Annotated in this window: 49 protein-coding genes and 6 pseudogenes (2 of these 55 running past the window's edge); 28 read left to right on the forward strand and 27 right to left on the reverse strand. The window is 60.7% G+C overall.

Annotated elements, in window-relative coordinates:
• Positions 1–420, reverse strand: a pseudogene (locus OKW28_RS20255) (aldehyde dehydrogenase family protein) (it extends 302 nt beyond the left edge of the window).
• A 26-nt stretch (positions 421–446) separates the two neighbouring features.
• Between OKW28_RS20255 and OKW28_RS20260 the strand changes: the two are divergent.
• Positions 447–813: pseudogene (locus OKW28_RS20260) on the forward strand (hypothetical protein); the annotation flags it as partial.
• Between the two features lie 248 nt (positions 814–1061).
• Here OKW28_RS20260 and OKW28_RS20265 read toward each other — a convergent pair.
• Entirely contained in the window at positions 1062–1847 is a 786-nt protein-coding gene (locus OKW28_RS20265) for an IclR family transcriptional regulator (RefSeq protein WP_018422624.1), read from the reverse strand.
• A gap of 127 nt (positions 1848–1974) precedes the next feature.
• On the opposite strand from OKW28_RS20265, the gene OKW28_RS20270 reads away from it, so the two are divergent.
• Complete coding sequence (locus tag OKW28_RS20270; RefSeq protein ID WP_429448314.1) at positions 1975–3318, forward strand: MFS transporter; 1344 nt, start codon at positions 1975–1977, stop codon at positions 3316–3318.
• Between the two features lie 4 nt (positions 3319–3322).
• Positions 3323–3769 (forward strand): type II 3-dehydroquinate dehydratase, encoded by a 447-nt coding sequence (locus tag OKW28_RS20275; RefSeq protein WP_429448315.1) that lies wholly within the window; start codon positions 3323–3325, stop codon positions 3767–3769.
• Between the two features lie 67 nt (positions 3770–3836).
• Here OKW28_RS20275 and OKW28_RS20280 read toward each other — a convergent pair whose 3' ends face one another.
• From OKW28_RS20280 to OKW28_RS20290, 3 genes are read right to left on the reverse strand one after another with little or no spacing between them, the layout of a single operon-like run.
• On the reverse strand, positions 3837–4184 hold the full coding sequence (locus tag OKW28_RS20280) for an NIPSNAP family protein (RefSeq protein WP_184023786.1): 348 nt from the start codon (positions 4182–4184) through the stop codon (positions 3837–3839).
• Entirely contained in the window at positions 4181–5902 is a 1722-nt protein-coding gene (locus OKW28_RS20285; protein WP_429448317.1) for an FAD-dependent oxidoreductase, read from the reverse strand. The genes OKW28_RS20280 and OKW28_RS20285 overlap by 4 nt, the downstream gene beginning before the upstream one ends.
• A gap of 34 nt (positions 5903–5936) precedes the next feature.
• Positions 5937–6782 (reverse strand): SDR family NAD(P)-dependent oxidoreductase, encoded by an 846-nt coding sequence (locus tag OKW28_RS20290; RefSeq protein ID WP_429448816.1) that lies wholly within the window; start codon positions 6780–6782, stop codon positions 5937–5939.
• A 123-nt stretch (positions 6783–6905) separates the two neighbouring features.
• Here OKW28_RS20290 and OKW28_RS20295 point away from each other — a divergent pair, with 123 nt between their 5' ends.
• On the forward strand, positions 6906–7838 hold the full coding sequence (locus OKW28_RS20295; protein ID WP_187637452.1) for a helix-turn-helix domain-containing protein: 933 nt from the start codon (positions 6906–6908) through the stop codon (positions 7836–7838).
• Positions 7839–7862: 24 nt separating this feature from the next.
• On the opposite strand, the gene benC is transcribed toward OKW28_RS20295, so the two are convergent.
• On the reverse strand, positions 7863–10652 hold the full coding sequence (benC, locus tag OKW28_RS20300; protein WP_429448318.1) for a benzoate 1,2-dioxygenase electron transfer component BenC: 2790 nt from the start codon (positions 10650–10652) through the stop codon (positions 7863–7865).
• A gap of 407 nt (positions 10653–11059) precedes the next feature.
• Here benC and OKW28_RS20305 point away from each other — a divergent pair, with 407 nt between their 5' ends.
• From OKW28_RS20305 to OKW28_RS20320, 4 genes are all read left to right on the forward strand, one after another.
• Positions 11060–13825 (forward strand): MGH1-like glycoside hydrolase domain-containing protein, encoded by a 2766-nt coding sequence (locus OKW28_RS20305; RefSeq protein WP_429448319.1) that lies wholly within the window; start codon positions 11060–11062, stop codon positions 13823–13825.
• 265 nt (positions 13826–14090) lie between these two features.
• On the forward strand, positions 14091–15413 hold the full coding sequence (locus OKW28_RS20310) for a DUF2254 domain-containing protein (RefSeq protein WP_429448321.1): 1323 nt from the start codon (positions 14091–14093) through the stop codon (positions 15411–15413).
• Between the two features lie 10 nt (positions 15414–15423).
• Positions 15424–16101: a carbonic anhydrase gene (locus OKW28_RS20315; protein WP_429290740.1), complete on the forward strand. Its 678-nt coding sequence runs from the start codon at positions 15424–15426 to the stop codon at positions 16099–16101.
• 253 nt (positions 16102–16354) lie between these two features.
• On the forward strand, positions 16355–17431 hold the full coding sequence (locus tag OKW28_RS20320) for a hypothetical protein (protein ID WP_429448323.1): 1077 nt from the start codon (positions 16355–16357) through the stop codon (positions 17429–17431).
• A gap of 107 nt (positions 17432–17538) precedes the next feature.
• On the opposite strand, the gene OKW28_RS20325 is transcribed toward OKW28_RS20320, so the two are convergent.
• Positions 17539–18165 carry a glycine zipper 2TM domain-containing protein gene (locus OKW28_RS20325; protein WP_429448325.1) on the reverse strand — a complete coding sequence of 209 codons (627 nt, stop codon included), beginning with the start codon at positions 18163–18165 and terminating at the stop codon, positions 17539–17541.
• Between the two features lie 308 nt (positions 18166–18473).
• Here OKW28_RS20325 and OKW28_RS20330 point away from each other — a divergent pair, with 308 nt between their 5' ends.
• From OKW28_RS20330 to cysS, 4 genes are all read left to right on the forward strand, one after another.
• A complete protein-coding gene (locus OKW28_RS20330; protein WP_429448327.1) occupies positions 18474–18935 on the forward strand; it encodes an NUDIX domain-containing protein in 462 nt (153 codons plus the stop codon).
• Positions 18936–19049: 114 nt separating this feature from the next.
• On the forward strand, positions 19050–19619 hold the full coding sequence (locus OKW28_RS20335) for a GNAT family N-acetyltransferase (protein WP_429448329.1): 570 nt from the start codon (positions 19050–19052) through the stop codon (positions 19617–19619).
• 127 nt (positions 19620–19746) lie between these two features.
• Complete coding sequence (locus OKW28_RS20340; protein ID WP_429448331.1) at positions 19747–20136, forward strand: VOC family protein; 390 nt, start codon at positions 19747–19749, stop codon at positions 20134–20136.
• A 340-nt stretch (positions 20137–20476) separates the two neighbouring features.
• Positions 20477–21886 (forward strand): cysteine--tRNA ligase, encoded by a 1410-nt coding sequence (gene cysS / locus OKW28_RS20345; protein WP_429448333.1) that lies wholly within the window; start codon positions 20477–20479, stop codon positions 21884–21886.
• Between the two features lie 201 nt (positions 21887–22087).
• On the opposite strand, the gene OKW28_RS20350 is transcribed toward cysS, so the two are convergent.
• Positions 22088–23011: a glutaminase gene (locus OKW28_RS20350; RefSeq protein ID WP_429448335.1), complete on the reverse strand. Its 924-nt coding sequence runs from the start codon at positions 23009–23011 to the stop codon at positions 22088–22090.
• Between the two features lie 275 nt (positions 23012–23286).
• Here OKW28_RS20350 and tnpA point away from each other — a divergent pair, with 275 nt between their 5' ends.
• The 4 genes and pseudogenes from tnpA to OKW28_RS20370 all read left to right on the forward strand — a co-directional run.
• Entirely contained in the window at positions 23287–23694 is a 408-nt protein-coding gene (gene tnpA / locus OKW28_RS20355) for an IS66-like element accessory protein TnpA (RefSeq protein WP_429448337.1), read from the forward strand.
• Positions 23691–24035 (forward strand): IS66 family insertion sequence element accessory protein TnpB, encoded by a 345-nt coding sequence (tnpB, locus tag OKW28_RS20360; protein ID WP_429444458.1) that lies wholly within the window; start codon positions 23691–23693, stop codon positions 24033–24035. Before tnpA ends, tnpB begins: the two co-directional genes overlap by 4 nt.
• 30 nt (positions 24036–24065) lie before the next feature.
• The gene (gene tnpC, locus OKW28_RS20365) at positions 24066–25619 is read left to right on the forward strand and encodes an IS66 family transposase (RefSeq protein ID WP_429444456.1); all 1554 of its coding nucleotides are present in this window, start codon (positions 24066–24068) and stop codon (positions 25617–25619) included.
• Between the two features lie 109 nt (positions 25620–25728).
• Positions 25729–26307, forward strand: a pseudogene (locus OKW28_RS20370) (IS66 family transposase); the annotation flags it as partial.
• 301 nt (positions 26308–26608) lie between these two features.
• On the opposite strand, the gene OKW28_RS20375 reads toward OKW28_RS20370, so the two are convergent.
• The 7 genes and pseudogenes from OKW28_RS20375 to OKW28_RS20405 form a co-directional block, all read right to left on the reverse strand.
• Positions 26609–27961 carry a serine hydrolase gene (locus OKW28_RS20375; protein ID WP_429448338.1) on the reverse strand — a complete coding sequence of 451 codons (1353 nt, stop codon included), beginning with the start codon at positions 27959–27961 and terminating at the stop codon, positions 26609–26611.
• 296 nt (positions 27962–28257) lie between these two features.
• Positions 28258–28560 (reverse strand): annotated as a pseudogene (locus OKW28_RS20380) (GNAT family N-acetyltransferase); the annotation flags it as partial.
• A gap of 32 nt (positions 28561–28592) precedes the next feature.
• The gene (locus OKW28_RS20385) at positions 28593–29615 is read right to left on the reverse strand and encodes an IS30 family transposase (RefSeq protein ID WP_429448340.1); all 1023 of its coding nucleotides are present in this window, start codon (positions 29613–29615) and stop codon (positions 28593–28595) included.
• A complete protein-coding gene (locus tag OKW28_RS20390) occupies positions 29578–29937 on the reverse strand; it encodes a GNAT family N-acetyltransferase (protein WP_429448342.1) in 360 nt (119 codons plus the stop codon). Before OKW28_RS20390 ends, OKW28_RS20385 begins: the two co-directional genes overlap by 38 nt.
• 105 nt (positions 29938–30042) lie before the next feature.
• The gene (locus tag OKW28_RS20395; protein WP_429448343.1) at positions 30043–31782 is read right to left on the reverse strand and encodes a serine hydrolase; all 1740 of its coding nucleotides are present in this window, start codon (positions 31780–31782) and stop codon (positions 30043–30045) included.
• Positions 31783–32012: 230 nt separating this feature from the next.
• Positions 32013–33035 carry an IS30 family transposase gene (locus OKW28_RS20400; RefSeq protein ID WP_429448345.1) on the reverse strand — a complete coding sequence of 341 codons (1023 nt, stop codon included), beginning with the start codon at positions 33033–33035 and terminating at the stop codon, positions 32013–32015.
• A gap of 284 nt (positions 33036–33319) precedes the next feature.
• Complete coding sequence (locus OKW28_RS20405; protein WP_429448347.1) at positions 33320–33724, reverse strand: hypothetical protein; 405 nt, start codon at positions 33722–33724, stop codon at positions 33320–33322.
• A gap of 349 nt (positions 33725–34073) precedes the next feature.
• Here OKW28_RS20405 and OKW28_RS20410 point away from each other — a divergent pair, with 349 nt between their 5' ends.
• Together OKW28_RS20410 and OKW28_RS20415 are read left to right on the forward strand one after the other, a co-directional pair.
• On the forward strand, positions 34074–34322 hold the full coding sequence (locus OKW28_RS20410) for a CGNR zinc finger domain-containing protein (RefSeq protein WP_429448818.1): 249 nt from the start codon (positions 34074–34076) through the stop codon (positions 34320–34322).
• Positions 34323–34992: 670 nt separating this feature from the next.
• A complete protein-coding gene (locus OKW28_RS20415) occupies positions 34993–37740 on the forward strand; it encodes an autotransporter outer membrane beta-barrel domain-containing protein (protein WP_429448349.1) in 2748 nt (915 codons plus the stop codon).
• A 336-nt stretch (positions 37741–38076) separates the two neighbouring features.
• On the opposite strand, the gene OKW28_RS20420 is transcribed toward OKW28_RS20415, so the two are convergent.
• Positions 38077–38745 (reverse strand): response regulator transcription factor, encoded by a 669-nt coding sequence (locus OKW28_RS20420; protein ID WP_429448350.1) that lies wholly within the window; start codon positions 38743–38745, stop codon positions 38077–38079.
• Between the two features lie 18 nt (positions 38746–38763).
• A complete protein-coding gene (locus OKW28_RS20425) occupies positions 38764–39669 on the reverse strand; it encodes a S1C family serine protease (protein ID WP_184039521.1) in 906 nt (301 codons plus the stop codon).
• Positions 39670–39982: 313 nt separating this feature from the next.
• Here OKW28_RS20425 and OKW28_RS20430 point away from each other — a divergent pair, with 313 nt between their 5' ends.
• The 3 genes from OKW28_RS20430 to OKW28_RS20440 all read left to right on the forward strand — a co-directional run bounded on the left by OKW28_RS20430 (position 39983) and on the right by OKW28_RS20440 (position 41351).
• Entirely contained in the window at positions 39983–40174 is a 192-nt protein-coding gene (locus tag OKW28_RS20430; protein WP_429448352.1) for a hypothetical protein, read from the forward strand.
• A 109-nt stretch (positions 40175–40283) separates the two neighbouring features.
• Positions 40284–40706 carry an ACT domain-containing protein gene (locus OKW28_RS20435; RefSeq protein ID WP_429448354.1) on the forward strand — a complete coding sequence of 141 codons (423 nt, stop codon included), beginning with the start codon at positions 40284–40286 and terminating at the stop codon, positions 40704–40706.
• A gap of 183 nt (positions 40707–40889) precedes the next feature.
• A complete protein-coding gene (locus tag OKW28_RS20440; protein ID WP_429448356.1) occupies positions 40890–41351 on the forward strand; it encodes a hypothetical protein in 462 nt (153 codons plus the stop codon).
• A gap of 12 nt (positions 41352–41363) precedes the next feature.
• Here OKW28_RS20440 and OKW28_RS20445 read toward each other — a convergent pair whose 3' ends face one another.
• Positions 41364–44117, reverse strand: coding sequence for a UPF0182 family protein (locus tag OKW28_RS20445; protein WP_429448358.1), 2754 nt, complete (start codon positions 44115–44117; stop codon positions 41364–41366).
• Between the two features lie 295 nt (positions 44118–44412).
• Here OKW28_RS20445 and OKW28_RS20450 point away from each other — a divergent pair, with 295 nt between their 5' ends.
• On the forward strand, positions 44413–45000 hold the full coding sequence (locus OKW28_RS20450; RefSeq protein ID WP_429448360.1) for a glutathione binding-like protein: 588 nt from the start codon (positions 44413–44415) through the stop codon (positions 44998–45000).
• 59 nt (positions 45001–45059) lie between these two features.
• Here the strand turns inward: OKW28_RS20450 and OKW28_RS20455 are convergent, their stop codons facing one another.
• Positions 45060–45992, reverse strand: a complete 933-nt coding sequence (locus OKW28_RS20455; RefSeq protein WP_429448362.1) for a hypothetical protein — start codon at positions 45990–45992, stop codon at positions 45060–45062.
• 228 nt (positions 45993–46220) lie between these two features.
• Positions 46221–47264 (reverse strand): AraC family transcriptional regulator, encoded by a 1044-nt coding sequence (locus tag OKW28_RS20460; protein WP_429448363.1) that lies wholly within the window; start codon positions 47262–47264, stop codon positions 46221–46223.
• Between the two features lie 488 nt (positions 47265–47752).
• Between OKW28_RS20460 and OKW28_RS20465 the strand changes: the two genes are divergently transcribed.
• The 3 genes from OKW28_RS20465 (at position 47753) to OKW28_RS20475 (ending at position 49823) form a co-directional block, all read left to right on the forward strand.
• A complete protein-coding gene (locus OKW28_RS20465; protein ID WP_429448365.1) occupies positions 47753–47917 on the forward strand; it encodes a hypothetical protein in 165 nt (54 codons plus the stop codon).
• A gap of 237 nt (positions 47918–48154) precedes the next feature.
• Positions 48155–48871, forward strand: a complete 717-nt coding sequence (locus OKW28_RS20470) for a transposase (protein WP_429448367.1) — start codon at positions 48155–48157, stop codon at positions 48869–48871.
• Between the two features lie 364 nt (positions 48872–49235).
• Positions 49236–49823, forward strand: a complete 588-nt coding sequence (locus tag OKW28_RS20475) for a BPSL1445 family SYLF domain-containing lipoprotein (RefSeq protein WP_429448369.1) — start codon at positions 49236–49238, stop codon at positions 49821–49823.
• An 86-nt stretch (positions 49824–49909) separates the two neighbouring features.
• On the opposite strand, the gene OKW28_RS20480 is transcribed toward OKW28_RS20475, so the two are convergent.
• The 4 genes from OKW28_RS20480 to OKW28_RS20495 all read right to left on the reverse strand — a co-directional run bounded on the left by OKW28_RS20480 (position 49910) and on the right by OKW28_RS20495 (position 53380).
• Entirely contained in the window at positions 49910–51133 is a 1224-nt protein-coding gene (locus OKW28_RS20480) for a polysaccharide pyruvyl transferase family protein (RefSeq protein ID WP_429448371.1), read from the reverse strand.
• Positions 51108–52133 carry a lysylphosphatidylglycerol synthase domain-containing protein gene (locus OKW28_RS20485; protein WP_429448373.1) on the reverse strand — a complete coding sequence of 342 codons (1026 nt, stop codon included), beginning with the start codon at positions 52131–52133 and terminating at the stop codon, positions 51108–51110. Before OKW28_RS20485 ends, OKW28_RS20480 begins: the two co-directional genes overlap by 26 nt.
• Positions 52134–52532: 399 nt before the next feature.
• On the reverse strand, positions 52533–52730 hold the full coding sequence (locus OKW28_RS20490; protein ID WP_184005715.1) for a hypothetical protein: 198 nt from the start codon (positions 52728–52730) through the stop codon (positions 52533–52535).
• A 107-nt stretch (positions 52731–52837) separates the two neighbouring features.
• Complete coding sequence (locus tag OKW28_RS20495) at positions 52838–53380, reverse strand: phasin family protein (RefSeq protein ID WP_429448374.1); 543 nt, start codon at positions 53378–53380, stop codon at positions 52838–52840.
• A gap of 480 nt (positions 53381–53860) precedes the next feature.
• Between OKW28_RS20495 and OKW28_RS20500 the strand changes: the two genes are divergently transcribed.
• Positions 53861–54631, forward strand: a complete 771-nt coding sequence (locus tag OKW28_RS20500) for a DUF3047 domain-containing protein (RefSeq protein ID WP_429448820.1) — start codon at positions 53861–53863, stop codon at positions 54629–54631.
• A 147-nt stretch (positions 54632–54778) separates the two neighbouring features.
• Here OKW28_RS20500 and OKW28_RS20505 read toward each other — a convergent pair.
• Both OKW28_RS20505 and OKW28_RS20510 read right to left on the reverse strand, forming a co-directional pair.
• Positions 54779–55120, reverse strand: a pseudogene (locus OKW28_RS20505) (NAD(P)/FAD-dependent oxidoreductase); the annotation flags it as partial.
• Positions 55121–55132: 12 nt separating this feature from the next.
• The gene (locus tag OKW28_RS20510) at positions 55133–55468 is read right to left on the reverse strand and encodes a hypothetical protein (protein ID WP_429448376.1); all 336 of its coding nucleotides are present in this window, start codon (positions 55466–55468) and stop codon (positions 55133–55135) included.
• A 158-nt stretch (positions 55469–55626) separates the two neighbouring features.
• On the opposite strand from OKW28_RS20510, the gene OKW28_RS20515 reads away from it, so the two are divergent.
• Positions 55627–55935: a hypothetical protein gene (locus tag OKW28_RS20515; RefSeq protein WP_429448378.1), complete on the forward strand. Its 309-nt coding sequence runs from the start codon at positions 55627–55629 to the stop codon at positions 55933–55935.
• Positions 55936–56077: 142 nt separating this feature from the next.
• On the opposite strand, the pseudogene OKW28_RS20520 reads toward OKW28_RS20515, so the two are convergent.
• Positions 56078–56902, reverse strand: a pseudogene (locus tag OKW28_RS20520) (DUF2252 family protein); the annotation flags it as partial.
• A gap of 445 nt (positions 56903–57347) precedes the next feature.
• Between OKW28_RS20520 and OKW28_RS20525 the strand changes: the two are divergent.
• Positions 57348–57671 carry the 5' end (the start) of an alpha/beta-hydrolase family protein gene (locus tag OKW28_RS20525; protein ID WP_429448379.1) on the forward strand. It continues 1395 nt past the right edge of the window, so the window shows 324 of its 1719 coding nt (coding positions 1–324); its start codon is at positions 57348–57350; its stop codon lies beyond the right edge, outside the window.

Genomic DNA, 57671 nt, shown 5'->3' on the forward strand with positions numbered 1-57671 from the left:
CAAACGGTTCCTCGCACATGATCCTCGCGTCGTCGGGAACGTCAACCAGCACGGTCGGTTCGATGAAATGCCCTCGTTCGAGATGGGGCGGCCGTCGGCCGCCAGCCAATACTCGCGCACCACGGACGCGGGCATCCTCGATCAGTGACAGTGCTCTCTCCACCGCGCGGGCGCGAATCATCGGACCGAGGGTGTTTCAGGGTCACGCCTTCCCCCTATCCGGAGTTCCCTCGCAACGGCCGCAAACGTCTCCGCGAACGGCGTCAGGAGCGAGCGGTGCACATAGAAACGCGACGGCGAGATACAGACCTGACCACAATTGCGGAACTTGGTCGTTGCCAGCTTTTTCGCGCTTTCCACGGGGTCCGCGTCGGCATGGACGATCACGGGTGCATGTCCGCCCAGCTCGCCCAGCTCCATCGTAACCTTCTTCACATGATCGGCGACTCGAGTGGTCGTATGGCTGGTCAGCCCCGGCCGCGCAACGGCTGCGCTTCCTGCTCGACTTCGGCTACGCGACGGGGCTGCGTGCGAGCGAACTCGTCGGTGCGACGCTCGGACACGACGAGACCAATGCGCGCGCGGGGACCACTGGTTGCGCGTGACAGGCAAGGGTAAGAAGCTCGCGCGCGTCGCGCTGCCGCCGCTTGCGTGGGACGCCCTCGCCCGCATGCGCTGGGGCGCGGTGCGGAACTGACCACCGTGCGGGACAATCTGCGGCACGCGTCTGTATCGACGACGTCGATCTATCTGCACAGTGACGAAGTAAAGCGGGCACGGCAGATGAGCGACGTGTTTGCTGTACGAAAGTGAAGTCGCTTCGATGGAAGCGTGCTATCCCGGTGCCAACCAGACATAACGCAGCGACGGCAAGTCGTCGTGGCCGCCTTTGTAAGCGGGTTTTGGGGCGAAGCCCGAGTGTGATGGCAGCATGGCGCCCGACCGTTAGTTGCGCATCCGACAGGAAGACGTTCGGTCATCTGCGCCAACGTATCGGAGACCGCAGTTCGGCGCGAAGCGGACCAAGTTCGCCGGTCGGATGGCTTTACACTTGGGTCTCGTCATCCCTTGCCGAGCGGCGGCCGACTCGGGAATCCCGCCATATTGCTCAGCTGGGCCAGTTCATTCGCCGCCTCGCGCAGCAGCATCGAGTACTCGTGAATCTTCTCGGTCGTCAGCCGCACCCGCGGACCGGCCAAACTGATGACGCCGACGCAACGCGAGCCGCTCACCACGGGCACCGCCACCGCTGACATGCGCGGGGCAAACACCTCGTCGATCATCGCGTAGCCACGCACGCGCGCAGCGTGCAGGAAGCCCAGCAGCGCCTTGAGCGTCGTCGGCGCATTGGGTCCAAACTCATTGGGCTGTCCAAAACCCTGCTTCAAAACCAGTGCCGCCGCCTGTTCGTCAGTCATTGTCATCAGCCATGCGTGTCCGGTCGACGTGCATGAAAGTCGTGCTGCCTGGCCCATGTCAGGATCGTAGCGAAAGCCGATGCGCTGTCCGTCCGCCTTCCCCACCCAGATGATTGCTTCGCCGTCCACCAACGACAGCCGCGCCAGTTCACCTGTCTGCGCAGCGACGCGTTCGATGATCGGCTGGGCGATATCCGCGATGCCCGTCAGGCTCAGGAATTCCAGCCCGTTCGACGTCATACGCATTGTCAGAATGTAGCGGCTGTGATCGACCAGTTGCCTGACATAGCCGCCTTCGATGAGCTCGGCGAGCACGCGGTGGCACGTGCTGCGAGGCAGGGACAAAGCGTCGGCAATCGCCAGAAGACCCGCGCCTTCGGCTTGCGTCGCCAGGAAATCAAGAATTCTCAGGCCGTTTTTGAGCGACATTTCGCGTGATTTTCATTATGTGCAATGCAGTTCCGGTGCGGAACGCCTCGCTTTCTGAGCGCAAACAATAGCACTTGTTCGTCGCCAGAAACGAACGGTTCGACATATGAGGAATTCAGGAGACAACATGTCATTTTTTGCTGATTCAAACCTTGCCGCGGAACAACAGTCCGTGCAGGCTCACTTGATGGCGCGTCGGGCGGTGGCAGGCGCAACCGTCGGAACGGCGCTCGAATGGTTCGACTTCGCGCTGTATGGTGTGGTCGCGGCCACGATCTTTCCAAAGCTGTTTTTCCCATCGCTGGACCCGACCGCCTCGCTGCTCGCGTCGCTGGCTAGTTTCTGGGCAGGGCTTGCCGCGCGCCCGCTTGGCGCGGTGATCTGCGGGATGCTCGGGGACCGTTGGGGACGCCGCAAACTGATGCTTATCACCGTGTCGGTAATGGGAGGTTCATCGTTCCTGATGGGGCTGTTGCCCACTTACCACCAGGTTGGCATCCTCGCGCCGACGTTGCTGGTGACACTGCGCATCATCCAGGGATTCGCGCTTGGCGGCGAGTCGACGGGCGCGCAACTGATGGCGGTCGAGCATGCTTCTGCTAACCGACGCGGTTTGTATTCGGGCCTGCTTGGCATCTGCTCGCCACTCAGCCAGATTCTCGCCAACTTCTCGCTCTTTACACTGGCCGCGTTGCTTTCATCGGACGACTTCGACTCCTGGGGATGGCGAGTCCCGTTCCTCGCAAGCTTTGTGCTGGTGCTGCTGGGCATCTACATCCGCAGGAAGGTTAGCGAGACACCCGCCTTCGAGGCGCTCAAGAGGACTGCCGCTCCCACACGCGCTGCCAATCCGCTAGGCACCGTTTTCAAATATCACTGGCGCACCGCGCTTCGCCTGACGCTGTTCTTCTGTGGTCCGGCCGCACTGTTTTATCTGATCGTGGTTTTCTCGCTCAGCTATCTGACGAAACACCTCGGCGTACCAAAGCAGACCGGTTTCATGCTGCTGATGGTTGCGAATGTCTGTGCCATCGCGGGAGCGCTGGCGGGCGGTTATCTGAGCGATCGGATCGGACGCAAACGTGCGCTGATGATCGGCTCGTTCTGCACGCTGATCTGCTGCCTGATCTACTTTCCGATTCTCAACCAGAACTCGATCGCCATGACGATGGCCGTGATGGGCGCCTTTCTCGGCTTCACACAGTTCCAGAGCGGCATCCAGCCGGTGTGGTTCGCCGAGTCATTTCCGACCGAGGCGCGCTACACGGGGTCCGCACTGTCGTACTCGGGAGCCAACCTGCTCACCGGCGGCCCGATGCCAATCGTCGCCGTGGCGCTGCTCAATGCCTTTAACGGTTCCCCTTGGGCCATCGTAGCGGTCTGCGGCTCGCTGAACCTGATCTCCTTCCTGATGATCGCAATATCCCGGGAAACCAAAGACACGGCCCTGGAACGCTCTTCTACACACTGACACCATGACTCGCAAACTCTACATCCTCAATGGCTCCAACCTGAACATGCTGGGCGCGCGGGAGCCTCATCTTTATGGCAGCACTACGCTGAAGGACATCGAACAGAACTGCCTCGCGCTGGCCGACGCCCTCGAGTTCGACTGCGTATTCCGACAAACGAACAGCGAAAGCGGGTTGATCGACTGGATCCAGGAAGCGTTCTTGCAGGACGCCGCGCTGATCATCAATCCAGCCGGCTTTTCATTTGGTCGGATTCCGGTGCTCGACGCAGTCAAGCTCATCCGCCGACCAGTAGTGGAATTGCATATCACCAACATCCACCGACGCTCGGAGGAATATCGTCACTCGACGATTTCGGTGGCGGCTACCGCGGTAATTTGCGGGGCTGGCGCAAACGGATACTTGCTGGCAATCCGCGCGATTGACGATCTGTGGGGCAACCAGACCTGAGCCAGTTCCTCCATTCATGAAGCACGCAGGGCTCCTCGATGGAGCCCGCTTCGGCCGCAGCACCGGCTTACTCTGCGACGCTATCCAACGCGGCGGCACGAATGAGCCGTGTCTCTTGTGCCGTGATCAGATGGCCCGATGCCTTGAGATAGGCGGGGAAATCCGGATGCGTATCGCGTGCAAGGCACCGTCGTTCGTAGTCTGCCAGATCGTCATACCCCCACAGGTGGGTGAACTGGTTCTGCGGCCCGACCAGACTGGTCCAAAAACCGAGCGGATGTCCAAGCGTCTCGAGCAGGATTGGCATGGCGAGCCTGTCAAACACGTCGAGAAACTCGGGCATCTTGCGCAGCGCGATCGTGTAGACCCGGAAATCCAACAGGGGCTTTGCCAGATACATGGGGCGGGTGCTCATGCGTACACCTTCTCTTTGGAGGTCATGGCTTTGGTGGCGATCGCGTTACCGGTGACATAGCCGAACGTCATGTTCGGCCCATGGGTGATACCGGCGCCCGGATAGTTGCCGCCCATCACGCTGCGCCGGTCATTGCCGACCGCGTAAAGGCCCTCGATCTCGCTGCCGTCGGCCCGCAGCACCTCGCCGGTGACGCTAGTCCCGAGGCCGTCGAACGTGCCCAGATCGCCCATCACGACCTTCACCGCATAGAAGGGGCCGGTCGCAATAGGCGCAACGCAAGGATTGGGCTTGTTGTCCGGATCGGCGAGATAACGGTTGAACGATGTGCGACCGCGATGGAACGACGGGTCTTCTCCGCGCTCCGCATCGAGATTGTAGGCATGGACCGTCATCTCAAGCGCATCGGGAACGATCCCGCAATTGCGCGCCAACTCGCCGATCGTCTCGCCCTTGATCAGGTAGCCTTTGCGCAGCAACGGCCCCACTGGCATCGGCGCGGGCTTGGCATATCCCAGTCCATACTTGCCCAGCGCCACCTTGTCGCAGATCAGCCACATCGCCGTCTCCCGCTCACCCTCGCAGGCGCGCATCAACGCCGCGCCGACATCGTGATAGGAGTTCGATTCATTGGTGAAGCGCCGACCGCTCCGCAACACGCCAATCACGCCGGGCTTATAGCGGTCGAGCAGATGCGGGAATACGCCAGTGCGGCCCTTGCCGAAGGGCACCTTTGAGACAGGCATCCAGGCCGACGCATCGGCGAAGCCGAGCTTCACGGCACCACCCACCTTCTCCGCCATGGTCAGCCCGTCGCCGGTATTGCTGACGGGCGTGGGCGACAGATGCTCACCCCCACGCTTCACATGCGGATAGACCTGGGCGATACGCTTGAGATCGTGCGGGAAGCCACCACAAGCCAGCACGACGCCGTGCCGTGCGGTGATCCGAAGGTCGCCGTCCGCTACGGTCGCGCGCACACCGATCACCTTGCCGTCCTCGCTCAGCAGTTCCTTCACACGCGTCGACGTGAGGATCGGAATGTCGATCGCCAGTGCCGACTTCGCGAGCCTCGCGGCGAGCGCGTTGCCGCTCGTGACGTTGATCCCCCGCCGGTAGAGCGCCAACTCCTTGACGTGCGTTGCCAGACGGCGGGCCACATAGAGGAACGAAACAAGGGACCTGGTCGCGCGAAAGAAGTGCTTGAGGTCCGCATTCGAGGAATTGAACATCATTCCCATGAACGTGATCGTCTCGAGCGGCGGCTTGAGGCGGCGCATGTCCTTGCCCAGCCCGCGAATGTCATAGGGCGCGGCAAGGATCGAGCGGCCGATGTCGACGCCGCCGGGCGCATCCGGGTGATAGTCCGGATAGAGCGTGGGCACGAACTTCATCTCGGTCTCGCGTTCGAAGAACTCGACCATAGCCGGCCCGTTCTCGATAAAGCACTGGACCGCGGCGGCATCGAAGTTGTTGCCCGTCTCGCTCATCATGTATTCGCGCACGCGCTCGACGGTGTCAGCCGGGTTCTGCTGTCGGCCGTATTTGCTCAGCGGAATCCATAAGACCCCGCCCGACAGCGCGGTCGTACCACCGAACACGGGCTCCTTTTCGAGCACGATCACATCGAGGCCGCGCTTGCGTGCAGTGATCGCAGTGGCGAGGCCCGCGGCACCCGATCCGACCACGACCAGATCGCAAGTGATCTCCTTGGTCATATCCAATCTCCTTATCGTTATGGTGTGATCCAGCTCACGCGGCCGGGGTCGCGTTGAAACCGGGGCGCGGGACCATGTCCATCAGCATGCAATCGAGCCCGCCGTCGACGAGCAACTCCGCGCCATTGACGTAGGCAGCCAGGTCAGAGGCGAGGAACATGGCCGGGCCGGCGAGATCCTCTGGCTCGCCGATGCGGCGGCTCGCGGTGGCGGCGGCGCGGCGAGCCTCGAAGCCGGGCTCCTCATAGAACTTCGCGGACAGCGCGGTGCGGATCATGCCGGGCAGCACGCAGTTGCTGCGCACCCCGCGTGGGCCCCACTCCGCCGCCAACTGCCGCGAAAGCAGCAACACGCCCGCCTTGCTCGGGCTATAGGAACCGCTATTGGTCTGCGGATTGAGCCCCGCAATCGAGGCAACATGGACGATACTGCCCTTGCCCGCCGCCAGCATGTCGCGCCCGAAAGCTCGAGCACACGGGAGATAGCCGGTCAGGTTAACGGCGATGGCCTGGTTCCAGTCCTCGATCGAGACCGTCTCGAGAGTTCCGGCGCGCAGAAGCCCTGCATTGTTGACGAGCGCGCCGGCTGGCCCTAGCTCTGCGCGAACCTTGTCAGCAGCTGCGGCAACCGAGGCTTCGTCCGACACGTCGCAGCCGATCGCCTGTGCCACCGCACCGGCCTTCCGAAGTTCGGCGGCGAGCGCTTCAGCGCCGCCAAGATTCCGATCCACAAGCGCCACATGTGCTCCGACTTCGGCGAAGGCGCGTGCGATGCCGGCACCAATGCCGCTGCCCGCACCCGTGACCACGCAGACCTTTCCGTGCAGGTTCAGCGCGTACGGGGTCAACGCAGCTGCGCGATTTTCAAGTTCCTGTCTCATGTAATTACCTTCCTGAAATTTGTATGCGATTACGCTTCTCTGAAATTCGTATCGCCATTGAACGCCTCGAGCGCATATGGAACAATGGACAGAGATTACATAGAGCAGGACATAACGTGCATCATGGCCTCTGACCAGCAGCGCCGCCGGACCGTGCTGCATTTCGCGCTCTATGGCGCGGAAGCGGACCAACCCTGGGTCGACATGGTCCATTACGAACGCATTCCCCTGCGTGCCGGCCGTTTCGACTTCGACATCGAGCCGCACGTCCACGATGCGCTGATCCAGGTGCTCTACGTCACCGCCGGGGGCGGCGAGACCTTCATCGACGGCAAGACCTGGGCGGTCGTTGCGCCATGCCTGATCGTCGTGCCAGCGCGCTCGGTCCACGGCTTTCACTTCCGCAGCGACATCGACGGTCACGTCATCACGGCAGCGCAGTCCGCGCTGGAATCGCTGGCGATGACGGCCGCGCCCGAGCTGCTGGAATTCATCCGCACGCCGACCGTGCTGTCGATTGATCCCGACGTCGAGCGCGGCACACCTCTGGACACCCTGTTCCAGTCGATCGGGCACGAGGCGGAGAGCCACGAGCGCTGGCAGTTCACCGCAGGCGCTGCACTGACGATCGCCCTGTTCGTCAAGATCGGGCGCCTCAGCGAGAGCGCGCGGCTTTCAGCCAGTTCCGAGCAGCGGACAATGGCCGCCCGGATCGAGCGGTTCCGCGCCCTGCTCGACCGACATTGCCGTGAGCGGCGGCCGGTCGCCAGCTATGCCGACGCGATGGGCGTGACCACCGGCCAGCTCTCCCGCATCTGCCGCGCTACGTTCGGGGTCTCGGCAATCGAGGCGATCGATGCACGCTCGATCCATGAGGCCAAGCGGCTGCTCGGCTATTCGACGCTCAGCGTGAAGCAGATCGCCAGTGAACTGGGCTTTCAGGACGAGGCCTATTTCGGTCGTTTCTTTCGCAAACAGACGGGACTCCGGCCAACCGAATATCGCTCCGCGGCCCACGATCGATCCTTGCCGCCAGAAAAGGCGAGAGCGGGCTGACTCGCCCTCGCCCCCTGATCCGCTTCAGGCCGACAACCCACCTAGCCTCACGAACAGGTGCTCCGGCCCGGAGTTGGTCAGATTGTTGCCCCGCACATACTGGATCGGCCTTGCCGGATCGAGCGCAATAGCGCCAATCTTGCGGGCCAGAGCCTTCGTCGCGATCAGCGTCTCCAGTTTGGCGAGCGGCGCGCCAAGGCATTTGTGCATGCCGTTGCCGAAACCCAGATGGCCGCTGGAATCGCGGTCGATGTCGAACGTCTCGCCTTCGGCGAACTTGCGGCTGTCGCGGTTCGCAGCCGACAGCAGCAATCGCACCACCGCGCCCTTGGGCAGATCGACGCCCGCGATAGTGGTCGCCTCGGTGGTGATTCGGCTCACGCGCTGGACGGTACCGCGATAGCGCGCCACCTCCTCGACGAACCGGTCAGCGTCGGCGGGGTTTTCGCGGATACGTCCCAGCAGATCCGGCTGCTCGGCAAACATGCGAAAAGCGTTGGCGACAAGGATAGTCGTCGTGTCGTGCCCGGCGATGAAGACGAACGCGCACAGCTCCTTCGCTTCCTTTTCCGAAAGCAGCCCGTCCTTCCACATGCGCGCGATATGTCCGCCGATCGACTGGCTGTCGGTGAGAGCGAGCCGCTCCAGCGCTTGCTTCAGGTAGGCGAAGAAAGCTTGCGCGCTCTGCTCGTCGGTGCCGGTCCCGGGCGCATTGCGGGCGAGGCGCCCGAAATAGCTAAAGGTCTCGTCGGACCAGAACTTCATCTTTTCCTCATCCTCGTTCGGCACGTCGATCATCGTGGAGATGGTCGAGATGCTGAGCGGGATCGCGAAATCGTTGACGACATCACCGCCGCCTTTGGCAATCATCGCGTCGAGCAGGTCCTCCGCCCTTTGCGCGATCTGATCGATAAAGGGATCGAGCGCCAGCGGCAGGAAGGACGGCTGGACGACCTTGCGTAACCGCGAATGGTCGGGTGCATCGAACAGCGTCAGGAACGTCAGCGGCGGCGGGCTGACGACCTCGGAAGAAAACAGCTTCGGGTTACGGATCGCCTGATAGACATCGTCATAGCGCGACAGGAACCACACGTCCGAAGTCGACGACTGGCAACGCAGCACTGGCGCATGCTCCCGCATCCAGCGGTAGTGCTCGTAAGGATCGCCTTGCGAGCCGTCATCGACCACCTTGAATGGCTCCAACCCCTCGGGCCAGTCCAGTTCGTGTGAATAAGACGGAAGCGTGCTGCCCGTGAAAGGGCAACCTTGCGGCGCGCTCTGCGGCACGGCAGACGGGAGAGCGGGGGCCGCCGCGGCCACGGGTGCCTTCTTGCCCATCGCCATGCGCTCCAGCGCCCGGCTCATCGTGGCCCTGGAATGGAGCGCATGCAGCGCAATCACGTCCCGCGCCGCGTTCAGGTCGCCCAGTTCGAAGGCGGCGACAATGTCCCGGTGCTGCTGGACGATATCGCCGACGATCTCGATCTGGTCGGTCAGCGCGCGAGCGATGTAGTCCTGCACGGCCAGTTGCCGGTAGAGCGCGATCAACTGTGCGTTCCCGGAAGCTTCGATCGTGAACATGTGGAAGGCGTGGTTCGCCTCGATGTAGCGTGGAACGTCCGTAAAGTGCCGCCCGCGCACGAACGGCGCCGTCGCCTCGGCGAGCTGGCGGAAGGTGATCAATTGCTCGCTCGACAGCCGGCCCATGGTCAGCTGAGCCGCCCCCAGTTCGAGAGCCATGCGCAGGTCGAAGGCTTCATCGACATCGACAGGAGCGATGCGCTCCTCGCCGGTCTGGACCACCAGGCCTGTACCGGCGAACTTCTCATAATAGAAATTGTGCGGCGTCAGCCCTTCGGACGACAGAAAATCGCGTACCGCATCGACCATCGGCGGCGGGCCACAGAGGTAGACATCCGCATCGCCACCGTTGAGCTGGGAAGCGCTGATGTGGTGGGTCACATAGCCCTTGTTGGGATGGGCACTGTCGGGGCTGGAGACGGTGCAGGCATAGGTGAAGTTCGGCAGGCGCTGCGCATAGGTTTCGAGCCGGTCGATGCCAACCAGATCCTCATCGGTGTTCACACCAAGGATCATGTGGATCGGATACGGGCTGCCGTCGTCCTCGACGATCTTGTCCAGCATCGAGAGGAACGGCGCGAGGCCCGTGCCACCCGCCAGAAACAGCACCGGCCGTTCAATGGCGCGCAGGTAGAAGCTTCCCATCGGGCCGCGAAACTCGATTGCGTCGCCTACTTTGGCGGTTTCGCAGAGCCAGGTCGACATCACCCCTTGACGCACATTGCGCACAAGAAAGGACACGTGCGGCTCGGACGGCCCCGAGCTGACGGAGTAGGACCGTGTCTGGTCGGTGCCGGGCACCTGGACGTTGACATACTGCCCAGGAAGAAAGCCGAGATCCGCGCGGTTCTCGAGCTCGACCGAAAAGGCGATCGTGGTGTCCGACGCTCGTTGGCAGGCGACGATCCGTCCCCTGTGGGAGGAGGGGCCGGTACCCGAGACATCGGAGTTCGTGGCGATTTGGATCACGCAGTCGGAACATGGGCTCATCTGGCAGGTGAGAACCTTGCGGGCGCTCGCCTCCTCCGGGCTAAGCGCATCTTCCACGCAGTCGCCCAGAACGTACTCGCCGGACTCGCAGTCCGCCTTGCAGGTGCCACACACGCCATCACGGCAATCGAGTGGAATATTGATCTTCGCGCGAATGGCGGCGTCGGTGACGCGCTCGCCCTCCTCGCACTCGATGAAGCGGGTCACTCCGTCCTCAAAACGGAGGGTTATCTGATGGGCCATGGCGGTGTCTCCTCTAGAGCCGCCCGAACACGCCGCTCCGCTGGCGGTATGTTCGGGCGGGGTGGCGCGCGAGGTAGTTTTGTTTCTCGCAAGCGCCAAGGTGGGCTTAATGGCGCCAATTTAGAGCCTGAGCCGCGTTCCCCTCAATGGACAGAGACGACGTTCACCCGGACAAAACGTGCATTGTGATGGATGCCGGATGCCCATAGTAACCCGGACCTCACCTGCTTTCCGCGGCCAGAAAATACGCGTCGACCACATTAAATCCGTTGCGCTGCGGAGCCGGACTCAATCAGGCTAAACGACGCCTATCATCCAGATACCGCCCAGCGGCGCACGCGCAACAGGATGGGCGGGGACTCACGCACTGAACGTGTTCGACGGTCGATCCCGGTTTGGGAGGTCACATGTCATCGCTACGCGCAAACGATCTGCTCCATTCGAAGGAAGGATTCCGCCTGCATGGCCAGGACCTCGACTGCTGGCGCCGCTGGGGGCCTTATCTGAGCGACCGGCAGTGGGGCACCGTTCGCGAAGACTACAGCGACTACGGAACCGCATGGGAGTATTTCCCCCACGAGCATGCGCGCAGCCGCATGTACCGCTGGGGCGAGGACGGCATTGCCGGATTCGGCAACGACCCACTCGACTGGTGCGTGTCGCTCGCGCTCTGGAACGGGCGCGACCCCATCCTGAAGGAGCGGCTGTTTGGCTTGACCAATGCGCAAGGCAATCACGGCGAGGACGTGAAGGAGCTTTACTTCTACGTCGATGGCACGCCGACGCACTCGTACATGAAGATGCTGTACAAATACCCCCACGATGCGTACCCGTATCAGGACCTGATCGAGGAAAACGTCCGGCGCGGCGCCGATCAGCCCGAATACGAAGTCCTCGATACGGGCGTGTTCGACAACGATCGCTATTTCGACGTCTGGGTCGAGTACGCGAAGCACACACCCGACGACATCGTGATGCGCGTAACCGTCGAAAATCGCGCGGATCAGCCCGCGCCACTCCATGTGCTGCCGCTCTTCTGGGCGCGCAACCGCTGGGCGTGGTCAGGCAAGCCCGGCAAGCCGTCGCTCACGCTCGAGCCGGCGTCCGCCGAGGGCGCGCGCGTGATCGCGCACAATCCCGCGCTGGGCACGATGATCGTCACGGCCTCGGCGCCGCAGCCGATCGAATGGCTGTTCTGCGAAAACGAAACCAACGTCCGCCGACTTTTCGGCATCGCCGGCGCAGGCCCGTTCAAGGATGGCTTCAACGATTACCTCGTCGATGGCGACGAGCACGCGATACGCCGCGACGCGGGCACCCGCGCCGCCGCGCATGTGGCCCTGTCGCTCGCGCCGCACGAGCGCGCGGTGCTATATCTGCGCTGGCGTCCGGCGGCACTAACGGGCATCACGCGCGACGACGTGCCGCTCGACTTCGAAGCGCTGTTCGCGCGCCGGATCGCGGAGGCCGATGAGTTTTACGCCGCGCTCCAGCACGACATCAGCGACGCCGATGCGCGGCTCGTGCAACGCCAGGCGCTCGCCGGCATGCTATGGACGAAGCAGTATTACCAGTTCGACGTGACGCGCTGGCACGACGGCGACCCCGGTCAGCCGAAGCCGCCGAAAGGACGCCGGCACGGGCGCAACGCCGACTGGCGGCATATGTGCAACGGCGACGTCGTATCGATGCCGGACAAGTGGGAGTACCCGTGGTACGCGTCCTGGGATCTCGCGTTTCATGCCGCCGCGTTCGCAATGATGGACCCCGACTTCGCGAAGAAACAGTTGCTGTTGCTCGTGAAGGAACGGTACATGCATCCGAACGGGCAGTTGCCCGCCTACGAATGGGCATTCGGCGACGCGAATCCGCCCGTTCATGCATGGGCGACATGGCGCGTGTACGAACTCGACCGTGAAGTCACGGGCGTCGGTGACCACAAGTTTCTCGAGGTGATGTTCCACAAGTTGCTGCTGAACTTTTCGTGGTGGGTCAACCGCAAGGATGCAGAGGACCGCAACATCTTCCAGGGCGGCTTTCTCGGGCTAGACAACGTCGGCATCTTCGACCGCTCTTCCCCGCTGCCGACGGGCGGCCGCATCGACCAGGCGGACGGCACCGCCTGGATGGCCTCGTATGCGCTCGACCTGATGCAGATCGGACTCGAGCTCGCGATGACGAACAACGCGTACGTCGAAATCGCGGTGAAATTTTTCGAGCATTTCCTGTATATCGCAGAAGCCGTCGGTTGCAGCGAAGGTTGCAGAACGGGGCTATGGGACGGTCACGACGAATTCTTTTATGACGTACTGCATCTTCCAGACGGAACCCGTGTGCCGATGCGCGTCCGCTCGATCGTCGGCCTGATTCCGTTGTTCGCCGTGCATGTGCTCGAAGAACGCATATACGGCCACCTGCCCGGCCTGCGGGAACGGCTCGCCTGGTTTCTCGATCACCGGCCCAATCTCGCCAAACTCGTATCGCGTTGGACCGAACCCGGCAAAGGCAACACCACGCTGCTCTCGCTGCTGCGCGGATACCGGATGACGGCATTGCTGCGCCGCGCGCTCGACGAAGACGAATTTCTGTCCGATCACGGCGTGCGCGCGCTGTCACGCGTGCATCGCGATACACCGTACGAGTTCGATCATGGCGGCGCGCACGTCTGCATCGCGTATCAGCCGGCCGAATCGGAGTCGCGCGTATTCGGCGGCAATTCGAACTGGCGCGGGCCTGTGTGGATGCCCGTCAACTATCTGCTGATCGAATCGCTGTATGAATTCCATCGCTACTACGGCGACGAGTTCCGCATCGAATATCCAACGGGATCGGGCAACCGGTGCTCGCTCAGCGAGATCGCCGACGGTCTCGCGCGGCGTGTCACTACCCTCTTTCTCAAGGACGAGCACGGCGTGCGGCCCGTGATGACGGCTTATCCGCAGTTGCAGGCCGACCCGCGCTCGTCCGATCTCGTGCTGTTCCACGAGTACTTTCACGGCGACAGCGGACGTGGCGTCGGCGCTTCGCACCAGACGGGCTGGAGCGGTCTCGTCGCGCTGCTGCTACAGCCGCGTCTGATGAAGCTGGCCCACGTGGCGTCCGATACCGCTGCCGAAAACGTGCCGGCAGGCGCGCCAGTCGCCGAAGACGCGGTGCCCGCGATGGCGCGATAGACGGGCATCGAAAATCCGGAATCGATCGAGACGCGACTCCCGAAACTCTATGTCCTCGACCTATCGGACCAAAGTCTGATTGACCGACCTGAAGGTCACGTGTCTGATTGTTTCGGGAGGGTCCACGTGGCTACCGGAAGACGCGCCCCCTCGGGTAAGCGAAGACATGCTCGCACCCCAGCGGGAAGTTTCCTCTACATGGTCAAAGGCGAACCGCGAACGTTTCGGCCTCCGCTGCCGCATGAATCGTAGGAAGAGCGCAAACATGGACTGGAACCGCTGGTACAGCTTGAAGAGTTACCTCAGATCTTCCCTGTGGACGGTACCGCTCGTCGCGGTGGCGATCTATGCCGTGGTAAAGCCGCTCACTGAAATGCTGGGAAGGTGGATGATCGGACACGACATCCTCGATCCGAAAACCGGCCTTTTTGCGCTGTCCATGACTGGAGCGCGGTCACTTGTCGGCGACATCGTTTCCGCAGACCTGGCGTTTCTGGTGTTTACCTTCGGTTCGCTGCTCGTCGCAATCCAGGTCGCCGGCGGTCAATATACCCCGCGGATCATCGCGACCACCTTGCTGCGCGATAACGTGATCCGCAGCATCTCGGGATTGTTCGTATTCACGCTTCTGTTTGCCAACAGAACCCTGGGCTGGATGGGTGACAGCGAGGTGCACCAGCTTCAGGTATTCATTGCAGCGCTATTCGGATTCGCTTCTGTCGTCGCATTCCTTTTCCTGATTGATTATGCGGCGAAATGCCTGCGTCCAGTAAGCCTCGTGGCTCGGGTTGGGGAGCACGGGATCGCGGTCATCGAAAGCGTCTATCCCGACCCCGCGACGGGCCGAATCACCCCGCAGAGACTTGACCACGAGCGAGGCGTACCTGGCCGCATTGTTCGCCATAGCGGTACATCCGGCATCGTTCTGGCCGTGAATCTCGAAAGACTTGTCGCCAAGGCGAGGCGCACTAACTCGGTTATCGAATTCGTGCCGCAAGTCGGCGACTTTGTCGCGGTGGACGAACCCTTGTTTTATTTGTACGGAGACTCTGACGCAATCGATGAAAACCGGCTGCGTACACTGGTTGCTTTCGGGACTGAACGCACAATGGAACAGGATCCTATGTTCGCGTTTCGCATCCTTGTTGATATTGCGCTGAAAGCGTTGTCGGCTGCGATCAACGATCCAACAACAGCCGTGTTGGCCATCGATCAGTTGCAGCGGCTATTGCGTGTAGTCGGAAAACGGTCTTTGTACACCGAAGAGATAACGGATAAGTCCGGACTTGTGCGCGTCATCTATCGAACGCCGAACTGGGAAGATTTCGTGCATATCAGTTTCCGCGAGATACGTCAGTACGGCGCGGGCAGCATTCAGATCGCGCGGCGTCAGCGCGCGGCGATAGAGAATCTCCTGCAGTGCTTGCCGGAGCATCGTCACGACGCCTTGCGTGTCGAGCTGACCCTGCTGGACCGTGCGATCGGCTCGAAGCATCCATTTCCGGAGGACCTGGCGCTGGCCCGTATCCCCGACTCGCAAGGGCTTGGAGGCTCGGAAAGCTCGACAGCAAGGCAACCCATCGTTTGAGAGGCAAACCATGCGAAAACTCATCATGGGCATCGTTGAATTCCGGGAGAAAATGCTGCCGCAATACGCGCAGCAGTTCAGCAAACTCGCGCTCGCGCAGACACCTGATGCGCTCTTCATAACGTGCTCGGACAGCCGGGTCGTGCCGGATCTGCTGGCATCAACCCATCCCGGCGATCTCTTTACGATGCGCAACGTGGGCAATCTGATACCACCGGCGACTGCGGAGGGCGTCTCTACCGGAGATCTTTCCGAGGCGAGCGCGATCGAATATGCCGTGCTGGTGTTGAAAGTCGCGAATATTGTCGTGTGTGGACATTCGGAGTGCGGCGCGATGAAGGCCGTATTCTCCAGGCACGCCAAGCTGAAATCACCAAACCTCGATAAATGGCTATGCCACGCCAACAACGCAGCGTTTCGCCTCGAACAGGAAGGTCCGCTCGACGATAGCCTGAAAGCGCACGATCAATTGTCGCAACTCAACGTACTCGTGCAACTCGAGCACCTGATGACCTACCCGATCGTCCGCCAGCAGGTCACTGCCGGGGCACTCGTATTGAGCGGCTGGTGGTTCGACATTGCGACGGGCGCCATGTATGCCTATGAGCGCACGAGCCGCTCATTCGCAGTCGTCGATCGCACAATGGCTGACCGGATGATTGCGCGCCTTGCCGCACGGGCGAGATGACGGTTTGCGAATCCCGCGATGGAACCGTCATGTCGCTAGCGACCAATGCAATCCCTGCGTCGCGATGCAGACGGCAAGTTCTGTTTCAATGTTCGCTTCCGCACACTTTCTTGCAGAAGAACATGTCACCGCGAATATTGCTATCTACAGTTCATGCGTCGCATCTTAAGAGGCCCGCGCGCAGTTTTGGTTGCCAGAACGTGGCATGCAGCGCCTGTTGGCAACGGCATTGACTCACACTGACGAGGCCTACATGACCGATTTGAACACGCTGTGGACATACATCAAAAAGCACGCGCCACCCGGCGGCATCGAGGGCTTTGACGGCAGTCCCGGAAAATTTCGTGACTTGCAGCAGTACCACGAGAAAAAGGTCTCTCGATGGGAAAACGCGGGGGGCGCATCAGTCAGGAAGGCGGGTGAGTTGATTACCGGTCCTCTGGAGGTTTGCGGTCTACGGCGCGAAAGCACGCTGCTTTCTACACCGGACAATCCTAAGAGAATCGCCGTCGCGGCCATGCTGCTGGCGATGTCGATCGTCCTGAATCTCGATGAGGATACGCTCAGAAAGGCTAAACCCATTCTGGAAAGGCGCGATATTCTCGACCTCGAGACGCGGTTGAAAATTCTTCTGTCGACGGGCGATGTCTTCCAGTCGAAGCGATTTCCAAGTCTGCAGTTGAAGAACTTCAACAGTGTGTCGATCGGCTTCGAAAGTATTCAAACGACTTTCCTCCTCGGCGCGGAAAATGCCTTCGAGAGCGCCACCGATCTGCTGACGTTGATGCATCAGCGGCTTTTGCACGCTTCGTCCGGCATACCGGAACAGTACAAGGAAACATTCACCAGCTATTTCGGTAATCCAGACGACAAAGTGGATGTCGCGGCGCTTGGATTCCAAGGCGGCTCAGATCTGGGGTTGTCCGGTAGTCAAACCAGAAGCGCGTTGGTGCGCGCGGTGCTGCAATGCGTCTGGAAGGGCATCCAGATGAGGTCAGTGCGCCTCTATTACGGTGGCGGCAGCGTCATCCCCAATGTCCGGGCCTATGCCCCCGACCTCAAGACAGTTCGCCGCGACGGAAAAATAAACATACACCTGGCGATCGACTTCTTCGGTCTCGAACAACAGGTGATTCATGACGGAACGAGCATTAGCCGTGGCGCGGGCCTTATTCACGAGTTCACTCATGCACTGGCCGGGACGATAGACGTCGACCAGGCATTTATGCCAGGCCGATGCCGGGCGCTCGCAAGGGATAGGGATTTCGGACCGCGCGCGCTCGTCAATGCGCAGAGTTATGCATCGTTCGTTGAGGACGCATTCGGCTGACGGTTGTGCAGTCGACCGCATTCAGCCGCCCGCTGTTTGGATGGCTGAGAAGGGGTCCTTATGCACTTTTGAGGGGCGCATCGAGCGGGTCTCCCGCCTTCAGGCGATCAAGCGAACGATCGATAACTGCCATCCTGCATTCTGACTTGCACCTGGTAGGTGGCATCTTTGCGTACGGCATGTTCGATACCGTTACCGGCAAGGCCACCGCCAACTGCACCCGCTATCGTCGCCAGAACACGGCCGCGCCCTTGACCAACCTGGTTGCCCAGCAGCCCGCCTGCCACCGCACCGCCTACTGCGCCGAGCCCGGTGGTCGGCTCTTGCGTTTGGACTGCGTTGACCGCGACGACTTCCCCTGCATTAGGGTCGACGGTAGCCGGTCGAGGTGGCGGCTGGGTGGCATCACGGTAAATATCGTCGTGCGCGTACGGGGGCGCTGGCGACGACGCACTGCTGTGGTGGTGATGAACATGGGGTTCGCTCACCGTGTTGGTCCGCGTGCCTTGTTGCTCCGCATACGGTTGAGCCGAGTCGAGCGGCGTGCTGGCTGGCTGCCAGGCGACTGCTGCAGTTTGCGACAGCGGCGGCGTTACCGCCCGGGACGTCGGAAGCAGACCGGTCATTGCGGCGATGCCGGTGCCGCTGGCGAGAATCACAGCAACGGCAGCTCCGGCGACCAGAGGATGAATGCGACTGTGCGGGGACGAATCGGAAGGCAGGTTTGTGTTCATTGCTGGCTCCATGGTATGTGCCTGCAAGAACGCCAATGCCATCAAACCGGTGGACCCTGCTATTGTGAGATTTGTAAGCGGTTGTCGCTCGCCGGGACGCGTTGGCATCACCCGCTCCAACGGGCCACGATGCGTCACGCGCCTGCAAGCGATCCGCGTGCGGTGCGCACCTCCGGTAGAGTCGTGAAAAGGAAAAGTGCTTCGGCTGCTGTAGACCGCATTCGGCAGTAGCCGGCCAGAACGAGACAGTCGATTGAGCCTCCTAAATCGCCGACAATCGGACACGCACAAACTCGACGGGGGTGAAGGTGTCGCTGCACGATGATAACGAAAGCTACATCAGTCGGCTGAGGAAAAAGGTTGGAAGGGATTTGATTTTGAGTCCCTCCGTTGCAGCCGTGATTCACGATCATGAAGGTAAACTGCTGCTTCAGGAGAAATCGTCCGGAGAGGCGTGGAGTTTGCCCGCTGGTGGAATTGGACTGGGAGAAAGCCCGCAAGAGGCCATCATCCGCGAGGTAATGGAGGAGACCGGATATGCAATCCGCATTCACGGCATTCTCGGCGTGTTTGGCGGACGGCCGTTCCGATACACGTATCCAAGCGGCGACCACGTCGAATACGTAGTGACTCTGTTCCAATGCAAAATCATTGGCGGCTCCGGGATACCCAGCGATTCCGAAACCAAGTCAATTCAATATTTCGGAAGGCACGAGATGCCGGAACTGGCACTCCCGTATCCTAAAGATGATTTGTTTCGCCCTTTCTAAGATCACAGTCGGACGCCGTTGTTGCTTGACGTGCCTCCAGATTCGGCCATGAACGGACGGTCGTCGGCGAATACTGAATCGTCGACAATTTCGACGCGGCGAACGGCCAGTAGAATGTGGCGGATTACCCAGATACCCTTTCCCGCGTTCGCCTGGTTGGAAAAAGCAATGACTCATGTGATCCGCATCGTCCGATGGGAGGCGTTAAGCCCGGCCCAGAAAATCGACGTTGAGAATTTGAAGATTTCCGATCAACAGATTGAGTATGCTGGGCCAACTCACCGCGCAGTCGAGGCTTGCATATCCGAGCTGACTGGCGAAATCCAAGGCGCGGCTATCTTCCACATGGAAGTAATTGTAGGTTTTCTCGTTCTGAAGAGGCGAAACGCCGCCCCCAGTTGGGCTTCAATGGGAGCCGCCGTCATTTCGGCCCTACGTATCGACTTACGCTTCCAAGGTCTAGGAATCGGAACGGCTGCGCTCCAGCGTCTGCCGGAATGGCTTTTGACCCACTGGGCCGACACCAAGTCCATTATGCTTTCCGTCGACGAAGAGAATGAGACCGGGCGCCGTTCGTATGCGAAAGCCGGCTGGGTGGATCTGGGAACCCGGGACAAGGGAAGAATCGGGTGGGTTCGCTATATGAAGCGCGACCTGCAAACGGTGTTTGCTGTCTCTGACTGAGCTCAGGGCAAGAACTCGCTTCGGCCACAACCGGTCACGCGGAAAGGCGGCGACAATTTTCGTTCGACGTATCCTTGAGGATCGATGTTCCGACACTCTTGGCCAACGATCCCGATAACAAAACCCGATGCAAGCACATCTCAGAATAGCCAGACCTGTCAGCGACCTTTCGCGGACAGAAAGCATGTATTGCGCAGCGCTCAGCCTCGTTGTGCTGGCGAAATTTCAAGACCATCAGGGGTTCGACGGGTTGATGCTCGGACGTTCCGGCATGGACTATCACTTCGAGTTCACACAGTGCCGCGAACATCCGGTAGCGCCAACACCAACACGTGAGGATTTGCTGGTGTTTTACGCCCCGGATCGAGTTGAGTGGCAGTCGACTTGCGATCGTCTCGCCGAGAGCGGATTTGTTTGCGTGGCGTCGCTCAATCCTTATTGGGACGTGTCAGGTAAAACATTTGAGGATCACGACGGCTACCGAATCGTTTTGCAAAACTCGGCGTGGCCCTCATGATGCATGCGTAATGCATTTGGATGCCGTCTCGATCGCTTTGCAGCAAGTCGCACGGTCGCGTGAGAGGCGAACTCCGGCCACAAGCTGTCGCTCGACAGTGGCTCTCAAAAGCGGCCGCTCACTGACGTTGACCTACGGAGCGGCAGGCTCTAACATGCCTTTCATGCTCGCTTACGCCCATTACCCCTCCCGCCTCGTTCGCGCATGCTGTCACGGCCTGCCAGGGGGAGCTTGCGTCTAGCGCGCCAATCTGCGTCACGTCCAAGCCTCAACTGGCCACCCGTTGCGAAAACGGTGGCCTTTTTGTTTTTCACGATCGCTCCACCACACAAAAATTCCGATGCCACTCGTCCTGTATGACACCTGGTCGCGCGCCCTGCGCCCCTTCAAGCCGATACAAGCCGATCACGTCGGCCTGTATTGCTGCGGGCCTACGGTGTACGACCACGCGCATATCGGCAATCTGCGGACCTATGTGTTCGAAGACGTGCTCCGGCGCGTCCTGATGCTAAACGGCTACCCCGTGCAGCACGTCGTCAATATCACCGATGTTGGCCATCTGGTCTCCGATGCCGATGACGGCGAAGACAAGATGGAGAAAGGAAGCCGGCGAACGGGAGAGTCGGCATGGGCGATCGCCGAGCGTTATACAGAGGCTTTCCTGACCGACTGGCGAGCGCTCAACTTGCTGGAGCCTTCGGTCTGGTGTCGGGCAACCGACCATATCGCGGATCAGGTCGCCTTCATTGTCACCCTTGAACGCGCCGGCTACACGTACCAGACTGCAGATGGCGTGTACTTCGACACCAGCAAGCAGAACGACTACGGCTTTCTGGCTCGCCTGGACCACGAGGGCCTGCAAGCCGGCAAGCGAGTTGCACCAGGCGAGAAAAAACGCGCCACGGATTTCGCGCTATGGAAATTCAGCCCGGCTGATTCCCGGCGGCAGATGGAATGGGACAGCCCTTGGGGACGCGGCTTTCCCGGCTGGCACATCGAGTGCTCGGCGATGTCGGCCAGGTACCTGGGGTCCTGGTTCGATATTCACTGCGGAGGTGAAGACCACATCGCCGTGCATCACAGCAACGAAATCGCGCAGACGCAAGCCGCGCACGGTACCCGGCTCGCCAACTTCTGGATGCACGGCCATTTCCTCACACTGGACGCTACGAAAATGTCCAAGGCGGGCGGTGACTTCCTGCGCCTGCAGACATTGGTCGACCGCGGAGTCGATCCGCTGGCGTATCGCTACCTGTGCTTGACGGCGCACTACAGAAGCTCCCTGCGTTTCAACTGGGATGCGCTTGAAGCCGCAAGGGTCGCGCTCGACCGGCTACGCAACGTCTATGCGAGTTGGCCCACCGGTGGTACGGCGGATGAGCGTTTTGTCGCCCGGTTCAACGCTGAGGTCAATCAGGATCTGAATCTACCGCGCGCACTAGCCGTGCTGTGGGATCTGGTGAGGAGCGATTTGCCGCCGGCCACGCGACGGGCCACCGTTGACAGCTTCGATTCTGTATTTGGGTTGCGACTGCCCGATTGGCAGCCTGACAAGCGGGACATTCCCGCAGACATTGCTGCCTTGGCCGAGCAGCGCGAGAAGGCGCGCGCCAACAGCGATTGGGCCCAAGCCGACCGCCTACGTGACACATTGAGAGCCTTGGGATGGCAAATCGAAGACGGTGAGCGCGGGCTACGACTAACCCGGACTGTCAAAGGAATGACGACACTTGGGGATGGCTGCCGGTGACGCTCGAAAGATTGGCGGCTGTGCGTCCTATGCCCTTGTGGGGCGCACAACCACAGGCGAGATGGCACCCGCTCGGCGCGACCGGTTGAACGTCTGCTTCGCACGCGATCGACCGGTTGAATCCGCCGTCGGTCCCAGCCTTTCACGTAGCGCTCGCTCAGTGTGGGTTGACTCTTGCCGAATGACCTAGACTCCGGTGTCTCAAAAAATCGACCGGCCGGTAAGCGTGGTCAACCGTTCAAGCGCCTGGACGCCCGCAAGTGAGTTGCCGTTCGCGTCGAGTCCGGGCGACCAGACGCAAACGGCCATTTCCCCCGGCAGCACCGCGACGATGCCGCCGCCCACGCCGCTTTTCGCTGGCAAGCCGACGCGATACACGAAGTCACCGGCCGCGTCGTACGTGCCGCATGTCAGCATAAGAGCGGACAGGCGTTTGGCCGAACTCGCGTCGAGGATACGTTCGCCAGAGATCGGCGCGACGCCCCCGTTGGCGAGAAAGAGTGCCGCCTTCGCCAGTTCGACGCAGTTCATCGATATCGCGCATTGACGGCAATACGCATCGACGACAGCCTCGGGCGGCATCTCCAGGTTGCCGAAGCTCGCCATGAAATGGGCCATCGCGCGATTGCGGTGTGCGTGCTGCAATTCGGACTGAGCCACGCGCATATCATAGTCGATCGTCGATTCACCCGTCAGCCGCCGCATGAATTCGACGAGCGCTGTCTCCGCGTTGACGAAGCGGCGGCACAGCACATCGGTGACGACCAGTGCGCCTGCGTTGATGAACGGATTGCGCGGCTTGCCCTTCTCGGCTTCGAGTTGCACGAGCGAATTGAAGGCCGTACCCGACGGCTCACGGCCCACGCGCTGCCACAACGCATCGCCCAGCAGCCTGAATGCCATCGTGCACGCGAACAGCTTGGAGATGCTCTGAACTGAAAAGCGCGTATCGGCTTGTCCTACGCGATACACGTCCCCCGCCGTCGTGACGACGGCCAAGCCGAAGCTGTTGGCGGGCACATTCGCGAGTTCGGGAATGTAGTCCGCGGCGCGGCCCGCGGTGCGCCACGGTTCGATGTCGCGATGGATCTGTTCGAGGATCGCTTGATAGTTCTGGTCGGACATTGGTGGCTGCATCCAGGATGCTCTTGAGCATGGGTCGCGATGATACCGCAGCCAGGCAGCGTTCGGTGCCTCGCCCACAGTGTCGCGCACCTTTACGAAGAGGCTGGAGCCGGCGATGAGTCATTCCGGCGACAGGTTGCTGGCGCTCCGCGAAAATGAACTGATGTACGGTCCTTCGGCAATGACCAGGAGTAAGCGCCTCATCTCGGCCGTTCTCTAAGCAGCCATAAATGGAGGTAATTTGGTTCCCACCAAATTTTTTGGCGGGAACCAAAGTGGCCGACATAGTAGATGGCAAGAACGAAGCGCCCGGTAGGCGCCCGAACTTTCCGCGCGAATTCAAGCGACAGCTGGTCGAACAGACCTTCGAACCGGGAGCTTCCGTATCGCTGGCCGCGCGTCGCAACGACATTAACACCAACCTGCTGTTCAGATGGCGTCGCCAATATCTTCAAGGCGTATTCGGAGCACCACATCCGGCGCATGTGCAACAGCAGTCAGAGGTTGACGTTGCACCGTTTCTTCCGGTGAGCGTTGTCGCCGAAACCGAGACATCGATGTCCATGCGCGAGGCTGTGTCGGAGAACGTCTGCGAGATCGAATTTGACCGTGCACGCCTGCGCATCCGCGGCAACGTGTCGCCTGATATGCTGCGGTTACTGGTACGAGAACTGTCCCGATGATCGGGCTGCCGGCGGGCACCCGCATCTGGATTGCGGCTGGCGTCACCGACATGCGTTCCGGATTTCAGGGCCTGGCGGCGAAGGTGCAAACTGCACTGGAGGAGAATCCGTTCGACGGGAACGTCTTCATCTTCCGGGGCAGGCGCGGTGACCTCATCAAAATCCTGTGGGCCACGGAGGACGGGCTATGGCTCCTGGCGAAGCGGCTTGAGCGAGGGCGGTTTGTCTGGCCGCAGGCCGACGGCGGTAAGGTCCATCTGACACAGGCACAACTCTCGATGCTACTCGAGGGCATTGACTGGCGGCAGCCGCGTCGAACCGCGGCGCTATCGGTGTTGTAAACGCTTCGGGGCACGCGTAAACTCCGGCGCATGACCGATGATGCCCGTCTTCCGGATGACGTCGATGCGCTTAAGGCCTTGCTGCTGGAGGCTCGTGCCCAGCTTGCCGAGCGCGATATCGAGATCGAACAGCTCAAGGCCCAGATCGACAAACTCAAACGGGTGCAGTTTGGCCGCAAGTCCGAGCAGCTGGACCGGCAGATCGAGCGGCTCGAAACGGAACTGGATGAGCTGAGCGGTGGGCGCGGTGTCGCGGATGTTCGCCGCGACCGCACATCGGGCACAAGTGTGCCCGCCGGCGCAGCAGCCTCGAAGGAGGCGTTGCCGCCCCATCTGCCGCGTGAAGAGCGCGTGCTCGAACCCGATCCGAGCTGCCCGAACTGCGGCAACACCATGCGGCCACTCGGCGAGGACGTGTCCGAGCAGCTTGCCCGTGTCGCCGCCATGTTCAAGGTGATTCGCACGATCCGCCGCAAGGCGGTCTGCACCTGCTGCAATCACATCTCGCAGCCGCCGATGCCGGGCTTGCCAATTGAGCGCAGCATCGCGCATCCGGGCCTGCTTGCTGACATCCTCGTTTCGAAGTTCGCTGATCATCAACCGCTGTACCGGCAGTCGGCAATTGCCGCGCGTGACGGCGTTAAGCTCGACCCCGCCAGCATGGGGCGCTGGGTCGGCCAGTGCGAGGCTTTGTGCGAGCCGTTGACCGAAGCGCTGCGCGTCTACACGATGGCAACGTTCAAGCTGCACGCGGACGACACGCCGATCCCGGTGCTTGCACCGGGCAACAAAAAGACGCGCACGGGTCGCCTGTGGGTGTACGTTCGCGACGACAGCCGTTCGGGCTCGACGGACCCGGCCGCAGTCTGGTTTGCCTACTCGCCCGACCGAAAGGGGATACATCCGCAGACTCATCTGGCCGGATTCAAGGGCGTCCTGCAGGCCGACGCCTACGGTGGTTTCGACGAGCTGTATGCAGGCGGCAAGATTCGTGAGGCGGCTTGCTGGGATCACGCGAGACGGTACATATACGACGTTCATGTCCGCACGCCGACTGAGTCGACAAGGCACGTACTCGAGCTGATCGGCGAACTCTACGACATTGAGGCTGATATCCGGGGCGAGCCCGCCGCCGAACGATTGCGCGTACGGCAGGAGAGAAGCCTCGCGGTGCTCGCGACCATCAAGGCGTGGATGACGGACAAGATCGCGACCCTGTCGGCAAAATCCGAGTTGGCCAAGGCGATACGCTACTCGCTCAATCAATGGAACGCACTCGTTCTGTACTGCGAAGACGGTCGTATTGAGATCAGCAACGCTCTCGCCGAAAACGCTCTGCGCTGTGTAAGTCTGGGGAGGAAAAACTTCCTGTTTGCAGGCTCCGACAGTGGAGGCGAACGGGCCGCTGCCATGTACGGTCTGATCGGCTCGTGCAAACTGAATGACATCAACCCCCGTGCATATCTGGAATACATCCTGACTCACATCGCGGACCACAAAATCAGTCGCATCGACGAACTGCTGCCCTGGAACATGGTCGGCAAGTTGCCCACGCAATCCACTCCGCCGTCAGCGACAACCTGATCGCCGCAACGTCTCCTGCCGGTATCCGCGAGGTATCGATCAACGCGTTACCGATAGCGTGCCACATGCGCGCGACACATCACGAACGGCCGACGCGAGGCGCTTACGCTGGGATCACGCGAGACGGTACATATACGACGTTCATGTCCGCACGCCGACTGAGTCGACAAGGCACGTACTCGAGCTGATCGGCGAACTCTACGACATTGAGGCTGATATCCGGGGCGAGCCCGCCGCCGAACGATTGCGCGTACGGCAGGAGAGAAGCCTCGCGGTGCTCGCGACCATCAAGGCGTGGATGACGGACAAGATCGCGACCCTGTCGGCAAAATCCGAGTTGGCCAAGGCGATACGCTACTCGCTCAATCAATGGAACGCACTCGTTCTGTACTGCGAAGACGGTCGTATTGAGATCAGCAACGCTCTCGCCGAAAACGCTCTGCGCTGTGTAAGTCTGGGGAGGAAAAACTTCCTGTTTGCAGGCTCCGACAGTGGAGGCGAACGGGCCGCTGCCATGTACGGTCTGATCGGCTCGTGCAAACTGAATGACATCAACCCCCGTGCATATCTGGAATACATCCTGACTCACATCGCGGACCACAAAATCAGTCGCATCGACGAACTGCTGCCCTGGAACATGGTCGGCAAGTTGCCCACGCAATCCACTCCGCCGTCAGCGACAACCTGATCGCCGCAACGTCTCCTGCCGGTATCCGCGAGGTATCGATCAACGCGTTACCGATAGCGTGCCACATGCGCGCGACACATCACGAACGGCCGACGCGAGGCGCTTACGACCAGGAAGGCGAACGCCACATCACCTTCGACGGCTGGGATCGGCCCAATGTGAGACGTTCGATCCTGAATCCCAGGTCGTTGACAGTTGCCGTTCAGACTCCTCGCTTGCTCCGCGGGTGACAGCGCAGTCGTTGAAAATCGTCATGTTGTGCCGACAATCGAGTCAATAGCGATACTAGGAATTCGCGTCATCAAGAATCCATTTTGCGCGCGACCAGATCGTACCCGTTCTGATGCAGCGTCAGCTTTTCGGCGATCCCTTGATCGTCCATTTCGAAGGTAATCTGCGCGTCAATCAACTTCGCAAAAAATCGGTGTTCGGCATCGGGATACAGCGCGATTCTCGGTTGCCCGGTACCTTGGGTGAAAAGTTGTCCCTTGTCGACCGTCATCGTCAGGATGAAGTCCGGACGCAGCCAGAAACGCCCTGCATAGGATTGCAAGCGGACGGGATCGACGTCGATCTCGTTTCGAATCTTGACCGGTTGCCGTAGGGGTTTTTCGGGTTTCAAGAGATGCAAGCCAATGTCGCCGACGTCGAACGCCGCGTTCGCCAACACCACGACGCCTCGTGATGCGCGACGATCGAACCCGATGAACGACCGGCACCCCAGTGTTCCTCCGGTATGGCCGAACCATTCTGGTTCGCCATCTGTGCTGCCGACGCCCATTCCCCAACAAAGTGGAATGACCTGGTCTCCAAGCTGCCGACGTATGTCGAGCGTATTGCCAATTGCTTTATCGAGTGCGGACGGCCGATGACCCATCACGGCTTCGAGAAATTGCAGTTGATCACCTACCGTCGACACCAACGCCCCTGCCGCTCCAAACACCTGACCGAGATCCATCCGCTGCGCGAAACGCAGGTCGAGGTCGTGACCAGGGATGCACCTCCTTTCAATCTCGTCAGGCAGTGCGATGGCCGTACTCGCCAGTTGCAGCGGTGTGAGGATGCGAGCCCTCAGCACGGTTTCGTAATCCGTTCCTGCCCGACATGCAAGCGCATAGCCCAGCAGGCCAACGCCGAGGTTCGAATACTCGAACTCCGAGCCGATGTCACGGGTCAGTTCGTAGCGGGCCAGGAACGCGTAAAGAAGATCGATCGTGTAACCCGAGAACGGGTCGGGTGAACCGTTCCCGGCCATGTTGTCGGGGTGACGGGGCAACGCGGATGTATGCGTCGCAAGATCATGTAGAGTGATAGTCCTGCCGTTGCGTTCTGGTACGGCCGGATTGCCGGGCAAAAGACGCTGAACTGGCTCATCAAGCGAGACTTCGCCACTCGCGATCATGTCCGCGAGCAGGATCGCGGTATACACTTTCGTCACTGATCCAATTTCGAACGCAGTGTGCTGGTCGGGGATACGGGCGTCGTTCTGATCGAATCGGCCATAGCCGACAACGCGCCGCTCGCCGTCGCCCGCCATTCCAACGACGATTCCCACGCCTTCGTGGCGGGTATCGATCCGGTCCGAAAGGATGCGTCGGATTGCGTTGTCATCGAGAAAGCGAGTACTGGGTGTAAGGGGATCTTTCGATGGCATGGGGCTCCTCTGTGAAGGTCGGATTAATCACGTCGGAGCTGAAGTAGGTGGCAGCTTGCGTCCACGTGGTCGTCAAATGGAAGACAAATCCTCACTTTCATTCGCTTGGGCTGCGCAACGAAAAATGAATAATGGGCGAGTTGGGGGCGGTGCGCCGCTCCCGTTTGTCGCGTGGCCACCATCGCACCAAAGATTGCAGTAGTGGTAAGGCAATTCCGGTAAGTCGACACCCCGAAGTGAATTTGCGCCGTCCTGGAGAGTTCAGCCTCTCAAGGGACAGTGGCAAGTTCATCGGTCTAGCGGCAGTTAGTGTCTATATAGGCCAGACGATCACGTTCAAGCAGGCCATACAACGCGCTATCTGACACCTCGTCGCCAACTATCCAACGATCACGCAACAACCCTTCACGGATAAACCCGAGCCGCTCGAGAAGACGCGCCGAGGCTGAATTCCGTGGGTCGATATCCGCTTCAATCCGGTGTAAATTCAGCGTGCCGAAACCATGCTCGATTATCGCAGAAGCCGCCTCTCGCATAAATCCGTTTCCCCAATGCTTGCGTTTCAGACTAAAGCCTATCTCCGCGCGCCGGCATTGCTCGGCGGTTTCAAGAGTGAAGCGCAACAGCGGGTTTAATGTTTAGAGCCTTGAGGTTGACTTGCTGAAGCAAGGGTCGCGGCGAAGACCTCGAACGGCGAATGGAAGGCATGAGTGGCACGAGGTCGGCTGTTCAGACTGTCGGCGATAGCGTCAAGTTCGTCCTGACTGTAGACCGAAAGGGCCGTGCCTTTGGGCAGATACTGGCGCAGCAGCCCGTTGGTGTTTTCGCAAGTGCCGCGTTGCCAGGGACTGTGCGGGTCGCAGAAGTACACCTTCACGCCGGTTGCGGCGGTGAGTTCTTGATGCCGCGACATTTCTTTGCCCTGGTCGTAGGTGAAGCTCTGCCGTAATGGCGCGACAATCGAATTGAGTTTGGCGGAGAAGCCGGCCAGCGCTGAAGCGGCGGTGGCATCTTCCATCCTGGCAAGCAGCACCAGACGGCTGGTCCGTTCGACCAGCACGCCTACCGAGGACTGGTTGCCGGCACCCTTGATGAAGTCGCCTTCCCAGTGCCCAGGCAGCAGTCGGTCTTCGATTTCGGGCGGCCGCACATGAATACTGACCATGTCGGGAATCTGTCCGCGCCGGTCTGTGCCCCGTGTACGCGGCATGCGCGTGCTGTGGCCATGGCGCAAGCACGCAATGAGCTGACGGCGCAGTTCGCCGCGCGGCTGGGCGTAGATAGCCGTGTAGATGGTTTCGTGCGAAACCTGCTGGGTCGGGTCGGTCGGATACATACGCTTCAGTGTGCCCGATATCTGCTGAGGTGACCATTTCCACTCGAGCAGAGTGAGAACGATGCGCCAGCAGACGCTTTGCAGGCAAAGCTTTGGGGGGCGGCGACCCGCGCTGCGGCGTGCGGCACTGAGCGCTTCAGCCGACACGGACGCGTAGCCAGCAGGCAAGCTGTTTCGCGCCAGTTCACGGCTAACGGTGGCTGGCGAGCGACCGAGTATCCGGGCCATGGCCCGGATACTCGAACCCTGCAGATGCAGACTTGCAATGATCAGGCGCTCTTCAGGCTGAAGTTGTTGATACTGAGTTCTTTCGTGCATCGCAACACCTTATACGAAACAGGTGTTGCACTTCAGATTTGAGGCCGCCCTCGTTCGCATTAAAGAGAGCGCAGTCGCCGAGCACTTCACGGGTCGCCCGCAATTCAACTACGCAGATGAAATCCTGGCCGTCGGCTGACGTCTTCAATTTGCGTGAGACGCGATCCGTTGCCTGGTCTAGCGATGTCATCGCTCGAAACGGAAAATAGCGCATTGCCTCAGGATCTGACCAGATCGCAAACAGCCCTTGCGCGTCCTCATGACGCAGCGGCCGCAGAATGAGACGCGTGGTAGTCAATGTGACCGGTTCAAAGGTTGTCATGACGAAGGCGGTGCATCGGGAAAGGATGGTTCTATTAAAGCACGTGAGCAGGCAGCGTGTCTGGGCAGTTAGCTGTACCCACAGCCGTCTGCCGGGAACGTCAGGCTAACTCTTGAGCAGCCCATCGCTTTCGAGCGCGTCAGCGGGGATGGAGTCGTCGATGCGCGGCCACTCTAACTCGACATGTGCATTCCAGTGGTGAAGTGCTTTCGCACGACCGTCCTCATCGAGAACGAATTCAAACGTGATGTCCGGGAAATCGCTGCTGCGAAATTGCAGGCCTTTGAATGGCTTTAGGACATCGGCCGGTTCGCCCGGATGAAACAATGCAATATCGTTGTCTCGACTCAGCTTGACACCGACCTTCCTCCCAAGAGGCGTTTTGTACGTGCCGACAAGTCTTGCAAGGACGCCCGCATCGGGTCGCGTTGGCAGGCGAACGAACACCGCTTCCGCCTGATCAAGCCGTATCGCCGCGCGATCTATATCGCCGAGCATGCTCGTGAGGAACGAAACCGACCACGCGCCATTCGTCTCGTCATTAGCCGTGTCGAAGCGGTCGTAATGGAAATGGTTAAGGGGCAGCTTGACCTGACGGAATGCGAACTGGAGTTGCGTGCCGTCAATTGTGATATCCAACGTTCCATACGCCGGGTGCTCGTACGAGCCGGCGTAATCCGCCAAGTTGTGCGACGGCTGTGTGTTCGGAACCGCACGTGGCACGGCCCGTTCTCGCGCCTCGCGCATTGTCGCCTTTGCCTTCCTGCGAAAGTCGAGCAGGCGCGCCGTCCAGTCGGTCTCTTTGAGGCCAAGCGCGCGACTATAGATATCGAAGCCGATCGCGTTGCTTAGCGGGGCGCAATGGTCGCCTATCACGAATACAGAAACACCGATCTTCTCTTCCGGCAGATATGACACCTGCGAATGAAACGCACGCAGCGTGCCGCCATGACTCGTCAACAGATGACCCCGAAACGCGGCCGTCATGCGTCCCATGCCGTAGATGCCGTTAAGATCGGTTTTGAAGCCGAACACGTCACTCATTTCGGTTGGCCACGGCAAGCCGAGAGCGAGCGTCGCTTTTAGAACGCTCTCGGGTATGACTTGCTTGCCGTCGATCCGTCCGTCGTTCATCAGCATGATCGACCAGCGCGCGATGTCCTCCAGGCTGGAGACGATGCTGCCCGCCGGACTGCACTCGTCATCTTTCGGCGCAGGTGGTTGCCAAAATTCATTACTGTCGCGTCGTTCAGAGAAAGGTAACGCGTAGTCTCCCTGGTCGTCGGCTTTTGCGTCGCCATACGTGAACAAGGTTCGGTGCATACCAAGGGGCACCAGAATCTCGTCGCTGATGAATTGTTCCCATGGCTTACCGCTTATCAGCTCGATGATATGGCCGACCGCTTCGTACATCATGTTGTTGTAGATGAGCCGCGAGCGCAGCGGAGCAATCGGCTTCATGAACCGGATGCGATCAAAGAGATCCTTCGTCGAGTAGTCCGATTCGTACCAGATCATGTCATAACGCGGCACACCGGTTTTGTGCCCGAGCATGTCGCGTAATGTGACTGCCGCATCAAGTGACTGATCATAAAACCGCAGACTGGGTACTGCATTGCGAATCGGTTCATCGAAACTCAGCAGGCCGCGTTCAACCAGCAGACCTGCAGCGACAGCGGTAAAAAGTTTCGTATTCGACGCGATTGGAAACAGTGTCGAGGAAGTAAATGGCCGCGCTTTCGCAACGTCACGATGGCCGTACCCCTGCGTCATCACGACCTCGTCATTCCTGACAATACTCACACCGACTCCCGGCACGTGCCAGTCACGCACGAGAGTTTCCATATACCTCCCGAAATCCCCCAAATCCAGTTTGCTCGAATCGCTTGACATAGAGTGTTCCTTCTAATCAAAAGTTGATTGTTAGAAAAGCCGAATGTATCGGGAGCAGCGTGACGGAGCGGTTGGCAGCCGGTGATTCTAGCGAGAAAAATAAAGCAGCAACGGAATGGCGCACAAAGTCGCCTGAATGACGATTCAGGGGGCGGTTTCAAGAGTGAAGCGCAACAGCGGGTTTAATGTTTAGAGCCTTGAGGTTGACTTGCTGAAGCAAGGGTCGCGGCGAAGACCTCGAACGGCGAATGGAAGGCATGAGTGGCACGAGGTCGGCTGTTCAGACTGTCGGCGATAGCGTCAAGTTCGTCCTGACTGTAGACCGAAAGGTCCGTGCCTTTGGGCAGATACTGGCGCAGCAGCCCGTTGGTGTTTTCGCAAGTGCCGCGTTGCCAGGGACTGTGCGGGTCGCAGAAGTACACCTTCACGCCGGTTGCGGCGGTGAGTTCTTGATGCCGCGACATTTCTTTGCCCTGGTCGTAGGTGAAGCTCTGCCGTAATGGCGCGACAATCGAATTGAGTTTGGCGGAGAAGCCGGCCAGCGCTGAAGCGGCGGTGGCATCTTCCATCCTGGCAAGCAGCACCAGACGGCTGGTCCGTTCGACCAGCACGCCTACCGAGGACTGGTTGCCGGCACCCTTGATGAAGTCGCCTTCCCAGTGCCCAGGCAGCAGTCGGTCTTCGATTTCGGGCGGCCGCACATGAATACTGACCATGTCGGGAATCTGTCCGCGCCGGTCTGTGCCCCGTGTACGCGGCATGCGCGTGCTGTGGCCATGGCGCAAGCACGCAATGACCTGACGGCGCAGTTCGCCGCGCGGCTGGGCGTAGATAGCCGTGTAGATGGTTTCGTGCGAAACCTGCTGGGTTGGGTCGGTCGGATACATACGCGTCAGTGTGCCCGATATCTGCTGAGGTGACCATTTCCACTCGAGCAGAGTGAGAACGATGCGCCAGCAGACGCTTTGCAGGCAAAGCTTTGGGGGGCGGCGACCCGCGCTGCGGCGTGCGGCACTGAGCGCTTCAGCCGACACGGACGCGTAGCCAGCAGGCAAGCTGTTTCGCGCCAGTTCACGGCTAACGGTGGCTGGCGAGCGACCGAGTATCCGGGCCATGGCCCGGATACTCGAACCCTGCAGATGCAGACTTGCAATGATCAGGCGCTCTTCAGGCTGAAGTTGTTGATACTGAGTTCTTTCGTGCATCGCAACACCTTATACGAAACAGGTGTTGCACTTCAGATTTGAGGCCGCCGGGTGATTGCCCGCTTCGCGGTCAAGGCCGCGCGTGAAATTGGCCTCGGTGAATATTGAAGGGCCGCTATATGCAATTCGAAGGCCGTTCAGAGTCGCGTGCTAGCGGTCGCAGCCTTGCGAGGTTCAAACGGCGTATGCGCACTGCATGAGGGGCGCCCGGCCATGAAGAGGTACTCAGGCTTGTCACTCAAATGAATGCTCTCTGCGGAGGTGACCGTATCACTGCCGCGTGTCTACTCTAGCGACACTCGGCGCGGAATTCCCGGAAGTATCAGAGCGGACGCTGCGAATCCGATTGCCCCAGCGCCGCCGAATGTCGACCATGTTTCGAGCGATGTTCCGTTCAAGATGAGCCAACTGCCGGTGTAGTAACCAGCGGCGCCACCTAGTGCCCCTGCGGCACTCAGCGCGCCAAAAAACGTTCCTTGACTTCCGTCGATAGCCAACGATGCGATCATGGTTTCCAGTGCCGGGAGCATGATTGTTTCGATGATCGTGTATCCGGCGATAAATAAAAGGAACCAACCGAGACTGTCGAATACAGCCACGCTTGTGAAGGCAATTGCGGCAGCCAGGTACGCATACATGGTCGAGGTCGCTGGATTTATCCGGACCAGCCAGCGTTTCGCGGACAGCATGAATGTAAGTCCGATTACGCCGTTCACAACATAGACTGCAGATGCCGCGTGCGGACCTATGCCGGATCACAACCAGACTGCACCGGGAGAGCTTGAAGCCGTGCGACGGTTCATCAACACCTGGTCGATTCCAAACGACACGCGTGAAGAAACAGACGCACTGCCCGCATTGGCTCGTGCGCCCGAAGTGTGGCGGAAGGCGTTTCCGCACCAGTGCCTATCGCGAGCCGACACTCCGGTCAGGCTGCAACGGACGTGCTGATCTGCGCAGTGCATGCCAAGGAGAAGGTTCCAGTAACGACGCACTGAATGAATGGTTCAACAGCGCTGCACTACGTGTGAAAACCCGATGGATAGGTGGCGCTATGAAGTTGATTATCGAATCGTCGGAAGCGAGCTTTGTCGGTTATATCGTAGCCGTAGTGACAAATGCCATTGCGTCGGGCGAGTGGGCACGTCTGAAGACGATCACACACGCAACGGCAGCAAACGCTGGTGCAGTATGACAAAAGGTGGTCCAGACGGACGGGCGTGCGGGACAATTGCGAAAGTCGCGGCGTATCGCGCCCGTGAAGCAACGAAGGCCAACGCTACCTGATGCGATGCTTCCGACTGATGGTCGTTACTCGGCACCTCGTCTGGCAGACCACATCAATCATTTTGAATGTCCGCTTCGCGGAAAGTTGACCGTCCCTTGTGGGTCGCCTACGGAAGTTCGACGCGGCGGTGCGGCCGACGATCACCGGAGGCCGCTCGATTTCCGGGATCGGCCACATCCGGTCATTCAAGCTATATCGCGCAATGACATTCAAGCGTCCGGGGACAGCTCTTAGCGGACCTGGAGCTGCGCCAAGCGTTGAATACTGCTGGCGCGCGCAGCCAATTTCATTGGCTTGTCTGATCATTCGGTACTACAACAACAGAAGCAAGCGCAAGCGGCTTGCTTCCGCGACTTCAATACTTGCCGTGTCAATCTCTAGAGGGGGCACGCAATGCAGATAGAGGGATGCACGAAAGCGGCGCAATCCTGGCCATCGCTGACCGAGCACGGCGTCACGGTCCCAATGACCAGGCCCTATGCAGATTGCTGGCACGGCAAGTTCCGCCAACTCATGCAACGCGGTCCGATTGCCGCGGCAGCGTCGCCGAACCAATCATTTCCATTTCAGCGTCCGACCACATTGGGCAGCAAGGCATTCAGGTCAGGCGCACCGCCGTCTGCCTTCGACAACTTCCTGTATCACCCGGCTAAGATAATGCGGGTCGGGATGGCAAACCCCGACGCGTCAGACGAAGGCGCACCGAAAAGCGCTCTAACAACGTTCCGGCTTGTAGTTTTCCCCCTTCTGGCTGCCCTGGGCGCTACCGGCGCTGCCGATCTCGCTCATGCACAGTCAATAACGACCACGGGCAACGTGACCCCCACGGCGCAATTGCCGTCTACCTCGACCATCACGGGCCCCGTCCAGGTGCCCGCGGCCGTTGGCGTCGGCAACGGCGCAAACGGCAGTCTCACCATCGAAGGCGGCGCAAGCGTCACATCCAACACCGGGTCCGTCGCCAGAAACATATGGGGCGTGGGTGCCGGAAACATGGCCACGGTGATCGTGACCGGTCCGGGGTCGACTTTTACGAGTTCGCCGGCCAACGCCAGCAATCTGGAGCTCGGTCAGAACGGGGGGATGGGCAATCTCACCATCGAGAACAGCGGGACAGTCAACGCAGCATTTCTGCGCGTTGGTTCCGGCGTCAACGGACCGCCCGACACCACCGGCGGCACGGGCTTCATCGCGATCACCAGCGGCGGAGCGCTCAATATCACGGGGGGCCCCTTTGCCACCGCCGATCAGATCGGCTGGCTTTCCAACTCCGTGGGTACGGTGACGGTAAACGGCACTGGCGGCGGGGCCACTTATACCAGCGGCCCTCAGATCAGTGTCGGCTGGGCGGGGGTGGGCACTCTGAACATCATCAATGGCGGACTGACTACGGCCAACGGCGGAATGGACGTCGCAGTTCTGGCCAACAGCACGGGCACCGTCAATGTGAATGGCGGCGGCACACTGGCGACGACGTTCCTGACAGCCGGTTGCGATCCGGTTCGCATCGGCCAGCAGGGATGCACCAGCGTCCAGAAGGGCAATGCACAGCTTAATTTCAACGACGGCACCTTGCGTGCGCTGACGAACAATTCAGGCTTCCTCACTGCCTTTTCCGGCACAGAACTCAACATCATGGCGGGCGGCCTGAGCATCGACAGTCAAGGCTTCACGGTCGCCACCGATACCACCTCGGCCTTCACCGGCGCGGGCGGGCTGACCAAGATCGGCAGCGGCACGTTCATTACGAATGCAGCCAACAGTTACAGCGGTGTGACAACGGTGACGGGCGGCACGCTTGCAGCGGGCGCGGTCGATGTCTTCAGTCCGAATTCCGCGACCGTGGTCAATCCTGGCGGAACGCTCGCCCTGCAAAGCTTCAACCAGACGCTCCCCAGCCTTTCGAACGCGGGCACGGTCGTGCTCCCGGCAATTGCGGGTGAATCCAGTCCAGCCACGACGCTGACCGTCAACGGTAGCTACTCCGGTAGTGGCGGCCACCTCGTGCTCAACAGTTTTCTTGGCGGCGACGGCTCTGCGTCCGATAAGTTGATTACTGGCTCGGCCTCAGGCACCACGAGTATTTTCGTCAACAATGTCGGTGGACCGGGCGCGTCGACCCCGGGGAACGGCATCCTCGTAGTGCAGCAAGCAACCGCGGCGACACCCGGTGTCTTTGACCTTGATAACCCGGAGCTGCGCGCGGGCCTGTTCGATTATCGCCTGTACCCGGGGGGCCGCAACGGTACGGACCCCACCAGCTGGTTCCTGCGGTCGTCCTTCATCGTGCCACCGCCACCGCCACCTGGCCCACCACCCGAGCCTCCAGGACCACCTGGACCACCTCAACCGCCGGGGCCGGAGGAGAACGTCGGCACCGAACCGCCGCCTCAACCTTCACCGCCGCCGGGCGTGTGGCCCATCATTGGACCGGAGCTCGCGACCTACGGCGTCGTCCAGCCCATCGCCCGCCAGATGGGCCTGACGATGCTCGGCACGCTGCATGAGCGCATCGGCGACACGCTTACGGCCGCCGGTGGCGGCACGGACGGTTCGGGCTGGGCGCAGTCCGCCTGGGGCCGTGTGTTCGGTCAGCAGGTCGATAACCACTATCGGGCGTTCGCCGATCCACGTGCGAGCGGTTGGGTCGGCGGGCTGCAGACTGGCCTCGACCTGTGGCGCGGCAGCATCTGGCCGGGCCATCGCGACACCGCCGGCGTGTACTTCGCCTATGGCTATGGCAATGTCGACGTCGACGGTCTCGTCACCAACGCGGCGGCCACCGGCTACGTCCTTGAGCACACCGGTTCGATGCACCTGAATGCGTATTCGGGCGGTGGCTACTGGACGCATTATGGCCCGAGCGGCTGGTATCTCGATGCGGTGCTGCAGGGCACGTACTACGACGGCAACGCGGGTACGCAGTACGCCAGCCTGCCGCTGCGCGGCTCGGGGTTTGTGACCTCGCTTGAAGGGGGCTATCCGGTGCCGTTGCCGCTAGGGCCTGGCTTCGTGCTCGAGCCACAGGCGCAGATCATCTGGCAGCACGTATCGTTCAGCGATGAGAACGACGGCCTGGGGCCGGTTGCGCTGGGCTCGACTTCGGGCGCCACCGGGCGGCTCGGCCTGCGAGGGCAGTGGACCATCGAGGGCAGCAACGGTGCCGTATGGCAGCCGTACGTGCGGGCCAACCTGTGGCGGGACTGGGGCGCGCAGGCGAGCACGGCCTTCGGCACCGACCCGGTGCCACTGAACGTGCAGGCCACGCGCGTGGAGTTCGCCGGCGGTGTCACCGCGAAGATCAAGGAGCGTTTGAGCCTGTACGGCCAGTTCGGCTATCAGTTTGCCGTGAGTGGAGACAGCAACGTCCGCCGCAACGGCGTCGTCGGAGATCTCGGCGTGCGCTACAGCTGGTAGGCATCGCGGTGCGGAACGGCGTTGTCAGGGCCTTTTGCTTGTTCGATCGCTTGCCAATGCTGCGCGAAATTGCGTCGCTGCAACGTTCCCGCAGCATGGAGTGTGACGATAAAACCATTCAGCAGCAAGCACTGCCGCGACCAGAGCAACGGTGCAAAAGGCCACGTCAGCTAACGGCCGTTCCAGTATTCAAAGCGGCCGTTGTTTGTGTCTTTGATCGAACGGCAGAAACTGGGCTGGCTTCTGCCACAGCGTGGTCTATGGTATTGCCACGTTGGTGGAAAACGTTCGAGCATGACGTCGTCTAGTGTCGTGGGTAGAAAAACGCGAGCTTGTCTACACCATGATGAATCCGTGCCGCATGCCGAGCATCACCGCTTCGGTGCGGTTGGTCGCACCGAGTTTGCCGAAGATTGACGAGAGGTGGAATTTCACCGTGTTGTCCGAGATGTCGAGGTGCCGCGCGATCTCCTTGTTGCCGAGTCCGTCGGCGAGCATCGCCAGCACTTCGATCTCTCGTAACGTCAAGGCTTCGAACGGTTCGCCGGATCCCTTCTGGCGCGACGGTCTTGTTTCGGCCAGTAGCCTTGCGAGGATGTCGGGCGTCAGCACGCAAAGGCCTGCGGCGACGGCTTCGATGGACACGACGATTTCAGCTGGTATCGCGTTGCGCGGCAGGATAGCCGCCGCATCGGCCGGCAACGCATCGAGGATCCAGTCGCTGTCCGGGTCGTCGCTCAACAGGACGAGCGACGGCGACACGGGTGAGAGTTCGAGTAGCGTCTTGAGCGCATCGCTCGCCTCCGGCGCGATGTCGGTGACGACCACATCCGGCACCGATCCGGCGAGGCAATCGACGAGCTTTTCGGCGTCGGGCGCGCTACCCAGGAACTCAAGTGCCGGGTTCGCCTCGACAAGCGCTTGCAGGCTTGCGCGCTCTTGCCACGATGCCGCGATCACTACGACCCGTAAAGGTGCCCTCCGTATCGTCTGTCCATCCGACATTTGGTCGCTTCCCGGGCGTCACCTGCACGAATTCCGTTGGGGCCGTTCGCCCACCGTTACCGAACACGCGTGGCGTTCGCCGCCTCGGATCAAGGCGATGTGCAACTGCTGCCCAATGCTTGCGGAGCCCAGCGCCGCACTTACGTCACCCATGTCGCGGCAAGGCTTGCCGTCCAGTTCGATCAGTACATCGCCTATCAGCACGCCCGCCTGCTCCGCAGGGCCGCCCGGTGCAAGCGAATTGATCAGCAATCCACTGCTGAACGACAGGTTCATTTTATTGACCCAGGCGTCCAGCAGGCCGACCCGCTGCGTGCCGACACCAAGGTAGCCCCGCGAGACGCGCCCTTTAGCCAACAGTTCATCGGTGACGCGCTCCACGGTCATCCCCGGAATCACGATGCCGGCGCCGCGCATCAGTGCCGAGGTGCAGATGCCGATGACCTGCCCGCGCATGTCCGCGAGGGCCGCCCCGGAGAAACCCGGGCGCAGACCGCCGTCCAGACGCACGAACGCATCGAGTTGTCCGCCTTTCCACGTGCGCCAAGGACCACCTATGCTGCCGATCACGCCAAAATCAGCGCTGACGCCGGAGTCGTCCGCACGTGCGACGGCGAGCGCAAGATGACCCGGCTTCAGTGAGTGGGCGTCGCCGGAACCGATCGGGTCGAGGTCCACGCCGTCCAGTTTCAGCACGCCGACGTCGGACCCCAGATCCAGGCCCGCGAGGACTGCGGCGACCGTACGGCCGTCGGTCAATGTGACTTCGATGCCGTCCTCACGCCTGAGCGTGTGTGCAGCCGTCACGACGACGCCACGTCGCCAGATTACGCCACTCGACGGCATGCGATGTCGGCCGTGTACTGCGACGACACTCCGCCCGACTCGCGCGACGATGTCCGCCAGATTGTCCGAGAGATCCATCAAAGGATTTCCGCTCGAGGATGTGGTTTCCATTTCAAGCCCCCTGTCAATTGCGTGCGACCTGCCAGTGCTTCGCGTCGACGTTTGCTCGCCTGTCCAGCTAGCGTTATGACGACGGGTTCACAATGACAGAACGACGGGGGGCGCACACCACCCAAATGGGTAGCCGGGTGGATGCAGCGCGGACTTCACGATGCAACGAGTCTGGTCTGCGACCAGCACGTCCCTGATCACACTGCGGTTAGCGCCGCCCGCTACGGCCCCATACATAGCGAACCCACCGCTGCCAGCGGCTTTGCGGTGGAGCGGGTGCGTGGCGCGCAGTCTGCGCTTCGCGGTCGCGCTGGACGGACTTCTGAACCTGTTCGTGGATCTGCCTCAAACTCATGCCGCCTGGGCCTTTCAGTTTGTCGGGATCGGTAGCAGGATCGCCATCGGGATCGTCTGTCATGAGAGTCGCCTGTTTGTGATGAGGCGACTTGATCTTGATACAGATGCTCAGTAGCAGCAAGTTGGACGCGGATCGCCGACCGGCGCCTAGTCCGACAGTCCTTGCCCGCGTGCCGTTCGTGAAGTAGATTTTCCTAATGAGGTCCGTGCCGGGAGGGATTGCCATGGAACTGAGCGTGGAACGTGTCGAGGTGTGGGCAGCGCCCATCGACGACAAACCGGGAGGTCTTGCGAAAGTTTTAAGCGTCTTGCGGGATGCTGGTGTCGACTTGCAGTTCGTCGTGGCACGTCGAACGCCAGAGGCATCGGGTAAGGGAGTCGTGTTTGTCGCTCCGCTACAGGGAGACAGTGCGATCCGTGCCGCCACACAGGCGGGGTTCAGCGTCAGCCCGAGCCTTCACTCCATCCGTGTAATGGGTCTGGACCAGTTGGGCATCATCGCGCAATTGACCCAGATGTTGGCGGATGGGGGGATCAACCTTCGCGGCGTCTCGGCCGCTGTACTTGGCACGCAGTTCATTGCGTATCTCGCGGTCGACTCCTTGGACGATGCCGAAAAGGCGATTGACCTTCTACAAAGGGCCTGAAGTACCCGTACCGGACCGCGAACCGGCTTGGCTCTTGCTGACGAGGCAAGGGGGCCGCTCTGTCTGATACGACTGCCGTCGACCATCTCAAATCCGTTGCGACAAAGCCGAGCGGCCATTTGAATGGCGAACGCAGCGCCGGGCATGGCGGCGAATCCGGATGCCGGTAGGAGGTCGACAGTGATGAAGACACCGACGACCAGAAGGCGGGTGCTTTGGGCGCTCTCGCTTTGCATTATCGCGACTTGCATGGCAGTTGGCGGGGGATTGCTGTTCGAGCTGTTGGTGGTCGGCCATGCCGTGAGCGATTTCCGCCGGGACGCGGCCCTGGCACAAGCGGGCATCGCACAAGGGGAGCCGGCTACGCCCGAGGAGCGCATCAACCCGCCCTATCTGAGGCGATACGGGTTGGACCGTAACCTGTACAAGGACATTCACGGAAACTTTTCGCCAACAGGTGCTGACTGGCGCCAATGGGGGCTGCGAACCAAGGTCGCAGCCACTGTGTTGTGGCTGGGTCACGATCCACCGGGAACGTGGTGGACCTACGTTCAGATCAAGTGCGTTGATCGGTTTCCTCAAGCTCACGCCGACAGCGAGCCGATCGTCGATGTTGCCGACGCTTGCCTCGGCGAGCCGCATTGATTGTCCCGTTGGTCACTTCCGATCATCGGAGCGGCCAGCGCCGAGTGCCTCGAGCAACGGCCGGAGGGTGTCCAGTTCCGCGCCGAAGCCGCTCCAGTCTCCCGCCTTCAGTCTCTCGATGGCGCGGTCATAGTGGACAAGTGCCTCTCTCGCGCGAGCGTCCACTGTGCCTCGGGCTGGCGATGCCGCTTGTGCGGTCTCACTGAAAAGCGCCGCCAGCGCCTCATCCAGAGTGTTCTCCATCACCACACGGTCCCCATACGCGGCAATCACCCGCTTCAACTCCGGCAACTGACCGGACGCCGCGCGCAAATAGAGCGGCGAAATATAGAGGATCGAGTTCTCGATCGGCACGACCACGAGATGACCGCGAATGACGCGTGAGCCCATCTGGTTCCACAGCGAGATCTGCTGCGAGATCTCGGTATTCTGCTGAATCCGCGCTTCAATCTGAAACGGCCCATAGATCAGCTTGTCCTTGGGAAAGGTGTACACGATGAGCTTGCCGTACCCGGGCGGATCGCAACGCGCCGCCAGCCAGGCAATCATGTTCTCCCGCTGGCTCGGCACCATCGGCAGCATGAGGATGAACTCGGCGCGTGCGTCGCCGGGGAGTCGCATGATCGTGTAATACGGCGGCATCGTGCTGGCGGTGCTTCCGCCATCCATTCCGACCAGCTCCTGGGGAAACTGCCACAGATCCTCGCGGTTGTAGAAGACCTCCGGCGCATCCATGTGATAGGCGCGGTAGAGTTGCGCCTGGATCAGGAACAGATCTTCGGGGTAGCGGATATGCTTTCGCAGCTCCGGTGGCATCACGTCCAAAGGCTTGAACAAACCCGGGAAGATGCGCTCGTATGCGCGCAGGAGCGGATCGGCGGGATCGCTGACGTAGAAATCGACCGTGCCGTTATACGCGTCGACCACGACCTTGACCGCGTTTCGGATGTAATTGGCGCCGTCCCCGAAACCCGGCCGGGAGTAAGGAAACCACCGGCTGACGGTGTAGGCGTCCTGGATCCAGAACAGGCGCCCATTGCTTGCGACGACATAGGGGTCATGGTCGAGAGTCAGGAATGGCGCGATCGTACGCACGCGGTCCTGAATGTTGCGATGAAGCAGGATCCGGCTCTGGTCTGTGATATAGCCGCTCAGCAGGATGTTCGGATCGTCGAGCTGCCAGGCGAACAGACTGCGGCGTATCACACTGCCGATGCTGACGCCATCGCGCCCGCTATACGTCGTGTAGGCGTTAGTCGGCCGTTGGGGAAAGTCGAACTCAGCTACGTTGCCGTTCACGATGACGTAGTCCTGCCGGCCTTCGCTGAAATAAAGACGTGGTTCGCGAATGGCCGGGCCGCCGTTGGAGACTGGCGGAATATCGTGCAGATAGAAAAACGGTAAGCCTTCGGTGGATTTCTCGGTGACTGGCGACATCACGACGCCGATGCCGTGAGTAAAGATAAGGTGCAGGTTCACCCAGGTTTGGGCGTTGGTCTGAAGCATCGCCGGTTCCAGCTCACGCGCCGACAGCATTACCTGTCTGTATCCGGCGTCAAGCTGATAGCGGTCGATGTCCACCGAAATAAATTTGTAGTAAGTCCTGATCTCCTGCAACTGTGCATAGGTATCCATCAGCGGTTGCACATCCCATAGCCGGATGTTGTCGATGGTCGCCCGATTGGCCTGCAGCGAGTCGAGAGTCAGTCCCTGCTCGGCCTCAAACGGTTTAACCTCGATCTTTGCGAGGCCGTATGCCTGTCGCGTTAGCGCGATAGTGTGCTCGATATAGGGTGTTTCCAGTTTCAGCTCGCTCGGTTTGACATAGAAGCGCTGAAACAGCGATGGATAGATCACAGCGAATACAAACGAACTGCCGAATACGAGCAGCGCGAGAACGACGGGTTGCAGATGGCTCCGTCGGCGCATGTTGATCCAAAGGGCAACGGTTGAGGCCGCGGCAAGGCCGACAAGCATCCACAGGACCGGCAACTCGACGTGGACATCGGTATAGCTGGCGCCGACCACGACGCCGTTGTCGCCATAGAGCAGCAGAAAGCGGTCGAGCCACCACGCCCAGGCCTTCACCGCAAAGAACAAACCGAGCAGTGCCGAACCATGAGTGATGGGGGCGGCCGAGAGCGTGCGTGGTGGCCGCTCCAGCGCGATGTCACCGCGCAACCCGTAGACAGCACCTGCCACGATCGCGCTCCAGAAGATTAGCTGCAGCAGCCAGTTCTTGAGTGCGACATACGCGGGGAGCGAGAACAGATAAAAGCCGATATCCCTGTCAAAGATCGGATCGCGTTCGCCAACAGGGACCTGATAAATGAAGCGAAGCGCGAGGTCCCAGCTCGAGACTTCGCTAGCGGCAATAACCAACCCCAAGACGACCGCGGCGCAGGCAATACTGGAGCGCCAGGGAACGTGCGGCGCGATCAGTTCAGACAGTTCAACGGCAACTTCAGTCGCACCCGATCGATCAACAGATTGCGCTCGCAAGACATCGACGCGCCTCGCGTAACGATGCGCCAAAATCCCAGACAGCCATATCGCGCACGCCGAGACTGCGAACACCCCGGCAAACAGCAGCGCTCTCGCGGAAAGGATGGTCCAGAAAACGCCACCATAGCCGATCGAAGAGAGCCACAGCCAGTTGACCAGGATGCCGGTGATGCGTCCGACGACAAGCAGGCCGACGATGACGGCCGTCACCGTGATTGCATAACGTCTCAGGTGCACGCCGGACTTCACTTCCGACCACATGGTCTCTCCTGTGCTGGCCGTCGCCCTGCCCTGCTGCGATTGCGATCCGGGTTCGGATGGCTACATTAATTCAAGCTATCTGAAGCCGCTCCACGAACCCTGACGAAAGACCCTTGTGGACGTGGCGCGAGTCAAAACGGACAGGGCCCGGCGCAGCGATGCGGCAATTATGCCAAAGTTCATCCATCGCAATCGACGCTCGACGTCGAACTCTCGTTCCAAGTGTCGACGGCGGCGGCACGCCCTTTGCTGCGTTGAAACGGTTCAGTTCATCTCACGAAAAGGGACCCCTATCATGAAGCTCTACTATTCGCCTGGTGCCTGCAGCCTCGCCGACCATATCGCAATGGATGAGGCCGATCTCACTTTCGAAAGGATTCGCGTCGACTTGAAGTCCAAGGAGACCGAGACTGGGGAGCAGTTCAATCGGATCAATCCAAAGAGTTACGTCCCAACCCTCGAAATGGATGATGGTCAACGGCTTACCGAGAATATCGCGATTCTTTCGTGGGTCGCACAGCGCAAGCCCGCCCTTGCGCCGAATAGCGAACCCGGCAGCCTGCGCCTGCTTGAGATGCTCGCGTTCATTTCGACGGAAATCCACAAACAGTTCGGCCGTGTTTTCAAACCCACTTCGGATGCTGAAGCAACGGCAGCGCGCGAGAAGCTCGGTCAACGCTTCCAGTTGATCGCCACCATGTTCAAGGGCGAATACCTGTTCGGCAGCGAAGCGGGTGTGGCGGACGCCTATCTGTTCACGATGCTGCTCTGGGCCAAAAAGGTAGGCATCGAAGTGCCGGAGAAATTGCGAAACTTTGCCGAACTGATGCGCGCGCGTCCGGCCGTCCAGCTTGCCATGAAGCACGAGGGACTCGACTGGTGAAACGCAGATCCTCGCCGCGCGCACCTTTAGCTGGATGATTCGTGTGCGTTCGGGCTCGCTCAATGCAGTGTGGCGAGTGCGGCCCGGATACGCATCCCCTGCTCTTCGGAGACGAGCCGATCGAGCACTTCCGCGAAACGGGGGTGATGCATACCGGAATGGAGGTACTGCCACCGGTAGGCATGATAGAAATTCGCTTCGATCGACATGGCTTCTGCCTCGACGACGGCACGCCCGCAGTTCGCGATGAAATACCGCGAGTCCGCTGTCGCCTGCCCGCGCAAAATGCCGTCGATCGCAATCATCAGGTCGATGAACTCGTTGACCGCGTTGTCGCGCGCCGCATCTGTCAGCGTAGCGTCGTGCCGCTTCCATTCCAGCTCATCGAGAATGGCGTGCTGACTTTCTTCCTTCCAGTGGTACAGAAATACATCCTTGAACAGCTCGGATAACTGATCGTCAGGATGAATGCTCTGGCGGTAGTGAATCTGCGAGAAGAGTTCAATATGCAGCGTCATGGCCAGCACCGCCCAGGTGCTCTTGCCGAGGACCACGGCGCCAAGCGCATCGGGATCGACGTCGAAGCGGTAACCCGCGGGCAGCGTTTCGCCGATCATTTTTTCGATGCGGCGAAACAGCGCCTGGTGTTTAAGCTCTTCGTCGCTGAAACGCACGAGCGCTTCGAGTGCCACCTGATCGCCGAGCCAGTAGTCGCGGCTCACTTCCAGCACCTTGGCGTTAATGAAGCGCTCGACGAGCCCGAACACGTTCGCGTATGTGCGCCCCTGAATCTGGCTGACGAACCGCTTCTCACTCTCCGAGAGCATGATGAAATCCGGCACCAGCGAGAGCCCGTCCGGCAAATACTTCTGGGACATGTCGAAGGTACGGCCTCCAATCACGTCACGGTCGATGTCCCAATTGACCATCTTCGAAGCGCGAATGCATCGGGCGTAGCGATCGCGATCGGACAGCCGCAATATTTCGTTCATGGAAGTTCTCCCAATATGGACCGCCACGCGGTCTAGCGTTGAGTGTCGATTCACCGGGCAGAGCCAGTCGAATGATCTGGCTTTCCGGCACGCTCAATTTACGATTGGGAGTCTTGAAGTTCTATGATCAAGTCGCCGGACGATATGACTGAAACACCGTTTCGTCACGTTGGTCGCACAGGTCGACAATTGAGTGGGTAGAGACAGCGCGGCGCGTCACGGCAGGCATCACTGATCCCGCAGTGCGGCAACGCCACGCGTAGGTTGCGCTTGCTGCGCTGATGTGGCCACGCCGTTCGACTTTCCTTTGCTCTTGCGCCAGCCGGCCGGCGGCATGCCGAATTCGCGTCTGAACGCGCGACTGAATGCGGCTTCCGACTCATAGCCAATCTGTTCCGCAACGGCGTTGAGCGGCTTGCTACCGATCAGAAGTTCGTGCGCCGCAATCTGCATGCGCCATTTCGCGAGGTATTGCATGGGCGGCTGCCCCAGAAGATCGGTAAAGCGTTGCGCCAACGCGGAACGCGACAGGCCCACTTTGCGCGCAAGTTCCTCGACGGTCCACGCATGCGCCGCCTGCGCATGAAGCAGCGAGAGCGCGCGTCCAACGTAGCGGTCACGCACGCCGGCGAGCCACCCGGTCTGGTTATCAGGTAGCGCCTCAATACAGCTACGGATTGCTTCGACAAACAGCAGTTCCGATAGCCTGGCAAGCACGATCGTGCCGCCCGCGCGCGAGTCGGCCGCTTCCGCGGCAGCAAGTTCGAGAGACGACTCGAGCCATGCCGCACGCGGATCCTGGCGCATGTCGATCTTGAACAGTCGCGGCAGCGATGAGAGCAGCGGATTGTTCAAAGTATCGTCGCAGGCCAGAAAGCCGCACACGATGCGCGTCACAGCGCCCCCGCCGCCATAGGACAGCGTCATCACTTCACCGGGTGCTGTCGCTATCTGCCCGGCCAGTAGCGAGTCCGACGGCACAGGGGAAATATCGATCGCGCTGCCGATGATGTGCGTTTCACCCTGAGGCACCACGATCAGTTCGCCGGCATGGACGTGAATCGCCGAACCGGGATCGTCGGCCAGCTTCGTCCAGCAACTCCCCTCCATGATCAGATGATAAGAAACGACGCGCTCGGAAGGCGGCAAGTAAGCGCCGCAGAGCGATGCATCGGTGCGACCGATCAGACACCACGGCGCGGTGAATGTCCCGTTCAGAAACACGGCGCCGCTCAGACGAACAGCGCGCAGAACATCAGAGACTGCATCCATGGATAGCTCGCGTGAAATGCGATTTCCCGGGCGAGAAACCTGGCCGCCGTTCATTCTTCAGGATGGCCAAGGGCTCCATGTTATACCCGCAACCTCACTTGATGACAATTCCCTTACTGACGTTTTTCGCGAGGCTTATGAAGCGCTTTGCGGGTCCGTTGAAGACTCGCGCCTGGCAAAAAGCGCACCACGGAACGTGCGCTTCGCCAGGATGACAGGACGATCTTTGTGGACGCCCGCCCTGCGCCCGCGATGCATCGGCACGAAATGGACGATCGGTCAAGAAAGATCGACGCACGGACAGGACGGCAATGGCTTGCCGCGGGCAGAGTTCATGACAGGAAGGAACATCACGGATCGGCGTCATCCGTACTTCGCAAACAAGCCTTCCTCGGACTCTTGAAACCTGGCGCGTCACCCAACTTGCACGAATTCGTTCAAGCACAGCAACTGACCGCTTCGCGCAAACACAGTAGCGTGAGACACCGATGAAACGTCTGATAAGCCGTGCGATGTACCACCCGATCATTGCGCTATCCGTTTTCTATCTGGCCGACGTTATGCATCACGTCGATTACAGCATCGCTGGTGCATTGCTGGTTCTGACCGCGAAAACGATCTCGCGTGTTTCAAATCTGTTCGACAAGGGATAGATCTGCGATGCGAAGCGTTCGTCGATGAACTTCCGAGCGCGGCGCTGCAATTCAGCATTGGCATAAGAGACACTGGCTGCGATCGGCAAATCGACGAACAGAGGCCATAAAAAAGGCCTGTTCGTGATGCAAATGCACGAACATGATCGATAGAATTTCCTCTAGCACGTTTCACACGGTCCCGCGTCCGATATCTGTCGGACCGCTTTCTCACATCGGATCTCCGGTTAATTCAGCATGGCACGGCTTGCACGGCACTACGTCCCCGATCAACCGCAGCACGTTATCTTGCAAGGACTCGCGGGGCCCGCTTTCATGGACGAAGGAGACTACCTGTACTTCCTCGCCTGCGTGGCAGACGCAGCGCGCGTCGCCGATCTGGCGGTCCATGCGTGGGTGCTAATGCCTCATGCGGTACAGTTCCTCGTCACGCCTTCGTACGAGTCGAGCGTCGCCATGGCAATGCAGGCGGTTGGCCGTCGCTATGCCGAGACCTTCAACCGCCGCCATGGACGCCGCGGTGCGGTATGGCGTGGCGAGTACCGGGCGACAGTGATTGAGCCCGACCGGTATTTCCTGCTCGCGAGCCAGGTCATCGATCAGGCGCCGGTGCGCAATGGCCTGGCGGCCGAGCCGGGAAACTACCCGTGGTCGAGCTGCGCGCACCACATCGGGCTGCGTGTCGATAGGTTCATCAGGGACCATCCACTGTACCGGGCGCTCGGCAATACGCCGTTCGAGCGCCACCAGGCTTATCGCGATCTGGGCGCACAGCCTGTTGACGAACGCGAAATCAATAACCTGATGCAGTCGACGCTCAACGGCTGGGTGCTCGGCAGCCCCGCGTATTGCGAATGGGCGGCGCAGACAGCCAATCGGCGCTTGATGCCACTGCTGCTGCGCGACCGGCCGTCCACGGTTCGCACCACACGCTCGCTCGTACACGTGGACTAAGCAAAGGAAAAAACAAGCGAGGAAACCTTGCTTGTTTGAGAGATGCTACGGGCGCACTTCTTTGAAGTGCCGCTCCAGATGATGAATTCCGGGCGCGACGAGCGCATACATCAGCGTCTTCCACGAGACGTTCCAGACAAGCGGCTACGACACTTCATCTTCTGCGTACTTACTTCATGCATGCGGCTACGTCGATTCGCAGATTGCGCGAATCGACGCAGGTCAACGCAAAACCAGTGCTGCCCCTTACATACAATAGCGCGGTCATCTTCTACGATCAGGTGATGACTGAATGCACGTTTCTTTGGGTCGTTCAACAATTGCAGCATCACGGGTTCGACCATGAACCACGATGGAGGCAACCATGCGCAGAAGAAACTTCTTACAAACAGGTGCCGCGGTTCTGGCAGTCGCGGGTGTTGCGCTGAGCGGCTCTGCGGCGACGATGAATGGCGCCGTTGCCGGCGAGTCCAACGCATCGAAGCGGCAGGTAATCGATGCCGAGGTCAACGAGACCCTGTCGCGGCTGTTCGAGACGGTCAAAGGTTCAAGAGAACTCGTCGACAAGGCGAACGGCGTACTCGTGTTCCCGTCCGTGATCAAGGTTGGCTTCGTCGCGGGCGGCCAATACGGTGAAGGCGCTCTGCGGGTGGGCGGGAAATCGGTTGGCTACTTCAAGACGATCTCGGGGTCATTCGGCTTGCAGGCAGGTGCACAGTCGAAGGCCATGATCTTTCTGTTCATGACGCAGCACGCGCTCGACAGCTTTCGCAAATCCAACGGTTGGTCGGTCGGTGGCGAAGGTTCGGTCGCGCTCGTGAAGGTCGGAGCAAACGGAACGATCGATACGACAACGGCCACTGAACCCGTCCAGGCGATCGTCCTGACAAATGCAGGTCTGATGGGTGACGTGTCACTTGCCGGCACAAAGGTTTCCCGACTGAAAATCTGACGACATTGCTAGCAGGGTTTGTCTGATAGGGCTTCGCGAGATTACACGACCGCGCCGACACCGCTCGTCGCGCGAGGCCCTGCATTTCACGCAGAACACATTGCCGCTCGCGTCTGCGCGAATCCCTCGCGATAGCGAGCGGTGAGGTGTGTGGCCGTCCGCCACAGCAACGTCCGGTCGATCGTCAGGGCATGGAGCATTGCTTTCGAAAGTGCCTCGATCCCGACGCTGCCCGGCACGCACGCTGGCTCCCACGTCGCGGCAAACGCGGACTGTTTCGTCGTGTCGCTCGCGCGCGCCGGATGGAAGAAGTTCACCCGCGGCAAGCCGAACGCCAGCGCGACGATCCGTCCGTGCAGGCTGCTTCCCGCGTAGGCCGTGGCATCTGCGATCAGTGCGCAGATGTCCCATATCTCCAGCGAACGGAAGAGTTGCGTACGTGAGACCTTCATCCGTGCCGCAATCCGCTCGTAGCAGGCCATATCGTCATGCCAGGGCGCCGCACCCGCTCGAAAGAAAACAATACCAAGCCCGCTCTCGTTCGACACGCGATCGAGCTCGCGCGCAAGCACACCGAGCGTTCCGTCGTCGCCGAAATCCGCACTGAACTGCACGGTGACATACCCGTCGGGAAACGCCCTTTGCAAATCCGCCACGCCGCTTCGTTCCTTGCACGCACGAATGTTCGCGCCGAACAGCTCCGTCACCATCACCGCCGGATCCGGCACGAGCCGCGCGAGAATGCCTGCTGCGGCGAGCCCGTTCTGGGTGTGGATGTCACGCACGCTGACGTCGTCGGCTTGCGCGAGCTTCGACAGGACTTCTGCTCGCATCCCGGGATCCAGTCGCTCCACATCGACGCCGCCGGCCGCTTGATAAGTGACGCTCGACGCACAGGGAAACATCTCGCGAGACGTCATGTAGGGGGCAAGCGCATCGAGACCCGTCAGCGCACGTGCCCACGCGCGTCGCTCGTCGTTGTGCGTTTCCAGTCGCGCGACGACCTTCTGTGCCTGGTCCCACGGCAGCAGCATCACCGCCGCCTCCCAGTCGCCGCAAGTCAGGATCTCGCCGCCTGCGTGCACGATATGCACACGGTCCTTGCCGCGTTCGGCGGCCAGTTGCGCGAGCGCCTGAACAGCGTGGCCGCCGTGGACGCGCAGGTCGCGCTCCGCGAGCCCGGCGAAGATCACGTCGTCGCACGCAAGCAGTTTTGCGACGACGTGAGGGAACAGCAGGTCACCCAGGTTGTGGCGATCGAAGGCGCCGAACACCACGACCGCATCATGTTTTCCTGTGTCTCGCATCATGATTCGGGCCCCGACCTCCCTCGGTACGAAGTCGCCGCTTGTCGCGCCACTCTTCCACCTGCCAGGCGATGAGTCCAGGCAGAAAGACGATGATGTCACGAATACGGCGCGCACCCGCGAGCGCGAGGCAAAGCTGCGGATGGAAACCAAGCACCGTGCCGATCAGCAGAAATCCACCTTCCTGAACGCCGAGTGCGCCAGGCACAAAGAACGCGACGCTACTGAGCGCCTGGATGAGCGACTCGAGTACGACTGCCTGCAGGAAACCTGCTTTTGACGACAGAAAATAGAGCGCGAGCCATAGCTCGAGCGCCGTCGCGATGCATTGGAGTGATTGCCAGATGAGCAGATAACGGATGATGACGCCGGGCTGATGCCAGAGGTCACTGATCGAATGATCGATGCGCACCGACTCGCCGACGAGCGAGCGGAACTTGCCGCTCGTGATGCGATTGAAAAGTTTCGTGAGCCGCGCGAACGGACTCGCTCGCTGCACGAACGAAAACGCCAGGAGCAGAACCGTCAGAATGGCGATGCCGCCTCCGAGCCTGGCTGCGAGGTGCAACGCCCTGGAGCCGGCATGGGCGATCAGATAGCCGATGGCCGCGATGGCGAACAGCATTTCGCTGATGAGCGTGAGCTGGAGGTCGACGACGAGGCTCGCCATGGCTGGGGCAGGCTCCATGCCCCATTTGCGCATCATGCGAAACGTCACGACTTCACCGCCCACTCGGGCAACGGGCAACATGCCGTTCACGGACTCCCGAATCCAGACGAGACGCAGTACCGCAAACAGCTTCGGGCGTATCGCGCCGCGCATCAGCATTTGCCAATTCCTTGCGTTGGCGAGCATCGGCAGAACGTGGACCATCCCTGCAAGCGCGAGCCCGGCGCCGGCCGCGCGCATCAAACCGAGCACCTTCTGCGCGTCGACGTGCCAGACGAGCCAGACCGCGATGGCCAGGCCAGCAAGTGCGGCAGCCCGGGCGAGATATTTCATAAGCTGGCGCGAGCGTAGTGTCAGTCGCTTTGAAGCGGCAGCAATAGACTTTTGCGTCCACTTCGGAGATCGAGCCGCAGTTGCGGACTCTCCCGATAACTTTTCACCGAGAATCTGGCATATCGCACCTCCGGCCTCTATTCGAGCCGTCGCATAACTCGTTCCCCGCGCGGGGAGAATGGTGTGTGATTAGCGACTGCGTCGTCGAATGCCTGTTCGAACCCGCCGATGTGCGCTTCCGCCATACGGCAGGTAATCACGCCCGGCAAGTCCCCGCTGCGCGCTGCGGTGCTCAGCGACAGTCACTGGCGAAGCTGTTCGTGCACACGGTTGCCGAGCGCCGGCGAAGGCGGCACACCCAACATGTATAGCTCGTCAGATACGTTGTCTGCGCACCTGTCAACGGACCCGTGCGAACGCACGCAGCACGGCGTCGCCGCGCGGCGTCACGTGAGGTAACCGGAAGCCCGGCCCAGCTGGCTCATTCGCAATCAACTGCAGTTCGCGGAGCGCGCCAAGCTCTGCCCGATCCGAATCAATTCGTTCAGGCGCATCCTTCAACAGCAACAACGTGGCCACTTCGTGCGGGCTCAACATGTCGTTTACCTCACGGCGGGAACGAAGAACGGGCGACCAGATCCGGCCACGGCTGCATCGGCAGCACGCGAATACCGGACCCGGCAGGATTGGTGGAAGCTTGTCGCCTATCGGGTTGACGAGCGACGTGCGCGAGGCGGACCTCGTCGTTCCGCCGTGTCAGGCGTCGCCTTTTCGACGCGCTCGAGAAAGGCGCGGACCATTTCTCCGACCTGTGCCTCGGCAACGGACTCGCCGTCCGGCTGCACTTCCGGCGCCACAGCCGCGCGCATCATCGCGTCGACGCCCGTTGCGCAGGCCGGCAGGCCAGCGGGCATGGTGTCCTCGTGGAGCTCACGTCCGTCGTCGCGATCGTCGCCGGCGTGGCACGGTCTGATTGTTTCAGAGGCGATGTCCATCCAGCCGCGGGTGTATCCGGCGAACTGCAGGGTGAGCCAAGGCATCACATCCGCTTGACGTCTGATGAACTGTTCAGGCGTCTGGGCGCGCAATACGCTTTCCCAGTGCAGCGCGGCACCCGTGACTGCGGATCTGCACGTATCCACGTTCAGCCGTATCAGCGCGCAATAACCGGCGAGGAACTGGTTGGGCAGTTGCGACACGTCGGTCGGAACGGATAGGGTAAATGGCATCTGTTTTGGGCTGCTCACGGAATATCTCTCAGGTTCTCGCGGGCACGGCGATCGCTGCCACTGCGATTCGTGAAGGTCGTTCCCACACCGGGCCGTTGGCCAGGCAGACGGTCTGAAGCCGTCTTAGAGCAGCCATTCTAACTTCGTTAAGTCGGGTTACGATTTTTACCAGCCAGGGAGTTTCCCCAATATGTGGGAAATTGACACTGTGATGTGTGGGCTACACGCGAGGGACTCGAGCGCATGCCTCGACTGGGGTCGTGGCGGCGGCTGGGGCGGTGGTCACTTCATGAGTGGCGGCGACCATGGTCATTGATAGCGACCCCTTCGCGCGCCGCACGACGTGACGGGAATACCGCGCGGCGCGTTGCCATCCTCGCCATGCAAACGCTACGACGCAGCAAACAGAACCTCAACCGTCGGCGTGAAAGCTCCGCTGAAATGTCGCCAGAGGAGCCCATTACAATGACGCTATCCAAAATACGAATGCGATCTTCCATGCATCTTCCCTCGCGCCGTCGAGCGCAAAAACGAACAGCCCCGTCAGCCTGGATCGCCGCATGCGTCGCGCTTCTTTTGTTGTCGCCACCCATCCTTGCCCAGGACGAAAAGCCCGGTATCGCCTTTTCCTCGATCGAGCCCGGCGCATCGCTGCCCGCGGGCTGGAAGAACCTGCCGGTCGTGCGCGGCAAGCCCATCACGCAATACACGCTCGTTCACGACGACCACACCACTGTGCTGCAGGCGGACGCGAACCGCTCTGCTTCCGCGCTGATGCACGAGGGTGATATCGACCTCGCTCGCACACCCGTCGTGGCATGGCGCTGGAAAGCGGATAGACCGATCGAAGGCGCCGATAACCGCGTGGCGTCGAAGGAAGACGCGCCAGCGCGGCTGGTGTTCATGTTTGCCGGAGACAAGAGCAAGCTGTCGCTTTTCGACCGGGCGAAGATGGGGCTGGCCAAGCAACTGAGTGGCGAACATTTGCCCTATGCCACGTTGATGTACGTGTGGTCGACCACCGCCGCGCCGGGTACCGTCATTGCCAACCCTCGCACGAACCGCGTACAGATGATCGTGGTCTCCGGTCTGCCTGGCGATGCGGGTCAGTGGCAAAGCCTGCGCCGCAATATCGTGCAAGACTATGAGCGGGTCTTTCACGAACCGCCAGGACGAATCACAGGCTACGGGCTGCTGACCGATACCGACAATACCGGTGCCACGACACACGCCTGGTACGGAGACGTCCAGTTCCTTCCCGGGCCTTGATAACCGGGTGCCATCGAGTTGATCGAGCCCGTCGGCGCGGCGTGGCCGGCTGAGTGTCCCGCGCGCTTTCGTAAGCGGAGATGACGCGCCTTGCCGATCACCGGCTTGCTTTGGGGCGCAGCCATCGACCCTTCATTCCTCAGGCGCTCAGATGAGTTCCCGCAGTTTGTAGTACCACATGCCCAGAATCAAAGCCTGGGTGCGCAGCATCTTGCCGCCCGGGAACCGTCGATGCCTGATGCGGCTGAACACGTCGAATCGAGAAGCGTCGCCACCGATCGCGTTCGCGAGAATTTTGCCGGCCATTCCCGCGAGCACCAGCCCATGTCCGGAGAAGCCTTGCACATAGTAGAGGTTGTCGCCGGTACGGCCAGGATCCGGCGCGCGGTTCATCGTGACGTCGACAAAGCCACCCCATGCATAGTCGATGTTCACGCCGTCGAGCTGCGGAAAAACGCCCGTCATGCGCCTGCGCATGCGGCCGATGACTTGCCCGCATCGCTACCGAATCCGGTGCCGATGCGCGTCCGCAGGCCAATGCCGTTCATGTGTACCCCATCGTGGTTCCGCCGGCTGCATGCCCTCTCCCACGAACGCGTCGACGGACCACGTATCGACGAACTCGTTTCGCGCCTTGCGGCGTTTGGCGACCTGGAAGTCCCGTTCCGCCAACTGAATCGCCTTGATGTTCAGCCGGTGCGCGAGCGCCGCGTCACGAAGATCGGGGGAATGGCCACGAGCGCAGCCGCGCTGCGGGCCGAGACGATGGTTGCCGCGCGGGAACGCGCGTTGCTCGATGTGCATCGTCAATACGAAATGCATAACGGAGACACCCATGGGCTGCGCGTTTTTCGCGGCCGAACGGCGCGACCAGCGGGGCGAGCGTCTATGTCCCGGTCGCGGACGAGATCGACTATCCCGCCGATCTGGAGGCCGCGCGCAACCACCGGCAAAGCAGACGTACGTGGCAAGCGTTCAGTTGTGGGAGAAAAGCGATGTCCATTCAGGAATATGCGCCGTATCGCGGCTGCAATATCGAGGTGAACGTTACGCTATCGAAGACGCATTGGCTCGGTGGCAAATATCGCCGTTATCGCGTGTCATGGACCGTGACGTTGCCCGGCAATCCGGAACAGGAACTGCTGAGTTTTCCGGAACAGTTCGATTTTCTGACCGAGCATGAAGCGTTCAAGTATGGAGAAAATCGGGCGCACACCTTTGTCGATTCGATGTTCTCGACGCCTTCTCAAAGGCGCAGGCTCCGCGACGCGGTCGCTCGGCCCGCAACGCGCCAGGAGGTTTAATGGCTCGCGCCGGCGCGCGACCTTTCGGAGCGGTATGGCGCGTCGCCGCGTTTGCCTATGATCCCTTCGAGCTTCGTGCGGCAGACAGAAGCGACCGGAGACACCGGTCTTCCGGGAAGTCTTCCGACAATCGCAACACCATCTCCTTGATGTCGACAAGGCAGGGTGGCCCGCCAGCAGAACATTCTCCGTCGATGTCCAGCAGTACGGCGTATCGGCGCCGCCCCAAGGAACTGCACCCCTTCACCCAGAAAGCCGCGTCCAGCACCTCGATTCCCGCGTCGCCTGTCGTCGCCGGGCCCAGCACCCCGCGCATATCCAGACCCGATTGCGAGTCAAAGAGGGAGCAGACAGCCTTCGCTTCGTCTTCTGATAGCGGCCAGAAACGCTCACCGAGAGGAATGCGCGGCACCACGCCCTCGATCGTCTGCCGGTCCAGCTTGCGCCGAGACCGGTGTAGCGCTTTTTTCATCGCGACTTGCACGACCGCCGGGCGTTGCGTCCTTTTCGTTTCGTTGGTGCGGGCGTCGTCGAATGCGTGTTCGTACCCGTCGACGAGCGCTTCCGCCATACGGCTGGTGATCACGCCCGGCAAGTCCGCGCTGCGCGCCGCGGTGGCCAGCGACCGTCCCAGCCGAAGCAGATCGTGCACAGGATTGCCCGATCACGCATTGATCCAGATCCCTGATCTGGACTGCCAGGTGGCCCGCTGCATCCGCGACCGGGCCGAGGTTCCCGAGATGGCAGTCGCCGCAAATCCACACGGGCGGGCCATCGGGCAACGCGCCGGGAGCCTGGCTGTCAAGCCACGCATAAAAGCGCCTCGCGCTTCCACGTACGTAGGCGTGCGCCGATCGAGCCATTTTGTGCCGGCGAAGCGCTGCCAGAAGGGGCGCCCGAAGTCAGGAACCGGCAGATTTTTTAGGGACGCTTTTTTCACGACGGTATTCCTTGCTACAACGGCCATCTGCCACAACGGCGTAGCTAAAATCGTGCGGCGCTCGTCTTGACCGGGTCGCAGTAGCGCTGGCTCCGTAAAGCCACTCGCTCGGGCGACGTCGCCACCGACAGGCCGGTTCATCGATGTTTGAACACGATGCGCGCAGAGCGACGATGTTGTTGGGGGGACAGAAAGGTAAATACAATGCGACGCATGGCCGGTTTATCGTTGACGTTTTTTCGACGCAGGAGAAACATCGCACGAGATCGGAGCAGCCCCGTCCATTCCGCTGCCCCCAAGTGTCGTGCTGCGCGCGGTAATCAGGAAAACATCGTCGTGGCTGATCATGCGGCGGCATCTTCCATTACTGCCCTCCTGGCGGAGTCTGAATCAAGGCTGGTCGCGTCATCAACTCCTTTGCGGGTGACCCGCGGAAACGAGGTGCGAGTTGTGCCAATCCGAGCGAGCACGCATGCGGGACTCCCATGAGCCGGTAGCCGCCGGGCTTCGAAGCACGTCCTGGACGCCGGCGCTCAGCGGCTCGCTGCTCGCGCTCGTGTTCTGGTGGCAGTCACTGACGCCGACACTGATTCCGCGGTCGTGGGGAACGCAAACCGTGGTCGGCGCGTTCTGTCTGGCCATCGGCTATGGGATAGGCACAGTGGTCGGCCGCGGCGTGCATCGGCTGCTGGAGCGATGGGGGCGCGTGGCCGGCAGCGAGATCCGACGGCGCAGCTGGATCGTTCTGGCAGCGACGTGGCTCATTGCACTATTCGTTGGCTCGAAGCTATGGCTC

This window comes from Paraburkholderia sp. 40 (assembly GCF_050434105.1).
Classification (GTDB): Bacteria; Pseudomonadota; Gammaproteobacteria; order Burkholderiales; family Burkholderiaceae; genus Paraburkholderia; species Paraburkholderia tuberum.

What these genes read in the sequence shown, in the direction of transcription:
- OKW28_RS20265 (WP_018422624.1), bottom strand. Translation starts at nt 1,847, where the DNA reads ATGTCGCTCAAAAACGGCCTGAGAATTCTTGATTTCCTGGCGACGCAA.
- OKW28_RS20270 (WP_429448314.1), top strand. Translation starts at nt 1,975, where the DNA reads ATGTCATTTTTTGCTGATTCAAACCTTGCCGCGGAACAACAGTCCGTG.
- OKW28_RS20275 (WP_429448315.1), top strand. Translation starts at nt 3,323, where the DNA reads ATGACTCGCAAACTCTACATCCTCAATGGCTCCAACCTGAACATGCTG.
- OKW28_RS20280 (WP_184023786.1), bottom strand. Translation starts at nt 4,184, where the DNA reads ATGAGCACCCGCCCCATGTATCTGGCAAAGCCCCTGTTGGATTTCCGG.
- OKW28_RS20285 (WP_429448317.1), bottom strand. Translation starts at nt 5,902, where the DNA reads ATGACCAAGGAGATCACTTGCGATCTGGTCGTGGTCGGATCGGGTGCC.
- OKW28_RS20290 (WP_429448816.1), bottom strand. Translation starts at nt 6,782, where the DNA reads ATGAGACAGGAACTTGAAAATCGCGCAGCTGCGTTGACCCCGTACGCG.
- OKW28_RS20295 (WP_187637452.1), top strand. Translation starts at nt 6,906, where the DNA reads ATGGCCTCTGACCAGCAGCGCCGCCGGACCGTGCTGCATTTCGCGCTC.
- benC (WP_429448318.1), bottom strand. Translation starts at nt 10,652, where the DNA reads ATGGCCCATCAGATAACCCTCCGTTTTGAGGACGGAGTGACCCGCTTC.
- OKW28_RS20305 (WP_429448319.1), top strand. Translation starts at nt 11,060, where the DNA reads ATGTCATCGCTACGCGCAAACGATCTGCTCCATTCGAAGGAAGGATTC.
- OKW28_RS20310 (WP_429448321.1), top strand. Translation starts at nt 14,091, where the DNA reads ATGGACTGGAACCGCTGGTACAGCTTGAAGAGTTACCTCAGATCTTCC.
- OKW28_RS20315 (WP_429290740.1), top strand. Translation starts at nt 15,424, where the DNA reads ATGCGAAAACTCATCATGGGCATCGTTGAATTCCGGGAGAAAATGCTG.
- OKW28_RS20320 (WP_429448323.1), top strand. Translation starts at nt 16,355, where the DNA reads ATGACCGATTTGAACACGCTGTGGACATACATCAAAAAGCACGCGCCA.
- OKW28_RS20325 (WP_429448325.1), bottom strand. Translation starts at nt 18,165, where the DNA reads ATGAACACAAACCTGCCTTCCGATTCGTCCCCGCACAGTCGCATTCAT.
- OKW28_RS20335 (WP_429448329.1), top strand. Translation starts at nt 19,050, where the DNA reads ATGTGGCGGATTACCCAGATACCCTTTCCCGCGTTCGCCTGGTTGGAA.
- OKW28_RS20340 (WP_429448331.1), top strand. Translation starts at nt 19,747, where the DNA reads ATGCAAGCACATCTCAGAATAGCCAGACCTGTCAGCGACCTTTCGCGG.
- cysS (WP_429448333.1), top strand. Translation starts at nt 20,477, where the DNA reads ATGCCACTCGTCCTGTATGACACCTGGTCGCGCGCCCTGCGCCCCTTC.
- OKW28_RS20350 (WP_429448335.1), bottom strand. Translation starts at nt 23,011, where the DNA reads ATGTCCGACCAGAACTATCAAGCGATCCTCGAACAGATCCATCGCGAC.
- tnpB (WP_429444458.1), top strand. Translation starts at nt 23,691, where the DNA reads ATGATCGGGCTGCCGGCGGGCACCCGCATCTGGATTGCGGCTGGCGTC.
- tnpC (WP_429444456.1), top strand. Translation starts at nt 24,066, where the DNA reads ATGACCGATGATGCCCGTCTTCCGGATGACGTCGATGCGCTTAAGGCC.
- OKW28_RS20375 (WP_429448338.1), bottom strand. Translation starts at nt 27,961, where the DNA reads ATGCCATCGAAAGATCCCCTTACACCCAGTACTCGCTTTCTCGATGAC.
- OKW28_RS20385 (WP_429448340.1), bottom strand. Translation starts at nt 29,615, where the DNA reads ATGCACGAAAGAACTCAGTATCAACAACTTCAGCCTGAAGAGCGCCTG.
- OKW28_RS20390 (WP_429448342.1), bottom strand. Translation starts at nt 29,937, where the DNA reads ATGACAACCTTTGAACCGGTCACATTGACTACCACGCGTCTCATTCTG.
- OKW28_RS20395 (WP_429448343.1), bottom strand. Translation starts at nt 31,782, where the DNA reads ATGGAAACTCTCGTGCGTGACTGGCACGTGCCGGGAGTCGGTGTGAGT.
- OKW28_RS20400 (WP_429448345.1), bottom strand. Translation starts at nt 33,035, where the DNA reads ATGCACGAAAGAACTCAGTATCAACAACTTCAGCCTGAAGAGCGCCTG.
- OKW28_RS20405 (WP_429448347.1), bottom strand. Translation starts at nt 33,724, where the DNA reads ATGCTGTCCGCGAAACGCTGGCTGGTCCGGATAAATCCAGCGACCTCG.
- OKW28_RS20410 (WP_429448818.1), top strand. Translation starts at nt 34,074, where the DNA reads ATGGATAGGTGGCGCTATGAAGTTGATTATCGAATCGTCGGAAGCGAG.
- OKW28_RS20415 (WP_429448349.1), top strand. Translation starts at nt 34,993, where the DNA reads ATGGCAAACCCCGACGCGTCAGACGAAGGCGCACCGAAAAGCGCTCTA.
- OKW28_RS20420 (WP_429448350.1), bottom strand. Translation starts at nt 38,745, where the DNA reads ATGTCGGATGGACAGACGATACGGAGGGCACCTTTACGGGTCGTAGTG.
- OKW28_RS20425 (WP_184039521.1), bottom strand. Translation starts at nt 39,669, where the DNA reads ATGGATCTCTCGGACAATCTGGCGGACATCGTCGCGCGAGTCGGGCGG.
- OKW28_RS20435 (WP_429448354.1), top strand. Translation starts at nt 40,284, where the DNA reads ATGGAACTGAGCGTGGAACGTGTCGAGGTGTGGGCAGCGCCCATCGAC.
- OKW28_RS20440 (WP_429448356.1), top strand. Translation starts at nt 40,890, where the DNA reads ATGAAGACACCGACGACCAGAAGGCGGGTGCTTTGGGCGCTCTCGCTT.
- OKW28_RS20445 (WP_429448358.1), bottom strand. Translation starts at nt 44,117, where the DNA reads ATGTGGTCGGAAGTGAAGTCCGGCGTGCACCTGAGACGTTATGCAATC.
- OKW28_RS20450 (WP_429448360.1), top strand. Translation starts at nt 44,413, where the DNA reads ATGAAGCTCTACTATTCGCCTGGTGCCTGCAGCCTCGCCGACCATATC.
- OKW28_RS20455 (WP_429448362.1), bottom strand. Translation starts at nt 45,992, where the DNA reads ATGAACGAAATATTGCGGCTGTCCGATCGCGATCGCTACGCCCGATGC.
- OKW28_RS20460 (WP_429448363.1), bottom strand. Translation starts at nt 47,264, where the DNA reads ATGGATGCAGTCTCTGATGTTCTGCGCGCTGTTCGTCTGAGCGGCGCC.
- OKW28_RS20465 (WP_429448365.1), top strand. Translation starts at nt 47,753, where the DNA reads ATGAAACGTCTGATAAGCCGTGCGATGTACCACCCGATCATTGCGCTA.
- OKW28_RS20470 (WP_429448367.1), top strand. Translation starts at nt 48,155, where the DNA reads ATGGCACGGCTTGCACGGCACTACGTCCCCGATCAACCGCAGCACGTT.
- OKW28_RS20475 (WP_429448369.1), top strand. Translation starts at nt 49,236, where the DNA reads ATGCGCAGAAGAAACTTCTTACAAACAGGTGCCGCGGTTCTGGCAGTC.
- OKW28_RS20480 (WP_429448371.1), bottom strand. Translation starts at nt 51,133, where the DNA reads ATGATGCGAGACACAGGAAAACATGATGCGGTCGTGGTGTTCGGCGCC.
- OKW28_RS20485 (WP_429448373.1), bottom strand. Translation starts at nt 52,133, where the DNA reads ATGAAATATCTCGCCCGGGCTGCCGCACTTGCTGGCCTGGCCATCGCG.
- OKW28_RS20490 (WP_184005715.1), bottom strand. Translation starts at nt 52,730, where the DNA reads ATGTTGAGCCCGCACGAAGTGGCCACGTTGTTGCTGTTGAAGGATGCG.
- OKW28_RS20500 (WP_429448820.1), top strand. Translation starts at nt 53,861, where the DNA reads ATGCATCTTCCCTCGCGCCGTCGAGCGCAAAAACGAACAGCCCCGTCA.
- OKW28_RS20510 (WP_429448376.1), bottom strand. Translation starts at nt 55,468, where the DNA reads ATGGGTGTCTCCGTTATGCATTTCGTATTGACGATGCACATCGAGCAA.
- OKW28_RS20515 (WP_429448378.1), top strand. Translation starts at nt 55,627, where the DNA reads ATGTCCATTCAGGAATATGCGCCGTATCGCGGCTGCAATATCGAGGTG.